The organism is Paracholeplasma morum, assembly GCF_016907055.1.
GTDB classification, from domain to species: Bacteria; Bacillota_I; Bacilli_A; order Acholeplasmatales; family UBA5453; genus Paracholeplasma; species Paracholeplasma morum.
In genome coordinates this window covers 1-57,671 of the sequence record NZ_JAFBBG010000005.1, presented here as the reverse complement: position 1 = coordinate 57,671, position 57,671 = coordinate 1, and the positions used below count along the sequence as shown (strand labels likewise).

At 33.1% G+C, this 57,671-nt stretch carries 41 protein-coding genes and 4 tRNA genes (1 of these 45 running past the window's edge); 3 read left to right on the top strand and 42 right to left on the bottom strand.

Annotated features, from left to right (window positions below; all coding sequences use genetic code 11):
- The 19 genes from JN09_RS03545 to JN09_RS03455 form a co-directional block, all read right to left on the bottom strand.
- Positions 1-798, bottom strand: partial view of a PDDEXK-like family protein gene (locus JN09_RS03545; RefSeq protein ID WP_204432731.1) — the 5' portion only. 423 nt of this gene lie to the left of the window's left edge; the window shows 798 of its 1,221 coding nt (coding positions 1-798); the start codon lies at positions 796-798; its stop codon lies off the left edge, out of view.
- Positions 795-1,106 (bottom strand): hypothetical protein, encoded by a 312-nt coding sequence (locus JN09_RS03540; protein ID WP_204432729.1) that lies wholly within the window; start codon positions 1,104-1,106, stop codon positions 795-797. The genes JN09_RS03545 and JN09_RS03540 overlap by 4 nt, the downstream gene beginning before the upstream one ends.
- 572 nt (positions 1,107-1,678) lie before the next feature.
- Positions 1,679-5,428 carry a sacsin N-terminal ATP-binding-like domain-containing protein gene (locus JN09_RS03535; protein WP_204432727.1) on the bottom strand — a complete coding sequence of 1,250 codons (3,750 nt, stop codon included), beginning with the start codon at positions 5,426-5,428 and terminating at the stop codon, positions 1,679-1,681.
- A gap of 105 nt (positions 5,429-5,533) precedes the next feature.
- The gene (locus tag JN09_RS03530; protein ID WP_204432714.1) at positions 5,534-6,082 is read right to left on the bottom strand and encodes a 4Fe-4S single cluster domain-containing protein; all 549 of its coding nucleotides are present in this window, start codon (positions 6,080-6,082) and stop codon (positions 5,534-5,536) included.
- Positions 6,079-6,612 carry a hypothetical protein gene (locus JN09_RS03525; RefSeq protein ID WP_204432712.1) on the bottom strand — a complete coding sequence of 178 codons (534 nt, stop codon included), beginning with the start codon at positions 6,610-6,612 and terminating at the stop codon, positions 6,079-6,081. The genes JN09_RS03530 and JN09_RS03525 overlap by 4 nt, the downstream gene beginning before the upstream one ends.
- Positions 6,609-6,806, bottom strand: a complete 198-nt coding sequence (locus JN09_RS03520) for a DUF2997 domain-containing protein (protein ID WP_204432710.1) — start codon at positions 6,804-6,806, stop codon at positions 6,609-6,611. The genes JN09_RS03525 and JN09_RS03520 overlap by 4 nt, the downstream gene beginning before the upstream one ends.
- The gene (locus JN09_RS03515; RefSeq protein ID WP_204432707.1) at positions 6,799-8,166 is read right to left on the bottom strand and encodes a hypothetical protein; all 1,368 of its coding nucleotides are present in this window, start codon (positions 8,164-8,166) and stop codon (positions 6,799-6,801) included. The genes JN09_RS03520 and JN09_RS03515 overlap by 8 nt, the downstream gene beginning before the upstream one ends.
- A 4-nt stretch (positions 8,167-8,170) precedes the next feature.
- Positions 8,171-9,673: a hypothetical protein gene (locus JN09_RS03510; protein ID WP_204432705.1), complete on the bottom strand. Its 1,503-nt coding sequence runs from the start codon at positions 9,671-9,673 to the stop codon at positions 8,171-8,173.
- A gap of 12 nt (positions 9,674-9,685) precedes the next feature.
- A complete protein-coding gene (locus JN09_RS03505) occupies positions 9,686-12,658 on the bottom strand; it encodes an AAA domain-containing protein (protein WP_204432703.1) in 2,973 nt (990 codons plus the stop codon).
- Entirely contained in the window at positions 12,658-14,205 is a 1,548-nt protein-coding gene (locus tag JN09_RS03500) for an AAA family ATPase (protein ID WP_204432702.1), read from the bottom strand. The genes JN09_RS03505 and JN09_RS03500 overlap by 1 nt, the downstream gene beginning before the upstream one ends.
- A 119-nt stretch (positions 14,206-14,324) precedes the next feature.
- Positions 14,325-14,561, bottom strand: coding sequence for a helix-turn-helix domain-containing protein (locus tag JN09_RS03495; RefSeq protein WP_204432698.1), 237 nt, complete (start codon positions 14,559-14,561; stop codon positions 14,325-14,327).
- 71 nt (positions 14,562-14,632) lie between these two features.
- Positions 14,633-14,836 (bottom strand): hypothetical protein, encoded by a 204-nt coding sequence (locus JN09_RS03490; protein WP_204432696.1) that lies wholly within the window; start codon positions 14,834-14,836, stop codon positions 14,633-14,635.
- Positions 14,837-14,862: 26 nt separating this feature from the next.
- Positions 14,863-15,300 (bottom strand): hypothetical protein, encoded by a 438-nt coding sequence (locus JN09_RS03485; RefSeq protein ID WP_204432694.1) that lies wholly within the window; start codon positions 15,298-15,300, stop codon positions 14,863-14,865.
- A gap of 280 nt (positions 15,301-15,580) precedes the next feature.
- Positions 15,581-16,111 (bottom strand): DUF6933 domain-containing protein, encoded by a 531-nt coding sequence (locus tag JN09_RS03480; RefSeq protein ID WP_373422796.1) that lies wholly within the window; start codon positions 16,109-16,111, stop codon positions 15,581-15,583.
- A 387-nt stretch (positions 16,112-16,498) separates the two neighbouring features.
- Complete coding sequence (locus JN09_RS03475; RefSeq protein WP_204432690.1) at positions 16,499-17,683, bottom strand: Wadjet anti-phage system protein JetD domain-containing protein; 1,185 nt, start codon at positions 17,681-17,683, stop codon at positions 16,499-16,501.
- Entirely contained in the window at positions 17,670-20,936 is a 3,267-nt protein-coding gene (locus JN09_RS03470; protein ID WP_204432688.1) for an ATP-binding protein, read from the bottom strand. The genes JN09_RS03475 and JN09_RS03470 overlap by 14 nt, the downstream gene beginning before the upstream one ends.
- Positions 20,911-21,453, bottom strand: a complete 543-nt coding sequence (locus JN09_RS03465) for a DUF4194 domain-containing protein (RefSeq protein ID WP_308699519.1) — start codon at positions 21,451-21,453, stop codon at positions 20,911-20,913. Before JN09_RS03465 ends, JN09_RS03470 begins: the two co-directional genes overlap by 26 nt.
- 86 nt (positions 21,454-21,539) lie before the next feature.
- Complete coding sequence (locus JN09_RS03460; protein WP_204432686.1) at positions 21,540-22,934, bottom strand: Wadjet anti-phage system protein JetA family protein; 1,395 nt, start codon at positions 22,932-22,934, stop codon at positions 21,540-21,542.
- 21 nt (positions 22,935-22,955) lie between these two features.
- On the bottom strand, positions 22,956-25,952 hold the full coding sequence (locus tag JN09_RS03455; RefSeq protein ID WP_204432684.1) for a restriction endonuclease: 2,997 nt from the start codon (positions 25,950-25,952) through the stop codon (positions 22,956-22,958).
- A 186-nt stretch (positions 25,953-26,138) separates the two neighbouring features.
- On the opposite strand from JN09_RS03455, the gene JN09_RS03450 reads away from it, so the two are divergent.
- Positions 26,139-26,732 (top strand): hypothetical protein, encoded by a 594-nt coding sequence (locus tag JN09_RS03450; protein ID WP_204432682.1) that lies wholly within the window; start codon positions 26,139-26,141, stop codon positions 26,730-26,732.
- On the opposite strand, the gene JN09_RS03445 is transcribed toward JN09_RS03450, so the two are convergent.
- The 12 genes from JN09_RS03445 to JN09_RS03395 form a co-directional block, all read right to left on the bottom strand.
- Positions 26,729-28,573, bottom strand: coding sequence for a site-specific DNA-methyltransferase (locus tag JN09_RS03445; RefSeq protein ID WP_204432681.1), 1,845 nt, complete (start codon positions 28,571-28,573; stop codon positions 26,729-26,731). The genes JN09_RS03450 and JN09_RS03445 overlap by 4 nt on opposite strands.
- Complete coding sequence (locus JN09_RS07685; protein WP_268939106.1) at positions 28,566-28,694, bottom strand: hypothetical protein; 129 nt, start codon at positions 28,692-28,694, stop codon at positions 28,566-28,568. The genes JN09_RS03445 and JN09_RS07685 overlap by 8 nt, the downstream gene beginning before the upstream one ends.
- Before the next feature lie 42 nt (positions 28,695-28,736).
- Positions 28,737-29,324, bottom strand: coding sequence for a DUF4391 domain-containing protein (locus JN09_RS03440; RefSeq protein WP_204432680.1), 588 nt, complete (start codon positions 29,322-29,324; stop codon positions 28,737-28,739).
- Complete coding sequence (locus JN09_RS03435) at positions 29,321-32,545, bottom strand: helicase-related protein (protein ID WP_204432679.1); 3,225 nt, start codon at positions 32,543-32,545, stop codon at positions 29,321-29,323. The genes JN09_RS03440 and JN09_RS03435 overlap by 4 nt, the downstream gene beginning before the upstream one ends.
- Positions 32,546-32,954: 409 nt before the next feature.
- A tRNA-Leu gene (locus JN09_RS03430) sits at positions 32,955-33,038 on the bottom strand.
- A 50-nt stretch (positions 33,039-33,088) separates the two neighbouring features.
- A complete protein-coding gene (locus JN09_RS03425) occupies positions 33,089-35,155 on the bottom strand; it encodes an LTA synthase family protein (RefSeq protein WP_204432678.1) in 2,067 nt (688 codons plus the stop codon).
- 87 nt (positions 35,156-35,242) lie between these two features.
- On the bottom strand, positions 35,243-36,790 hold the full coding sequence (locus tag JN09_RS03420) for an HYR domain-containing protein (protein ID WP_204432677.1): 1,548 nt from the start codon (positions 36,788-36,790) through the stop codon (positions 35,243-35,245).
- 50 nt (positions 36,791-36,840) lie between these two features.
- Positions 36,841-37,383 carry a cyclase family protein gene (locus JN09_RS03415; RefSeq protein WP_204432676.1) on the bottom strand — a complete coding sequence of 181 codons (543 nt, stop codon included), beginning with the start codon at positions 37,381-37,383 and terminating at the stop codon, positions 36,841-36,843.
- 2 nt (positions 37,384-37,385) lie between these two features.
- Positions 37,386-37,784 carry a methylglyoxal synthase gene (gene mgsA / locus JN09_RS03410; protein WP_204432674.1) on the bottom strand — a complete coding sequence of 133 codons (399 nt, stop codon included), beginning with the start codon at positions 37,782-37,784 and terminating at the stop codon, positions 37,386-37,388.
- 80 nt (positions 37,785-37,864) lie between these two features.
- The gene (locus tag JN09_RS03405) at positions 37,865-38,383 is read right to left on the bottom strand and encodes an NUDIX domain-containing protein (protein WP_204432672.1); all 519 of its coding nucleotides are present in this window, start codon (positions 38,381-38,383) and stop codon (positions 37,865-37,867) included.
- Between the two features lie 90 nt (positions 38,384-38,473).
- Positions 38,474-38,548: transfer RNA gene (locus JN09_RS03400), tRNA-Trp, on the bottom strand.
- Positions 38,549-38,597: 49 nt separating this feature from the next.
- Positions 38,598-39,485, bottom strand: a complete 888-nt coding sequence (locus tag JN09_RS03395) for a hypothetical protein (protein ID WP_204432671.1) — start codon at positions 39,483-39,485, stop codon at positions 38,598-38,600.
- A gap of 135 nt (positions 39,486-39,620) precedes the next feature.
- Here JN09_RS03395 and JN09_RS03390 point away from each other — a divergent pair.
- Both JN09_RS03390 and JN09_RS03385 read left to right on the top strand, forming a co-directional pair.
- A tRNA-His gene (locus tag JN09_RS03390) sits at positions 39,621-39,696 on the top strand.
- A 10-nt stretch (positions 39,697-39,706) separates the two neighbouring features.
- Positions 39,707-39,780, top strand: a tRNA-Gln gene (locus JN09_RS03385).
- 82 nt (positions 39,781-39,862) lie between these two features.
- Here JN09_RS03385 and JN09_RS03380 read toward each other — a convergent pair.
- The 11 genes from JN09_RS03380 to JN09_RS03330 all read right to left on the bottom strand — a co-directional run bounded on the left by JN09_RS03380 (position 39,863) and on the right by JN09_RS03330 (position 57,630).
- Entirely contained in the window at positions 39,863-41,161 is a 1,299-nt protein-coding gene (locus JN09_RS03380; protein WP_204432670.1) for an alpha-amylase family glycosyl hydrolase, read from the bottom strand.
- A 150-nt stretch (positions 41,162-41,311) separates the two neighbouring features.
- Positions 41,312-42,157, bottom strand: coding sequence for a DegV family protein (locus JN09_RS03375; protein WP_204432669.1), 846 nt, complete (start codon positions 42,155-42,157; stop codon positions 41,312-41,314).
- 127 nt (positions 42,158-42,284) lie between these two features.
- Positions 42,285-43,886, bottom strand: coding sequence for an NAD(P)/FAD-dependent oxidoreductase (locus tag JN09_RS03370; protein ID WP_204432668.1), 1,602 nt, complete (start codon positions 43,884-43,886; stop codon positions 42,285-42,287).
- Positions 43,873-45,093, bottom strand: a complete 1,221-nt coding sequence (locus JN09_RS03365; RefSeq protein WP_204432667.1) for a BaiN/RdsA family NAD(P)/FAD-dependent oxidoreductase — start codon at positions 45,091-45,093, stop codon at positions 43,873-43,875. Before JN09_RS03365 ends, JN09_RS03370 begins: the two co-directional genes overlap by 14 nt.
- An 81-nt stretch (positions 45,094-45,174) precedes the next feature.
- Entirely contained in the window at positions 45,175-45,516 is a 342-nt protein-coding gene (locus JN09_RS03360) for a rhodanese-like domain-containing protein (protein ID WP_204432665.1), read from the bottom strand.
- 65 nt (positions 45,517-45,581) lie between these two features.
- Complete coding sequence (locus tag JN09_RS03355; protein WP_204432663.1) at positions 45,582-45,881, bottom strand: hypothetical protein; 300 nt, start codon at positions 45,879-45,881, stop codon at positions 45,582-45,584.
- Positions 45,882-45,924: 43 nt separating this feature from the next.
- Positions 45,925-46,686 carry an AAC(3) family N-acetyltransferase gene (locus JN09_RS03350; RefSeq protein ID WP_204432662.1) on the bottom strand — a complete coding sequence of 254 codons (762 nt, stop codon included), beginning with the start codon at positions 46,684-46,686 and terminating at the stop codon, positions 45,925-45,927.
- Positions 46,687-46,716: 30 nt separating this feature from the next.
- Positions 46,717-48,549, bottom strand: coding sequence for a hypothetical protein (locus JN09_RS03345; protein WP_204432660.1), 1,833 nt, complete (start codon positions 48,547-48,549; stop codon positions 46,717-46,719).
- A 5-nt stretch (positions 48,550-48,554) separates the two neighbouring features.
- Positions 48,555-50,087 carry a DUF8727 domain-containing protein gene (locus JN09_RS03340; RefSeq protein ID WP_204432659.1) on the bottom strand — a complete coding sequence of 511 codons (1,533 nt, stop codon included), beginning with the start codon at positions 50,085-50,087 and terminating at the stop codon, positions 48,555-48,557.
- Positions 50,088-50,097: 10 nt separating this feature from the next.
- On the bottom strand, positions 50,098-51,474 hold the full coding sequence (locus JN09_RS03335; protein ID WP_204432657.1) for an EAL domain-containing protein: 1,377 nt from the start codon (positions 51,472-51,474) through the stop codon (positions 50,098-50,100).
- A gap of 63 nt (positions 51,475-51,537) precedes the next feature.
- The gene (locus JN09_RS03330) at positions 51,538-57,630 is read right to left on the bottom strand and encodes a cadherin-like beta sandwich domain-containing protein (protein WP_204432656.1); all 6,093 of its coding nucleotides are present in this window, start codon (positions 57,628-57,630) and stop codon (positions 51,538-51,540) included.
- Between the last annotated feature and the right edge of the window lie 41 nt (positions 57,631-57,671).

Here is a 57,671-nt window from a genome sequence, read left to right as displayed (position 1 = left end):
ATGAAACTCTCTTTTAATGGAAAACTCTTCACTGATCTTTAGATTCATTACCGTTTGGGCAAAGTCTTTGAAAAGCTTTGGGTGGTTTGTAAAAAAATGATTGAACATATTTGAGAATGCGAGTTCATCATCTTCTTTATTAATTAGGGTAAGAAAATTAAACCGGTTATGTTCTTTCATGCCGTCGTGAACGGTGATGGTTTTTTCATACCACAATTCGTCATTATTAATCATATCCATAAAACTACTATAGGAATTCGGGTTCTTTAGATCATCTACGTACATTATAAGGGATTGTCTAGCAAATCTTTTGTCGCTCATTTGGCATATAGTGAGTTCTTGATTGATTGACTTATCATACGCACTATCAATGATATATATTAGTGTTTTTGGACGTAATAACTTCTCTGATACGAAACTAACGGTCGGCCATGATTCATTGGTCATCACATAGGGAAACCCTCCATAAGTAATGGGATTATTTCGTTCATATGCTCTTAATTGGTTTACTGCTGAGGCGACTCTATCTTTCTTGGAATAACCTTTAGGATGAAAGAGTTGTCCAGACTTTCCAATGATACTAACCCCTATAACCTCAAAACACCCAGCTTCATATAGCCTTGTATGCACAACAGCACATACAGAATCATCATACTCAGGGTTAATCATACCTATAGGATTGATAAAACAGTAGTTCTTTTGATCATCTGCATGCAGAAGGTTAATCACTTCTCCCCCGCCTATTTCTTTTGTTAGGTATTCTCCTGCATACATTCTATTTATAATAATGGATTTCATGGAGTGTACTCTTTTTTAAATAGTGATAAGGCTCCCGATAAAACATCTATCCCAAACAGGTTTATTACATCCGCTTGGCTAATCTCTTTAATTTGCTTACTGATAGAATGATTGCCAAAGCGATATGGCGAATCGACAGGTTCTGTTTCATCAAACCCATTTAAATAGTCAGAAATAGATGTCACATAATCCACTCTAATAAAGCCATTAGAATCATCTTTCGTGTACTTATGGGCAACATAGTTATTGCTGCAATATAAACAAAAACCATTAAATAAATAGAACTTAATTGTAGTTAATTTGTCCATTTCTTAATCCCTCTCTGTATCAATATAAATAACAATTATAATAGCTGATGATAATGTTGGATGATGGTTGTTTTTTTAGCTATTTATTTAATTGTAACATATAACTATATCAGAATACATTTTTGTCATAATAGGGTAGTATGACTTCTGGCTATGTATATATTTGGTTCGATATCACTGTTTTTTATGATTCAGTATCATTCGAATTGAATTATGCAACCTCTGTCTTTGAGCAACTCTATTTGTTGATCAAGAGTTTTGAAATTTTTAACTTCCACGCTATTCTTCAAAAAAAAATCTCTCCTGGGACACATTCGAAAGAGGTGCGGAGAGTTTTATTACATACAATATATATTTTTTGTAAAGTTATGTCAATAATGATTGTCTATGCAATGACTTTTTGATATTTATGTTTCATCTGTAATTTCCTTCGATAGTGTATAAATGAGATTCTAATTGTGTGATGCTACCTAAATTAATACAAATCAGCACCCTTTAGAAGATTTTAGCACTCTAATTGTTCTTGTTATTATATGTTCACAATAAGTAAGACATTTTACTAGTCAAAACATTTAATCTTCAATTTCGATATATATGTCAAATCCACTTGGTGTTGCTGCAAATCCTTCTCCAAAAATTGCAATTTCAAATTCATCGCTAATAAAAATATTATCTATACACTCAATTTTAGGATTCTGTGTTCCAGTTCCATTGCATATAAATATCAAATATTTTTCATTTGCTTTTCGTGCAAACTTGATTTCGTTTTTTGAAAATGTCAAAATCAATTTTTTTGAATATTTTTTACTACTTTTAACTTCCACAAAATAAGTAAGTTCATTTTGTTTATACTTAAAATCATAACCAAGTCCAGCTTTGCCATTTGGGTAAATGTCTTTGTCTGCATTTTCAGAAACCCAATCAATTTCGGTAACTCCTTCAGCTATAGTATTCAAGTATCTATAAACAATTGTTTCTGCTTTTAATCCAAAAGCAGATTTACTTCTTTCACTTCTTTCTATATCCTGCTTAGTGCTGGTTTTACTTGCTCTTTGATTATCAATATAAACTGGTTTTGTTGTAGCTTTTCTAAATGTTATATCCATATAAGATGAATCATCGACAATCTTTTTAGGTATCACATCTAAATATTTCTTATATTCTTCAAATAAATTATCTATCATCCCTAGATACATATAACTTTGATTATGCACAATATTTAAAAACAAGTCTATTTTCTCATCGGATATGTTATTCTCTAGTAATTTGCAATCAAATTCTCTTTTATTGAAATTATACTTTTCATTCAGATTTATTATCTTTGTTGACTTGTCGTATTTAAGAAAATCGATTGAATTATAAAAACTGTCATAATCAAATTCAATGTCAAGTTCAGTTTCAATAGTGAAAAGATTATTAAACTCAAATTGATCATATTGAGTTAACATCTTGCTGAATTGCCTTTGTTCTGTAATATCTGTTGTTTCTATCATTTTGTTATACAGGGAAGATTTCCATCCTCTTTCATTTATTGATAGTTGTTGATTCAAAAGGGATTGAAAATAACTAAATGTATTAAATTTTAATTCTGAAATCGAATTAAATTCTTTAATTGTCTTTTTACTTGCCTTTAAAATATCAAAGATAACTTTTTGGTTTGAATGGATTGATAATGCTCGAAAATCAATTGCATATATTGAAATTTTTTGTTTTTCATTAAGATTAATATTTAAGGTGTTTTCAAGTATATTTAATAAGTAATCTCCCTTAAGTTCCATAAGTCGTTCAGATTTTTTCTTTTGTTCTAACAACTCGAAAGCATTTTTTATATCCTCGCTGCTATAACCCTCTGATAACAATAATCTTTGTTCAACTTCAGGTGGCAAAGTTGCTTCTTTTATGAAATCTAATCTGGAAACAAAATGATGTGGTAAATAAATTAAACTGATGGATGAATATCTAACATCAGAAGGCTTGCATTTTTTATTCTCGAAGTATATCCATGAATAATCATTAAGTTTTTCAGTCAGAGAGGACTTCTTAATGAGTTTTTCCCACGATCCATATTTAACTTTATAGCTGATTTCTATCTCTGAGTATTTTAAATCGATTGCAGATAAAAATCTCCAGAGTATTTTTGATGATATGGGGTTAATATTAGATATAATGAATTCTAAACCATCGAGAGAATAGTCGCTACCACCACCGCCTTGTGAATAGTTTATATCCTTACCAGGATGATTTTCTGCAAAATATGATGAAAACGAATGAATTGTGCGCTTAGTTTCAATGATTTTAGGGTGTTTTCTTAACCCTAATTCTTCTAAATAAGTATTACAGTCTAGATCCATGCAAACAGTCTCGTATACCTCTTTATTAAGAAAAATCACTTCATCATACCCGTTATAAAGATTAAGTAAGTCATCCGTAGGTATTAGAATATCCTTTCCGATATGTTTATTATTATTCGTGTCTATAAATATTTTTTTATCACTTAAATATGCAATGATGTCTTTTTTTTCATCTAATCCGGAATTCATGAAAGTTTCTATGAACATTTCAAAATATTCGATATAATCAGTAACACTTATACTATTTAACAAATATTTTTCGATGTCATTCTTTATAAATTCAAAATTAGATGCTTTCTTAATCCCGATTTTAGAAAAAAATTCTAGAGATGTGGAATCACTTAGTAAATCCCTATGAATGTCCTTTTTCGAGTCATAATTGTTTTCTGAAGTTGGTAAAAAAACGACTATAACACCATTTGAATCCATAGGTGCTATCATTGATCCATTTCCTAGTCGTATGAATTTTCTATTTTTTAGCTGATTATAATTGCTATCTGATAATGTACCTATTTGGGATAGAGAAAATCTGTAAAATTTTATAAGCCATTGATTCGTTACCTTATCCCAAAAATAATCTGTCGTACTATTCAGAAATAATCTGTAATATAAATCTGGAATTAATAATTCTTTTGTCAAAAAATCGTATAAATCCCCTCTATCTTCTTGATCATCATAATTATCACTACTTAAAGTTTTTTTGCTTATCCATTTTGATCTATTACCAAATATAAGTTTAAGCTCGTTTTCAGATAGCAAATCTTGCAATCCAAAATTACGCAGTAAAAGAACTTTATCGTGAGCAACAAATTCACCATCTATTGTTTTAATTAACTCTTCTTTTTGGAATAATTCCTTTGTTTCTTCAAATAATCTTGTCTGTAATAAATATCTATTGCTTAAAGAATCCCAGTTATAATAATTAACCTTTTTTATTGGTAATTGTGAAATAACTTCATATGTTAGTAGATTCATTCTCTTTAGTTCTAAGATTGAATATTTGTATAATTCAACTAACTGCTCTAGTATATACTTGTTGTCTCCATCAGCATAATCAACAGATTCTCGATGTTTTTGGGTTTTGAATGGTCCGTTTACTTTTAACCTAACCTTTGTATCTTGTTGAGTTGGAAAAAAAACCATTAGCTTGGTACTTTCTTGATTCATGTTTATTTTCCCATCAACCATTTTATATGCTATTTGACACTTTTTAATGTCTATTTCGTTAGTTTTAGAATTTAGCAATTCAAATTCTATTTCAAAAAGTAAATAATGCACTATATTAGTACCGATTTTGATTTGTGTATTAATTATGTTTTTACCATTATCAGAGAACAATGTATTATTTTCTTTTGAAATAAACTCTTTATCTTCAATATGTATGTTTGTTATACTGTTAATGAACAACAATGTATCTTCATCTAAGAGTTTTAAGGAGTTGCTTATTTGTCTTTTTATATCATCGTTTGTGTAAATACTACTTTCGAAAGGTAAGATGATTTTTGTCTTACTTGTAAAATTTTCATCCGAGTTTATTTTTTCAGGAACCCTATAATCTATAATTTTAAATTTAAAATCACCAGAGAAAATTTCTGGTGTTTTGCATATACTATAAACCGATTTGAATCCAATTCCAAACTGACCAATTTTTCCTTTCCGCATTTTTTTAGCCGAGTCATTAACTGCACAAATTCTTTTAATATCCTCAATATCAAATGGATCACCATCATGAGTAAAGATTAATCTATCCTCTTCAAGCGATAAATATACATGTTTTGCATTTGAATCATCTGCATTTTGCAATAATTCAAAAATGAAGTGTGTAGGAGTTGAATACAAGTCTGATAGAATCTCATCAATATATGTATTTCCCAATTTCATTGCACGATTTAAGTTACGCATCTTGTCTGCAATTTCTTCAATTGTTTTTGCGTGTTGTAAATCAAAATAATCTACAAATGACTGAATCATTATTTAAAATTCTCCTGTACTCATATTCATTTAACTAAAAACTTGATATTTGAATTATATCTAATTAACATCTATTAAATCACATTTCAGGTGTATAAAGTTTCATTATTTCAATAACGCTTCAATAAATGATATGTCTTTTCTACCTCTAAACTCTAGTTTATCATTAATGACAAGCTCATATTCTGTTCTTTCTTCAAAGTCCATTTTATTATATCGATTCGTATGGAAAGTAATAATCTGATTAGATGATCCCCTCAAGTAAAGAGAATCATCTTTTTTTTCTAATTCAAAAGGTTCAGAGATAACTACATCACATAGTTTTACTGTTTGAAGCTTTTTTTCATCAAGATTTATATACGAATAACCAGTGAATAAAATCACGCCTATATCTCTATGCTTCAATTCTACGATCAAATCATATAAGTCTTTTTGGTCAAGAGGCTCACCACCAAGTAGAGTGATTTCTTTTGCTTTAATTGAACTCAGCACTGAAGATAATGCCATCTCATTTTCTTTATCAAAAGACCATAGATGAGGATTAATGCATCCTTTGCATCTGATTGTACATCCTTTGAACCAAATGACATCTCGATCACCAGGACCATATATTTTAGAGTTATGTGCAATATGATGAATATTATATGTGCTCAATATGTTCTCCTAACAAATTGAAGTTGGACATTGTCATTATTTTGAGTTTGTACAACTTCATATCCTTTATTAATTGCTGATACTTTCAACTCTTCAACTAAAGCCTCACATGATGGAAGTTGTTGAATCTTAAGTGCTTCTTCTGACTGAGCCATTTTCATTTCGAGTTGATCAATGATACTTCTAAGTTCAGTTGCATCATGATTTTCGCGATTTGCACGATATGATTGCTCGAGTAACTGGTCTTGATAATTTTTTTGTGAAACTAAGGCTCTTCTTGTAAACAGTTCTCTTAGAAGTTCAATTTGACTTTGTATAGAACTTATTTGGTTCGAATCTGTGTGGATAACAATGCGTTCACCCATCGTTATTTTCGCGGTTTTTCCGTTACCAAACACCAAAATGTTCTTTGAGATTTTTATGTTTAATTCATCAATGGTGTTCATAAAACTATTGATCATTTCGTCTTTAGGTAATAGATTGCTTGCGCATATAAGATGCAAATTAATATTTCTTACAATACTGCTCACTTGAGATTCACCTCAATTTTTAATTCTTCATCTTTTTCATAGAACTCTGAAGTATGTTCAAAATTGTCGATATCAAGAAATTGTTCAAAAAGTTCTTTGATTGCTTCAACACAAGATTCACCTTTAAAGTTATCAGTTTCAAGATATATTTGTGCATCTTTTGAAATGGTTACATTAATCTTCTTATCATTCATTGCTAAGCACCAATGTTGCTTCTTGATTATTTTCACTTAGCCACTTATTAGCTTCGGTAATTTTTTCTTCATCTTTTAAAGCCATGAACTGTTTATTTGATTTTGTATATAGTTTTCCTAAAAGTTCTTGAGGGACTGAAATTTCTTCTTTTCCTACGTTGATTTTTGAAACACTTGCTTTTTTATTCTTAAGTGTCTCTTCACCAAACTCTGTTTGACTTAAAAATTCATTGTATTTTCTAATACGTTCTAATAGCAACTTTGTACTAATTATGCTATCAATAATTTTTGCATTATCTTCATCGGTTAGCTTTTTTAGTTTGCTTAAATTTTCAGATAGTAGTTTTTCTGTCTCTGCCCTTTTTTTATACTTCGCACTTAACTGATATGAAGAATCAATGATAATTGGCTTAACATCGACATTGATCTTTACAACTCCATAGTTTTCTTTGACTTGTTGATTATAGATCTGATCAAAATCTGGATTAAATGATTTATATTCATCAAGAGGTTTATAAACTGTCGAAGTGAATTCTTTTGTTTTCTCAATAACTCGTTTTTTTCCATCAAACCAGAGGTCTCTATCTATTAGAGATTTAATTTTTTCTTCTTTAAAACTTCTTCCAATAACTAAATGTTTAACATCATTGCCAATAGGTGCATAGACGTCGTCAAACAATTTCATATAAAATTCGTTTTTAAATCCACATAAGCTTGAAATGTTTTGATTAATGATATAGGCATCTTTTTCTAAATCTTTAGGTTGAGATAACATTGACATCTGAGGATTATTGAAATCTTCTGTTCCAAATAGCAACAATTCTTCATTGATTTTTGATTTTCTTATCAAAGCGTTAAACGTTGGAATGACGACACTTAATCTGATTTCGCTTATTTTCTTTGGGGCGTTATTGTTCAATACTTCAAAATCAGCACGACTCCATAAGACGTGATTAATAAACTGAAAAAGTTCAGATGAAACTTTTTGATCGCTCAGTCTAATAATATGTTTAGAATCCACAATCAAATACGCTTTTGTCTTGTCGACAATTGCTATTGCTACATCTATGTCTTTTAAGGTTGAGCGATAAAATCCAGATACAATGCCTTTATTCTTAAGTTCTTGAAGAATTTTATGATTGATAAGTCCTGCATAAACAATATTTGGATTGTTCATTAACTTTGATGCTTTTGATGCGAATTCATAAAATACAGACCCTTTTGTATCGTAAATTAAAATGCTTTTAGATACTTCCGATAAAACATCTTCAATGGTAATAGGACTAACTTTTTCATGATCATAGATAAAGCCATATTTAATTGTTTTATCCAAATTTGAAAACTCTCTTGTTCTTATCATATGATTACTCCTTTACCAATTGAATCAAGTTGTGATTCTCTTTTGTGATTTCATGTGTATTAACTTTAAAAATTGAGCCTAAGGGTTGATTAGTCGATGGGTTGAAAAATTGTCCAATTTCACAAGTGACTAGGTAGACTTCAAATGTCTTGTTTTCAAGTTCAAAAACCAGATAGCGATCATGAAAAGCGCTCTTGATAGCTGAATTTTTTTTGACTAGTACTCCCATTTTTCTTACATCGTTTTCTATTTCAGCATTTTCTTGCTGCTCATTTCCTTTTTTGACGATGGAAATGTTTGCATACTCTTTTTTAAATGCTTCTACCATTTCACGTGTTTTTGTCTTAGCATTTTTGGCGAAAGGATAACCCATCACCATGTATAAATGATGAACAGATGAACCAGACATTGTAGTTTTAAATTTGTTGACGATATCTGAGTAATTTCTTGCTCTAGAAAACTCATTATCAACAATAGTTAAATCTAAGAACTCTTCCAAAACTCTTAACTTATAAGATAGATTGTTGAATTTATCTGCACTTAGATTATCTTTAAACCCGTTATAATCGTATTGGAACTCTAGCATTGAATGATTTTGCTTAACTGATTCAGTAAATATATCCTTAGTTAAAACTTCGTTTTGGAATATCTCATCCATTTCTTTAAAACTATATATCGCATCATCTTTTAAACGATAATACATATAAAGGTATGCATACTGTTTAGCCATAGCTACTTTATCAATGCATAGTGGAAACTTACTCACTTCTATACCTTGAAAAGAATATCGATCAAGTTCGCCAGTGACAAGCTCTTGATCAGAAAAGTCTTTCAGCGAGTCAATGTATAGTAGATTTCGAACTAAATCAAATCGTCCATATGGATTTTTTTTGAGAACATCATAAGCATATGATAGTACTTTTGAATATAGATTATCCCCAGTGTCAAGCCATGTCCCCTTATCGATACTATATGTCTTTTCGACTAAGTTGACATTGATTTCAGTGCTCTTGTCCTCACCTTTAAAGACACTTTTCAGTTGTTTAGGTAAACTAACTTCTTTAAAATAAACGATTTCATCTTTCCTATCTGTTACAAATTGATTTTGAGTTAGTAAATTTTGGACATACCACTGGGACGAAGCTCTTTTTTCATTAGAGATTGTTCTTCTCATGGCAGAAAAGAAATGTACAATCTCAATTCCAATTGGTAATGCAACATGATCAATAGAGTAAGTACCTGACTCTGTTTCTTCTAAACGTGGAATATTGATAAAGTCTTTGCCTGATTTTGTTAGTTTCCCACTTGCATCAATAAAACCTTTATTTTTCAAGATTTTCTCGATTGAATTGGAAATGGCAATGGATTTAAATATTGTGTCGATCTTATTACCTGAACTTATCTCAGTCAATAAAGCCTTGAAATCATTTCGAGATCGATCAAGTTTTAAATCAACTTTTGCTTCGAAATTGCTTAGTGTTCCAGTTGTTTTATATAGTATTCTCATTGAATCACTCCTTTACCACCTAAATGGGTTTGCACTTTTTATTGGTGCAAATTCATGTGTATAAATCTGTTTCAATAAAACTGAGTCTGTTTGTTTTTTGAAGAAGTCTTCGTTCCCAAATAAAATAACTTTATCTTTAGCGCGAGTTATTGCAACATTCATACGATTGACTGAATCTAGAAATCCCACTCGATCATTTTGAACCATCGATAAATAAACAATGTCAGCTTCTTGTCCTTGAAATTTATCTACGTTATTCAATGTGATTCTTACGTTACCTTCTTTAAAGTTAAATTTATTCTGGTTTTTAAATCTTTTTTGTAGTTTTTTTCTAAGTAGAAAGACTTGGCCATTATAAAAGGTAAGTACTGCTAAATCATAATTTCTGGTTTTATTAGCTGCAAATTTAATGAACTTATCTAGTTCTTCCATAATCGCATTGGCTTCATTTTCGTTTTGATTTTTATAAACTGTATCACATGTAATATGTCTTCTTTCAAAACGACGCTTAGTATCTATATATTCGAATTGTAGATAAGATCTCGTATCGTCTTGTAATGCTTTATTGTCATAAACGTAAGTACGCGGTAACTCAGAGATTTCTGGATGCATTCGGTACTGATACTCTAATGATACAAACCGATTCACTCGATCTTCATCTGAAAACCCTTCGTTTAATATAGTTCTTTTAGGATTATTTGATTTCTTTTTTAATCCGTTTTGAATTAGAGTAATAATTGACGGTAGGGCAATTTCAGAAATGGTTGCTATTATGTCATCATAATTTTTTGAATCTTCTTCGTTTAAGTAGTTTTTAATACTGCTAATGTAATTATCATAGCCAACCGTTTTGTTGCTTTCTCGGTTGTTAATAAGCTCGTACATACGAATTAATCTCCAAATAATTTCATCTTCAAGTTTTTTACCGTACTCTTCAGATGACTTTGTAATCAAACTATAAAGTTCGTGATTTCGATGATGTAATATTGAAAAATCCTTGAAAATTTCAGCTTTAAACGAACCTATGTTTTCTTTGTGACTCAAGACTAGATATTGATTGTTCATGTAAGGTAGAGCCTTTTTAACAAGTTCATCTTCACCAATAATAACCATGTCTGGTATAGACAGTAAAGTCAACTTTGCGCTGCAGTTTCTGATATCATGTGAATTTATTGTTTCAATGTTGTTTAAATGTGTATCCGTTATTGCGATTAGATTGGTTGTTTTAATAAATGCATCAATGTACTTAATCGACGAGCCCGACATCATGAATACTTTATTAATCCATTTTCTCTCATTTTCAATTAGCTTTAAGAAATAGATGGCTTCTCGATGATCTCTATTATCCAGAGGTTTAGAATAAATCAAAGTTGGAACTAAATCGTTCTTTTCAACGTATGGTGCTAGTTGTTTAACATCCCCAACAATGACCCATCTTTTTGCAAATACCGCAGGAACAAGAAACTCGTTAAATGTTGTTTTAGAAGCTTCGTCAATGATCAAATAGTCAAACATTGGATCAATACTTTGTGTATTGTTTTCGTGACCTAAAAGTTCTTTAAAAGGTGGAAACTGTAAGATTCCTATCGTTGTTCCACAAACCAAATTAAAACTGTCTAAAGCAATATCCTTATAGTTGTCAGGTACATCACTCATTAATCTCTTGTAGCTATATTGCTTTACATCTTCCACATAAACATTGTCTTCATCTCCAACCCTAAGTGGATTAATGACTCTTAGAAATTCATCTTTTTGTTTATGTTCAAGCATTTTTTCAAGAACATTATCGATTGCAACATGAGTCGATGCACATAATAAAACCTTTTTACCATCTTTAAGTGCTTGATAGATAAACTCAAGGATTGTTGTGGTTTTTCCACTACCTGGAGGTCCTTCAAGAATCATAAAATCAGGGGTTTGAAGTGTTTTTTGAACAAATTGTTGCTGTATTGAGTTACCTTTTTTCGAAGAATCTGTTAGCACTTTATAATCAATTGATAATGCCGAAACATTGTTGAATCTGCTTAAATACGACTTACTCTTATCATCACTTAAAAGTAGCAAGGGATGGTGGTAAATGCTGGGACGATCAACTAGGATGCTTAAAGCATTTTTTTGACATCTAAGTTGATAAGTATTATTTTTTATTGATACAAATCCCCTATCTTCAATTTGATCATTTTGCTCAACCTTAATTACTAGTTGTCCATATTCTTTTAGTTTGCTTACAATTTTGAATTCTTTCTTTTTATTATCTCTAAAATAGATGCTTTCGATATCTTCAGAAAAAAACACATCATAGATTGAAAAATCCAGCGAATCATCATCTTCTAATTCAATTGTGATCGTATTGAGTTGATCTTTATCATTTGTTTTTGTCAGTTTGTATATGATTTGGGGATACTCTGGATGTGTTGCTTCATTATAACTATATTTTTCTATTACAGCACGATTGTCTTTGACAGGAATCATGTCACCATTGTAGATAACACTAGTTGGTATAATAAGATCAAACGTTGGTTGGATTTCAGTATTTTGATTGAAAACCATCTCACCATCAGTTTTTTCAATTAGAAGTGTTTTATGATCTATTCTGATAAATTCGACTGATTTGCCATTAACTTCAATAGTCTCCAAAGGTACATCGTTTACTTCGATATCGAATTCAATAGCATTTTTTATTTTAGTTTCATCAGAAACCAGTTTACCTTTAATTAGTTTTTGTGTTGAAGTAATCTTTATCCAATGATTTAATTGATACTCATGAGCTTTGTTAATTTTTGTGTATTTTGCAGAAACTCCCTCTTTTTTACTTGCAATATAATGAGCATTATTTAGAAATGATGTGAAATTTCTATAATCCACCGCTACAGTTGACTTTGCTCCACCAGAAGCAGGACCATAAATTGCCTCATAGCACAAATCTTTAATCTTATATTTGGGATTTATCGTATTTGATTTCTGTGTGTATTGTTTATTTTCCATTAGTCCTCCAATAGCGGATTATAGCTTTCACTCTTAAGTCTTACTACTTTATCTGTACCAGTAAGCTCTTCGTTAAATTCGTTTCCCGCCATTCTCGCTCTATTTTTTGCCCAAGAACGGATTGAAGTAATTTTTTCTGCCATCACAGTAGATAGTGGTGTAATCTTATTTCTTTCATCAATAATGTCTTTATCTGTTAAATCACTTTGATTTGAAAAAGATGTGAATAATGCATCAGATATAATCGATCCGATTTCTGCACCCGTTAGTCCGCTGGTTTTTTCAGCTAGTAAATCTAGATTAAATTTTTTAGGATCTCTTTTTTTCCCACTAATATGTATTCTAAGAATTTCTTTTCTTTCTTCTTTGGAAGGAAGATCTACGAAAAAGATCTCATCAAATCTACCTTTTCTAAGTAACTCTGGGGGTAAACTTTCGATATTATTAGCTGTAGCAACCACAAAGACTGGTTCTTTTTTTTCTTGCATCCAAGTGAGTAATGTCCCAAAGACTCTTGATGCAGTACCACCATCTGTTCTATCAGAACTACTTAGACCCGATAACCCCTTCTCAATTTCATCAATCCAAAGCACACATGGTGCGATTGTAGTTGCAACATCAAGTGCTTTCCTCATGTTTGATTCACTCTGACCAACAATACCACCGAAAACTTTTCCAAGATCAAATCTTAATAAAGGAAATTTCCATGTTTTAGCAATACTTTTTGCTGTAAGACTCTTACCACATCCAGGTAACCCTAATAATAGAACCCCTTTAGGTGTATCAATGCCGTATTCAAGCGCTTTAGGTGTAAATGCGTTTGCACGAACTTTTAACCATTCTTTTAGGTTATACAAACCACCAACACTATCCATACTCTCTTCTGCACGATAATATTCTAGCAATCCTTCCTTTTTAATGATATGTTCTTTTTCTGTAATCAAATAGTCGATAACGCTATTATCTAACTTACCAAATTTTTCAGCTGCTTTGAGAAATGCAAGATTAACTTCTGTTGTAGTTAATCCTAACACACTGCTCAATAACTCATCAGTGATTTCATAGTTTTTCGATTCAAGTTCAGTGTTAATAATGACACTTTCTGCTATCTTTTTAATGAATTTTTTGTTTGGTAATGGCATATTTAAAACTACAATTTCCTTTGCTAATGCATTAGGTATACATAGTTCTGACGACTCAATGATAATTGTCTTATTAAATATTTTCTTCATCTTAACAATTTCAAAGAGCAGATTAACTACATCTGGGTTTTGTAAGTAAAAATTAAAGTTTTCAAGAATAAGATGGCTTGATTCATTCTCATCTTTAAATTTTTTTAAGATCATCAATGGATCTTGAATCGGTTCTACATTACCTTCACTGTCGATAAGGCCAACAGCTCTATTCCATCTTTTCCATTTTGTCATCTGTGTCGATGAGATTGTATTTAGTAAGCTCTGTAATCTTTGCCACTCATGTGTCACAACTTCAATTAAAGGTGTCTTGCATTTAAGTAAAAGTTCAAACTCTTCTTCAAAATGTGTCATATTTCATATCCCCTTTTATGATTTTTTATATTCATCGTTTACTTATATTAATATTTTATACTATTTCGACATCAAAAGTTAGTCTAAACTGTGTTTACGATAAAAAATAAAACAGCCCCTTAGTTAAAAACTAGGAGGCTGTCAACAGTGACACCAAGAACTTTACTGATTTGTGCTATGCGCTGAAGCGTCAATTTATCACCATTTTCATAGTAATAGATCGAACGATCATCACTTAAGCCCAATTCATTTGCTAGGTCGAATTTAGATATACCTCTTTCTTCCCTAACTTTGCGGATATTGTTTCCAATACTCCAAAAGTCCAATTGGTATCTATCCTGTTTTTCACCTTTCATCATACGTTTCTCTCCTTTTCACGAAAGTATTCGATCATTGAGTTGTATGATTAAGGCACTTTGATTATACACTATTTGGTAGTGTCTTTCAAAGTAGTAAACAGAATATCATCTGCAATAACATCAAAGAAATTACAAATCTTTATGAATGATTCTAGGGATTTGATTGCTCCTTTGATTCCTAGTTCTACTTTTAAATCGTTAATTGATATTTGGTTTGCTTTACATAAGTAGTCTAAATTCTTATAAAAATGCAATTTAACATCTTTATTCATATGGTTGTTTTCTTGTATTCCATAAACTATGTTAGTTGATAAGAATACTCCTCTCTTCCGAGTTGCATCAATTTTTCTGTCCAAAGTAGTTCTATTTTTTGTTTTTTTAAAACGTATTGAATTCTATCTGTTTTTTGCTTCATATTTCTCTTTTGTTCGTCCTCGTTAACAACCAATTCATCAATATTTGGAATGAGGTATCTTTGTTCTTGTTTACTTGAACATTTTAAGTATGGGTTGCTTCTATTTTTAGTGTTGATTTCTTGAAACTCATCATAATCAATTTCTACACATTCAAGAACTGCATTTTTATTATGATGTTTTACTCTCGGTATCCATCTTGCAATTGCTGCTGCTTCTTTGCCATCTTCAGCCTTTATTGCAAATGTAATTGGTATGTAATAATTCTTTTTTACATGTCCACATTTAACTGTCACTTTATATAACTTGTTCTTGCTTGTCATTTGCTTCCCCTTCTTTCTTTGACACCTCCATTTTAAGATAGGATTAAGAATACTGTATTGAACTATTGGTTCATATATTAATACTGTTTAGAGAATCGGACGTATTTTGATTCCATGCATTATATACGTTCATGTTATGATCTCACTCTATGGAAATAAAGCAAATTCAACCATCTTTATAGGAAATGGTCATTTCTTCAAACCATTCTTTCCTATATAAATGTAAGCGTCAAATAACAGACGCAAAAAAAGACCTGATTGCTCTGATCTGAATCGTTACTTAAATAAGGTGACTACTTATCAGTCCATTTGCGCACTCTCTTAACTTATTCTTTGGATAATAAAAGACTTTATAATTATCTTCACAAACGAGTAACTCATTGCAAAATAAACTCGCATGTCTTTGTTCAATAGAGTCTGGGTGATATCCATCAGTGCCTAATATATGATCAGCCATTTCGACTGCTTTATTTAACCTAGCAACCAATGTTCTATTCTTAGTCTTGCTAAATGATAGTGATTCAGGTCGTCTATCAACATAGGCTCCTATTGCATCTAATGGTATACCAGCATCCATCATAGAATTCATCACAGCGACACTGATCATGGGATAGAGTTCTTTAATGTGACTTTTCTTTAACCCATAGAATACAACTGTAAATCTTGAAAAATCATACATTAATACGAGTAGATTCTTTCCACTTCTTTTAATTAGATGTGCATGCCAAGCATACATATCGTTTTCCGTGATATGTTCTATAACATTCGGTTTTATATAATCTAGCATTGTTTTAGTACATTGTATGTGCATCGTCTCATTCCTCACTTAGCTTCATTATACCAAAATAGTGAATGTGTACCTTGAATTATTAAGTGTTCAAACTGATCAAAATAACTGTAATAGCTTACCACTTTTTTTAGTTTTTAGTGAAGATAGGCAAGTGCTGACGATGATGCATTTGTTTGGAATAGGGCAAGGTCAAAAGCCCTATCCTACAAACATGCGATAACGTGTTGGTATGCAATACCTATATATAAGCCCTTTCTGCCAGTTTCTGCTGATAGGGATTTTCAGCCTATATGTTGCATTTTTATGCAGATAGGGTTTTCACCCTTTCTGTTGAATATTGTTGCAGATACTTATGAAGTTTTATATAGAAAAAAGCGACTTAACTCAATTAAGAGCTAGGTCACCAGGCTAATCGGCTTTTTGTATTGCCTCTTGTTCTAATTTACAATTATTTATAATCATATATTTAACCAATTGAGCAAATCGTCCATCTATCATACTTTCTAGTTTTTTCTTATCATTTTGAGTAAGTGTCATCCAATAGTCCTTATGGTTCTCTAATGTCGCAATATCCATCATATAAGGTCTAAATGGAATATTTGTCTTTGATACCAAATCTTCAAATATAAGTAGTCCACCAGCATCGATATCACCAAAATGAAAGAATTCAATTTCATTATTATATCCATAAATCTTGCTTAATAGTTTTCGCTTAACACTATTATGAAATCCGCCTAAATAGACAATAACATACTCCGGATTGTTAAAAGATACGAAGGTTGTAAGATTTTCAATAGTAATTACTTTTCTGGTAGAAACCTCCATTACGTCAAAATCTAATAAAGCGCTTGAACTTAGAGCAATTTCATGACCATATTTGGATAAATCGATGACTTGATTTTTAACTTTTATCGTAAGTTTGCCTTTTATGTATGCAAATGTTGGTGTCTTAACCAAATGATATAATGATAGCAATTCATCATTATCATCTTTATCCTCGTTTGTGAATTCTCTAATAATCTTAAGTACTTTATTTTCTATTTTTTCAAATAATTTAGAGTCATTAAATACTCTCTTACTGAAGTTGCGTTTTAATGTATCTTCTTCTAGAGACGACATCGCTTCAATAGCTTTAATATAAAGTTTTAGGTCTTTCAAATTATCAAAATAGGTTTGAACACTTTGAAACTTTGTTAGACGATTTGTTATGAAGATGATGAATTCTTGTATTATTTGATTGCTACTTACATATGATGCCAAGTATTCTAGCAATTCAGTACGGTCAACTTCTGGATTCGATCTCTTTAAAAACTTGTAAATATCAGAAACAGATTCGACACGAAGATCAATATAATCGAGTTCTTTATTCTTACTTAAACGAATGGATACAAAGTCTTTTCTGACAAGTTCATCAAGTATCATATTGATTTGGTCTTTATAAAGGTACGAGTCCTCTGACCAATAATCTCTTAAGATTGAATGATTCGCTTTTAAAGATTTGTGGATATTTCGATTTGATCCTTCTTTTGATAACTTACTTTGCTCGTACTTATCCAAGAGTTCATTTAGAATCAAGATATCATATTTCTTCATTCTTGACCTCCTGATGATGTTCTATCCAACTATGTATAACTACAGTGTGGTTAGATTTAATCAATCCGAGTGTTGTCTCTACATATGGCACAATATTGACAAGTCTTTGAGGTGGCACAGCAATGAGTAGTTGAATATTTAATTCATTGTAGTATTCCATCATCGCTTCTATGCGTGATTCGTCCATGTTGTTAAATGCTTCATCAAACATAACCACACATGCTGATGATCTATTTTTTCTTGATGAATCCAGTAACTGTTGAAAAGATGATGCGATAATGACATAAAAAGGAGTCTGTGTTTCACCACCACTTTTCTCTTTGTTAACTTTAGAAAAATAATAGGTCTCATCTTTTCTATTTGTAATTTTGATATCGTAATCCATATATTTGCGATAGTCCGTAAACTCTGCAATTCTTTTAACTTGTGCTTCAGATTTGTCCTCTGAAGTCAACGTCTCAAACAAAGTCTTTAGTAAAATAAGGTTTTTCTCACTTAGCGATTCAACTAGTAGTGATTTCGATACGTAATCCTCTGAGCTCTGCAAGATCGAATAATAATCTCTAAAATTAGGGTTATTACTGCCTGAATAAGTAAAAGTATATACTTCCTTTTCGGAACCGAAAGGTTTGGTTTTAAGTGCTTTGTTAAGGTGATAGAATCCCTCTTGTGCTGTTTGTATTTTCTCTCTAAGTTTGGATAGAAAATCTTCCTTAAATGATTTTTCACATGCATTTAAAGCAATTGCTGCTCTGTCCTCAAACTCAATGATGTTTCGTCCTTTAATTCGATAATAGATATCCAAGTAGTCATTAAGGTTATGAATATTTGGAATAAGTTGTCCATTATCATATTTTTGAGTATATTCTTTCATCAAATCCATGATTTTGGCTTCTTGATTATAGAAGGATCTTGATAATGAAATACTCTCGTTTTGAATACTTTGTATCATCTTGTCATGATTTTCATTATTTTCAAATTTTAAAGCTCTCTTCTTATCTTGAATTTGTAAAAGATATTTGCTCATATCGGGTAAAGCATCATAGGCATTAGACTTGTCTGATAAGCTTTCAGTAAGTATTGTAATGGTAGCTTTTATGCTTTTTATATTATCTTCTAAAATGCCGATTCTTTTGACTACTAGATCTTTTTCAGTTTCCAAACCGTGTTTTTCATTTTTCTTTTGTTTTATGCGTTCGGCAATCTCTAGCCAAGCATTATCTTTTTTCAGTAAGGTCAATTCTTCAAGTGAGCTGTTCATTTTTATTTCGAGATCATCTTTGTCTTTAAAATGATTAGGCATGTTTAAAAGCTCTCTAATACGAGATTGTTTCATTTGATCGATTTTATTACTTAAATCATTTATTTTTTTAGAAAGAGAGTTTATGACTTGGTCAAGTTCTTTTTCTTTTACTCTTGCATTCTCGAGTTGCTTTTCTATCGCCTTTTGACCTATAAATGGTCTTTCCCATATGGCTTGATTAATCTGTCTAGCAGTGTTATTTCTATACGTCATACCAGTAGCTGTAATTGACTGTGAATGTGACTTGAGTTCTTGAATATCGTTGACACAAATGACTTTACCCATAATCATATTCACTGCTTGTCTAGCAAATTCGTTGAGTCCATTGACTTTGGAAGCCAAAGTATTTTGTTCCATAACATATCCATTGAGCTTGTTCGTATTAATTAGTCCAACCCCATGAATCTTTTTCTTGAATTTATGTTTTTCATAAATTTCTAATGCTTTGTTAAAATATTGAGGTTCAACGACAATATCAAAACGTTGAGTGTTTAGATAACCCTCAATTGCGTTTCTCCACTCGTCATTTTCCTTTTCAATATCTAATAGTTCGCATAGTGGTTTGACATCAATATAATCTTTATTGAACTCTTTGGCGAGTTCTTCTTTCAATATCGCAAGTAAGGATTCAACATGGAAATCATACGTAAATCGATTAGACTCTAGTTTCTTAATCTGACTTGTAAGCTCATTTTTTACATCGTTCACTTTATCTAATTCTTTTTTTCGTTCTGAAACTTCAACAGTTAACTCGCCCTTTTTTTCATCAATCAGATGATCATATGCTTTGATCTCACTCACTAATTGCTGATGACCACTCGAATTTAATAGGTCTTTAATGTTAAAGTCTAGCTCAATTCGTTTCGCTAATTGTACCTCAGATTTGACTATATCCAGTACATTCTTCAATTTATGTTCAACGAATGTGAGTTTTTGCTTCTCATCTTGTAATTGTTTTTCAAGTGAATCTATGCGTAAAGACATATCATTCTTCTGAAGCTCGTTTAAACTCGTTTCAATTGCTATTAGTTTTGTCTCTATTTCAGATCGATCGCTTAATGCTTGATCATGGTTTAAATTCTTATCTCTTAAGTTTTGATTTTTATTATCAATTGATCTTTCGATAGCTTCATACTTTAAATCTACTTTCAAATAGTCTAGTATGTTTATATTCGATTGTATCTCTTTGTATTGAGTTGCTAAATTCTCTAATGGTTTAAGAAAATCAAGTTTTTCCTTCTCTATTTTGAGTAGCTTACTGACTTCACGGTAGCTATGAATATTTGTTTGTAGTGATTCTATGTCTACCCTATCTTCAGGAAGTAAAAAATCATAAACAAATTGATTAACTTCGTTGATAGGATGAAAGGCTAGAGCTTTAGGTAAAAGGTCAAAGTACTTGTCACTTGATAAACCCAATGTACTCTTAATCATCGTTTTAATATCACGTTTAGTTTCAAAGGTATTTACGTTCTTATCTTTAGCTTTCACAGCTTGTTTAAATTGACTTAAGCCAAGAATGTTCTGGTTGTAAATGTAATAATCTTCTAGCAACTTGGAATCACTAACATGATAAAAGGTTCCATGGTTCTTGTGTTTAGAAAAAGGTAGTTCAAAAACAACACCAATGGTAAGATACTTCTTAGTTAAATTGTCATAGAATTCTAGGGCAATATGTGAAATAATCTGTTCTTGTTCTCTAATAAAAGTTTTACCTTCAATACCGGTTTTACCTTTTACATAGGATTCAATTGTTCTTTTTGTGTTGGTATTTGCAGCTTGATTAAATTTGCCTGATGCACCACTTAAAACGAAGTTAACAGCATCCAATAACGTTGATTTACCATGCCCATTTTCACCTGTGATTAGAGTGTTATTATTGATATCAATGGTGTGATTATCAAAGATATGCCAATTGATGAGTTTAATCTTGGTCATCGTCTTCATCATCATCACCTCCATTAGAATATGCGTTCAATTGTGCTTCAAGTTTTGTCATATCATCAATGTTAACAACACGCAGTAAAGAAGGATATATCTCTACCCTCGTATCATCGTTAATTAGATTGGAAGATTGAAAATCAATCAATGAATAACTTTTAAGCATTCTCATTGTTGTTTGTAACTCCGTTTTAGGGATTTTCCCTTTAAAAAGACTTGTGCGATCTAATTCTTCTTGAATATCTTTAATTGATACTAATATCTGATTAAGTTGTGTCGCTTCCTTAGATTTCTTTTGATATAAAAGTCTTAAAACTAGCAACATGATTGTATCGTTTCTTCTTAATCTAGTTCTATTTCTGTTGGCCTCAGTACTTAAAGCAACGATTTGATCAGCTTCATAGTGTGTAACCATGTAATCCATCAACATAAAATAGTTTTGAAACAAGGTTAAGTGGCCAACAACAAAGAAGTAATCTTCTTTATCAGATTCTTTTTGTCGAATTAAAAAGTTCTTATCTAAAATCTTATTACATATTCTAGAAAAACTTTTCTTTTTCTGTTTCAGTTAACTTTTGAAATTGATTAAAGAATGTAAGTCCTACACTTTGTTTATTTGCCATGTTGTTCACCTCGCTTTACAATCAAAAAGTCTTTATACTCAATACCATTATTAGTAACATTTGAATCTGTTGTTTCAGTTCGATAGCACATGTGTTCATGATGAGCATAGAGTTGAATGAGAATCATCCTTGTCAAATCTTCGTTATTATTTATCAATAAGTCCGATGACTTAATCCTTGTTTTATGCTCTAACAGTAGTCGAACATACTCATTGATTTTTTTGATACTAAAACGATTATCTCTAAAAAGTCTTTGAGCAACCTTGTCGACATATGCTTGATCTACTTCAGGTTTTTCTTGTAGCTCTACAACTGATAACTGTTCTTTATAAACCCTTGGCTTGTATAAGGATTCAGAATCTATTGTTCCCATTTTATAGAGTCCAAAGGCTTCCCCATAGAACTCATCATTTTTTTGATGCTTCATCAGTTTAAGAATATTTTCAATCTTACCTACTACATCAAAATTTTCACTTAATATAAATGATAGTTTAGATGTGGATGATTTAACATATTTGGCATTCTTGATATCAATCATTGAAATGGTTTGTTGCAGCATTTCAATAATGTTATAAACATAATCGATCTGATCAAATAGAATCTTTTCTATCTCGAGTTCTGGTTGATCAGAATTTTTAGTCTTTTTATAATTTAGAACGAGTTTATCCATTCCTTCTTTGGATCTGAGTTCATTAAGTTTTGTTAAGATTTGGTTCTGATACTTGCTTGGATTATCCGATAATTTCAAATTGCTAAAGGCCTTATTAATGATGTTATCTTGATAGTCGTATAGTAGTGTTTTTAAAAGTTTTTCAGCGTCTTCACTATCTTCATTAAGGAGTCTTGTCAAGTACTTCTTAATGCTTGAATTGAGCCCTCTAAGACGGTTCATTAGTGTTTCAGTATTATCATAAATACGTTCCAATAGAGAAACACCTTGATTATAATCAAATGTTCTCAACAAGCTATCAATGACATAGATATAACCTGTATATTCTTTTGGTGAAGAATTGCTACTGATATCATCTAATGCTTTTAAGATGATTAATGCATTATCATCAAATTGAATGATATCGACATAGTTTTCAACTTTTTCTTCGATTAACCAACCGTTTCTTTTAAAGAGATTCAGCTTGCTAAGTGCTTTTTCTCTAGGTGTTGATTTAGAGATGTCATTGCCTTCGTCATCAAGAACGTTATCGAAATTGCGTTGACTAAAGTAGTCAGATAAGTGATTTACTAGGTCTTCCTTTTCCACATAGGAGGCGTTATGATGCTTAAAAAAATCAGAGACAACCATGATTATCTCTGCATGGATTCGTCTATTCTCTCCAGAAAAAACTTGAAAGAATTTATAGTCTATGGCATCAAAAATATTTTTCATCATTGCCTCCCTTTTATATAGTTAGATTTTTAAACTTTTGAGATTTTTAACAACTTCAAACTTAACATCATTATCAAGCACTTCAAAGTGTTTTCTACCACATAGAATCTTGTTACTTTCTCTTTCTCTCAATTCTTCATCCTTTTCAGAGCCTTTTGTTTCAGCTACAAAATAGAGTTTATCTTCACCACTTGACTGTATTACAACAATCCAGTCAGGATTATAAGTACCAAATGGCGTATCAACAGTAAATCTCTTTGGAAGTTTTGCATAAAGCGTCACATCTTCATCATCTTCTGCATCGATGGCAAATTGCTTTTCAATTGTCGAATCAAAAATAACATGATCATATACATTTTTCTCATCAGAAATATCAATGATGTTTTTATCCTTATATCCATAAAGATCAGTATCATCAAAAATATCCTCTTGTACAAAATATTCATCTGATTGATAGTATTTTAGTCCTTTTGACAAGTTTGACTTTTTTACCTGGTTCAATATTGAAGAAACGTTCTTTATGAATGACTCCGGATTGTCATAAAACTCAGATAGTCTACCTGATTCTTTTATGATTTCAATAATGGTAGAACGTAATAAGTGTGTCGCATCTTGAAGTCTTCTGATAAAGTCTGGATAAATGATTTTATCAAACTCGTTGATGTCACCAACTGAACCATATCGTGTGGATCCTTCTTGAATGACACCACCACTTGTAATGTTTAGTTTCGTTCTTTCACGTTCAATCTTTTCAGCTATGATTTTAGGCATTACCTTTAACTTATCAATGGCATCTTCTTTAAACTTATCGATGTCCATTTCTACTGAATAAACGGTTTTACGCTTAATCCTATTCCACATATCTTTAAATGCATCAGATAAGAATATCTTTTTATTGATGCTGACTTTAATTTTCTCATTCGCATTCTTAATTTCAATTTCACGTGACAACTTCTTTATCATTGTTATCACTTTATCTTGAAAAACTGCGTACTCATCTGGTAGTTTAAATTCATTGTTTTGGACATCACTAAAAAACTTATCATCAATCCTTCCATTTGATTTTAGATAACCTTTTGTTTTCAGTTGAGCATAGATTTTAGCTGAGTCTTCTTGAGTAAGGGTAATTTCAACGCCGTAAGGTGTTGTAAGTTCCATTCCAGCAAAACTCACTTTCTCAATAATTCCAAATTTATATCCTGCATCTGATTCAAGTTCTCTTTGCAGTCCACTAGCAAAATCTTTATAGGATTCATTTGCAACTACACTCAAAATATTAAATTTAGGTTCATTGACTCGATCTCCATCTTGGTTAACGCATATACGTAACCCACGACCTATCTTTTGTCTTTTAGTCATGGTGTCTTGAGTTTCTACCAGCGTACAAACTTGGAAAACGTTAGGATTATCCCATCCTTCTTTTAATGCTGAATGAGAGAAAATAAAACGTTTAGGTTCTTCAATACTTAATAGGCGTTCTTTATCACGCATTATAAGTTCATAGGTTGATTCATCAGCAATAGAATCACCTTTTGTATCTTTTGCTCTGCCTTTATTATCAACAGAGAAATAGCCGTCATGAATCTTTTCAGGGTCATATGATATAGAATTGCCGTAAGTTTCTTTTAGTCGCTTAAAACGACCATTGATGAGCTTATTAAACTCTTCTTCAAACCAAATGGCATATTGTCCTTTTTGTTGTAGCCCATTATCGTCGTAGATTCTATACTTATTAACCTGATCAATGAAAAATAAGCTTAATACTTTAATACCATGTTTGAGATACGTTTCTTCTTTTTTTAAATGTAACTCAATAGTTTCTCTTATTTGAGCTCTCTTAATAGCATCTTGATTGACTTCACCAACTGCTTCACCCTTATTCACTGTAACGCCATTAGAAAAATAAATGTATTCAACATCTTCAAATGTACCAATATCATCTAGGATGTAATTCATATCTTTATAGTAGTCCACACCACCAGATTTTTCCCATAAATCCTCACCGACTTTTGCAGTTACAGTACCTTTAGAGATTGAACCATCCTTTTTAAGAATATTAATCTCCAACTTTGCAGAATAAACGTTTTTGTCATTAATTGAAATGAGTTTAACGTATGGTTTGGCTGTTGTTTCATCACTTTGAATTGATGATACTTCGATATGCTTAACTAAGTTCTCCTGATAGGCGTCAACAGGCGTTAATCGGTACATTAAGTTATAAAGTTCACGATGTGTTGCTGAATAGCGTAATGTGCATAAAGGATTTAACGATTTAATCGCATCTTTAGCTTTAGGGGTATTATCTACAGACTGTGGCTCATCGATGATTACAATAGGGTTTGTACTGGAAATTAAGTCAATTGGTTTATTACCACTTAACTTATCACTCGCACGATGGATAATATTCGCTTTGGTTTCTTTTTCAGGATCATCAAAACTCTTTCTGAATGCGTCGATATTGATAATCATGATCTCAATATTTGAACTGGTAGCAAACGTCTGTATTTGAGTTAATTTACTCGAATCATAGACGAAATAGTTATAAATCTCGTTATCATATTTGAGTTTAAAGTGGTCTTCTGTGATTTGAAAACTCTTATAAACCCCTTCTTTAATGGCGATACTAGGAACAACGATAATAAACTTTGTAAAGCCATATCGTTTATGGAGTTCTAGGATAGTCTTGGTGTATACATATGTTTTACCGGTTCCTGTTTCCATTTCAATGGTAAAGTTTCTACCATTAATATCCGTACTCTTTAGAATGCCATTTTTTTCTTGTATCTTACGAACATTGGCTAATAATTCAGCATTATCTAAAAGTAGTTTGTTGGCATACCCTAATTCATAAGTTACACCAACACCTTCTGTTCGATATTCAACTAATTCGGTTAATCCTTTACCCTTAGAAATGTCGATGGTAAAAAGCGAGTCTTTTACTTTAGACCCTTCAAATATATTCACAATAGATTCAACAGCATCAGTTTGATATTGTTGATCAATAAATTTAAGTTTCAATTAATATCACCCCTATGATTGTATTTAAAAATATTATAGAAATGTATGTTTATTACCGTTATTAAAGTTTTTTAAGTAATATCTATATTTTCACATGACTAGTTTTTTTATAATTAATAACATACTTTAAGTATTAGTTTATATGATATAATCGTAGTATACTATCTAACTAAGGAGGCTTTAATAATGACCATTTACGCCGATGATAGAAGATTTACTGATTACATTCATAAATTTTTGGCAATTCCGCTAATATACCAAGCATTAGATTGGATTAAAGAAGATGTACCAAAAGAAATAATTGAAGCACTAGATTTAAAGTCTGGAATAGACTATATCCTAAAGGACATTGAAGGCAACATTAAAACTGTGCAGGAAAGGTTTAGAGACCAAAAATACCAGAGTTACAATGACTTTACACTTCGTTACAGAAGAGATTATAACATGCATGATGAACGAAAAGAGTCTGAATTTTTCAAGATTGATGCTGAATATATGGTTTATGGAATTACTAACGGAAACAAGAATCATTTAGATTCAGTTTCAGATTTTATCAAATTTGCTGTAATTGATCTTAAATTATTATTTCAATATATAAATGAAGGCTTTATCAGACTTGATTCATCTATTAAAACATGCCAAGTTATCAGTAACTTATTGTATGCGCCAATAAATCATAACGTAGATTATTCGTCTAGTTTTGTTGCTTTTGATGTAAAGATGTTACATGAACTTTTTCCGTACACCGGCATTATAATGTTGCAAAAAGGCTTCTTCTAAATACTCTTAATCTCTTCCACACCTAGTTTTTCCAAAGTATAAACCGCATTTATTTTTTCGTTGTCATTTAGAAATCCAGAGTCTTTAAAAATCACATTACGTGGTTTTAATCTACCAATTTCTTTAACATCCTCTAGTGAGATATTATTATCAAGACATACGATTAAATAACCCTTGGCAATGCTATACATTGTTTTACCATTAACCTTAATCTCTTCAACAGGTTTGTCGAACACACCATATTTAAGCATGATTTCGAATAAGACATCAAGGCTTGTTCTATCTTCTTTTATAACTTCTGTTTGTGAAAAAATTGTGTCTTCATCAAATTTGATAGTTCCATCCCAAGGAATGATATTCGTAGATTCAAGTTTGAACACTTTAAATCCATTATCAAAAATTTCTGGATCAACGATTTTATCATCAAGAAGACCAGCTTTGTTTTTCTTTTCAATCAAATCTTGCTTGATTTGATCACCAGCTCTACGGATACGTTCTTTTCCAATTTCACATATGTTCTTGTATCCTTCTGTATAGGCCTTTGTAGTTTCATCGATTAATTCTGGCAACTGGACCATTATGAACTTTCTATTACCACCATCTTCAGCGTTTAATTTCATTACAGCATGTGCTGTTGTCGCAGAACCAGAAAAAAAGTCTAGTACGATTAAATCAGAACCAGGAATTTGTTCTATTAAATACTTGATGAATGCTGAAGGTTTGGGATATTTAAATGCATCTGCAATATCAAAAAATAAACTTCTAAATTCTTTTGTACCGTGCATGGTTAAAGTTTCATCATATAAGGACCCAATTGGCTTTTTTTCACTTTTTATTTCATTTAAATATTTCTTTAAAGTGAAATTTTTCCCTTTTTCGTTCGAAAATACTAGCTTCCCAGACTTGTACCATTCAGAAACTCTTTTTTGAGAAAATGCCCAATATCTACCAGTTGGAGGGAAATATTCTTCACTAGTATAAGGGTTAATTATAGCAAATCTATCTTTTTCAGATCCACTTGCAGCTGATGGATTATCTTTTATCCATGGACCATTAGGGTCCTTATCAGGATTCTTATAGTTTGAAATGTCTTTCAAAATTCCCTTGAACTGTATTTTATCAGAATTCTTTGCATAAATAAAAACATACTCATGTGTTTGAGCAAAATTATATGCTGCATCATTTGGTGTAGTTCTATTTTTCCATACAATGACTCCAATTTTATTATGCTCCCCAAATATCTCATCGCAAATAATTTGTAGATTTCTCATTTCATTTTCATCAATACTAATAAATATTATACCATCATCAATCAATAGGTTTTTTGATAATAATAATCTTGAATACATCATATTAAGCCAATCTGTATGATATCTTCCGTTAGTTTCCGGATTTGCTCTTGATGTTTGTTTGGTTTGTTCCTTGTAGTTTTGAATATTATCTTTAAAATCATCTCTATAGACAAAATCTCCGCCTGTATTATAGGGAGGATCAATATAGATAATTTTTATTTTTCCATAGTAAGTCTTTTGAAGTTGCTTCAACACTTCAAGGTTATCACCTTCGATATATAAGTTTCCTGTCTTATCCCAGTTTTTACTATCATCTTTCGAAGGAATCAATGTTCCAGTAGATGGAGATTGTGCCAACTTAATTGTGCTGCTTTTACCGTTCCAAGTGAATTGATATTTTTCTACTCGATCATCAACTTGATCACCTAAGATGATTTTCAATTTGTCAAAATCAATTTTACCCTCAGTAACCACATTGGGAAACAATTCCTTGACTTTTTCTACATTGAGTTTCTCTAAATCTAGACTTGTACTTTCTATTTTATTCATTACTCAGTTCCTCCTTCAAATCCGAAACGAATTTGTCAATTTCATGCTCTTTATTTTTAATCTTCATGTGATAATCCATCTTCTCGGACATCATTGTTACTTGTTTATATCTATTTTTCAACTCATTCAAAACACTTAATTCATCCTCAATCTTCTTTAAGCATTACTTCAAATTCATTGTGTTTGGTATTTGTCTAGGAAATGACCCTATCAATTCGATTAATCTTTCTGAATAAATAATGTCGGTCAGTTTATCATAAAATTCTTTTAGATTTAACGCATTGACTTCAGACATATTAAGCAAACCCATGAAATCGAGATGCTTTTCATCTATCACAAAAGTGCTTGTAGAATAGACTGATTCTATAACAGACTTATCCTTTGTCAGTTTATTAATTCGTTTTGGTGCAAGCGACACTCTTAATTTATCAGCTATTAAATAAACGATGATAAGTGGATTTGGAAATGCTGCATGTAGTTTTTCATTTATTAGCGAAAAATGTAGTTCTATCTTAAGTGAGACTTGAAGAACATATATGGCTTCATATAAATGCTCATCACTTACATAAGACGGTATTCTGAGTGTTTGTGCATCTAGTACACCTTCAAGATAAATCGAATTCACTTCCGAATTTAATACTTTTTTATCTTGAACTGTTGGATTAAGTTGATCAATAATATCTTTTACCGATATCCGTTGTTTTGTTTTTCCTGATCTAGGAATATGAAAATGCTCTAGAATATCGTTCATTTGATCACCAAGAATGTTACTAATTCAAAATCATTTAACCCAGTTACCTTATTATCAAGGATCGTTGATTTGCCAAGTCTAAATAGTGACTTAATACCTTTTTCTTCGATATATCCTTTGATATCAAAAATTGCTTTTTCCAGTAATGAAGTATATTTCTCCATTTTATTTCCATTTTTAGTTTCAGTGTTAAACTCATTCACTAGTTCCTTAATAATCTCATCTTTTCCAGTACAAATTGCTTTATAGATATCGAGGATTTTTTTGGGGTTTGTATTTATTACAAAAATGCTACCATCGTTTTTAACATAAACTAGATGGTATGGATATAAAGTGTTTTGTCCTTTATCTGCTTCATTGAAATGCTTTTGCTTTAGACAAAATATAACTCCTGGATGTGCATCATCTTTAAGTTTATCATTAATGCTTGTTACACCGTATATACCAGTAGGATATGACTCTAGCAATCCAGGATGTGCTTTCAGGTACTTATCTAAAGACATCATGAAATCATCCAGCGTCAAATCAGTAATTGAGATTCCACCGGATAAGTCCTCCAAATCGACAACTTCGTCTTGTAGTTGTTTTAATTGGTCTTTACGATATTTCAAGTTCTTACTTTCCGGATTCAGTAAATCATCTTCACCGGTTGCAGACAAATCTACCATCATCATACGATTTCTAACACGTGATTCAAGATTGATATATTCATCAAGTTCTAGATTAGGCCAGAAATTGACGAGTTGTATGTCTTTATTTTCAGAACCAATTCGATCAATTCGTCCAAACCGCTGAATGATTCTTACTGGGTTCCAATGAATGTCATAGTTAACCAAGTAATCACAATCCTGAAGGTTTTGTCCTTCTGAAATACAATCTGTAGCAATCAATATATCTATCTCTTGTTTCACTGCGGTTTTATTTGATTTCGGTGAAAAATGTGCAAGAATTTCTTCAAAATCATTTCTTGCTTTTAGAACGTTTGTCTTCGTAGCCTGTGAGCCTGTGACAATACCTGAATAGATTCCAAACTCACTTAATAACCAATTTGATAAATTGTCATATAAGTACACTGCTGTATCAGCAAATGCCGTAAATACTATGATTTTCTTATTACCTGGGTTCAAAGGATGCTTAATTTTATCAGTGATTTGCTCTTTAAGTTTTAGAAGCTTTGCATCATCTTCGATTTTTACTTTGGATGAAACCTGAAGTAAGTATTCCAAGGCAACTTTATCTTCTTCTAAATCAGCTTTCAATCTAATGATATCTAGATCTTTAAGTTTAACTTTAACTTTGGTCCCTAATTCGAGATCATCTACTTCTTCATCATCGATTTCATCATCAATATCAACTTGATAATCTAAACCAACTTCGATTTTTGATAACATTGCATCCATCTTGTCTTTGATGCGTTCAATCGTTAGTTTAAAAGAATGTACACTGCTTTCCAAACGTTTCAAGATATTAACGCGCATCAAATTGACTAGATTTCGTTCGCGGTCTGATTGCTTAAAACTACCTTGCCCACCTTTAACAACTTGTTCATAGAGTTTTTCATACTCATCCATCTTGGAAGGCATAACGTATAGTAGTGGTGAGTAAATTGGCAGGTTTAACTTGGAAATCAATCCGTTGACTTCATTTAACTCTGGGAACTTATGTTTCTGATCAATTTCTGTTTTTATCGACAGAGGCTTTAGTCTATTTGGAAAATCACCAATGTCTTTTGTATCATAATATTTTTGGATATGTTTTCTACTTCTTGCGATGGTGACTGTATTGAGTAAATTAAAGAAACTATAGTCCAGCATAGGTAACAAAGTTTCTGTTGTTTGAGCTTCTTTAGGTAGCTTTGACCATTCACTAAAACGATATTGAGCAACCCTAAGTGTATTTTCGATACTGTCTATATTTAAGTTGTCTTTAAAAGCATCATCTCTATCTTCGGTGATAAACATGATTTGGTTCTTTAAATCTGCAAGTCGATTATTGACAGGTGTCGCTGAAAGCATTAATACTTTCGTTTTTACACCACTCTTGATAATATCTTCCATCAATTTTTGGTATCTTGTTTTTTTACCTTTAAGTGCCGGGTTGTTTCTGAAATTATGGGATTCATCAATAACAACTAAATCATAATTTCCCCAATTGACTTTATTCAAATCAATATCACCAGAATAACCATATTCTCTAGATAAATCTGTATGATTCAAGACATCATAGTTAAATCGATCATCAACTAGTGGATTTAGCTTTGTGTTTTGTTTAAAGCCAATCCAATTTCCTCGGAGTTTTTTTGGTGCTAATACTAATACTCTTGAATTTCTAAGTTCATAATATTTCATAACAGCTAATGCTTCAAATGTTTTTCCTAACCCTACTGAATCGGCAATAATGCATCCATTATACAGTTCCAACTTCTTGATTGCGCCAACCGCAGCATCTTGCTGAAAGTTATAGAGCATTTGCCAAACTTTGGTATTATGAATGCCTGTTTTTTCCTTTATTCTAGCCATATCATCCATGTTAATAAGTTTTTCATTAAACAAATGGTATAAAGTAACATAATACACCAATTCTGGAGCATTTTCTTTATAAAGATTCTGTATGTGTTCTAGAAGAGTCTCTTTTACATCAACTACTAAAGTTGAATTATTCCATATAGAATCGAAAAAGGTTTCAAATTCTTGAATGATATGTTTATCCGTTAATACTGTATTGAAATCCCATCTTATTCTATCGGAGTACCCTAATCCATCAAGTGTGAAGTTAATCCCACTTCCGGATATTAAATAATTCTTTTCATTTGGATTAAGTACACTAATATTGCTAGAAGCGATTATGCCTGAACTTAAAACTGATTTTACCTCTGCTTTATTGGCTAGGAACTGGTAACATCTATTAGCTATTTGGTTTTGATCAAGATTATTCTTCAAACCAATTTCGTACGGAAATTCAGATATTCCTTTTTCTCGTTCTCTCATTCGTAGTTGAAACTCTTTAACCTCTTTTTGATTGTTTTCTAATTTTTTGATAAACGTGGGTTCATTAAATAAGAATCTAACTTTTGCAGAATCATCTAGGATATTTTTAAGTTCATCATATGCATAAATCGTAAAAAAAGATGATGATATATCAATCTTTGCTTTCTTTATAGTGTTCCCTTTTATAAATTCACCTACAGAACCCTTTTTTTTGGTATCAAGTACTATCGACAAATTGTCACCACCCTATAAACGTATATTTATTAAATTATAACATTTTTGTCTGGGTTTTCCTATAATATCTAAGATATTAGATTTATGTTTACTTTTATTTGACATCTGAATATATAAAATCTAAAGAGGATTTACCATTTCTTCTTTTCCATTTATGTTAGAATCTACTTCAATAATATGCTGATTTCCACATTTTGGGAATTTGAATTCGTTCGACTTACAATCTCAAAGTAATCGTGTAAATGGTTGATAATCGTTAAAAGGTTAGATAGCGAGGTACTTTTAGTCAGTATAAAGCATAGTTTTTGTACCTAATTATCGATTACGAAATTGGCAGATAGGGAAATATCTTCCTTTCTGCATGAAAAAAAGGCCTGATACGAATTGTATCAAACCTATGCATTCAATATGGTGCGGATGACAGGAGTTGAACCTGCACGCCTAAGGCGCTAGATCCTAAGTCTAGTGCGTCTGCCAGTTTCGCCACATCCGCGCAAAAAGAATTATATCTTATTTTGTCAGATGTGTCAATACGATTTCCAATTATTTTTTTAATTTCTCATAGAGGTTTAGATTAAGGGCGATATCCATTCTCTTTTTGAACAACAATATATCTTCAAATAGGTCATAGGGAGATTTCAGTGCGGTATTCCTTAGATAACGGGTATTGGATTCATTAGGTTCTTTATCACTATAGATGTATTTACCTAACATAAAGTAATCATCTGTGACAATGTCAAAAGACCTGGTATCTATTGAAAAGGTATGTTCAGTAGATAATAGGTTTACGCCATAATACTGACCATCATAATCAATGCCATAAAGCTCAACAATCGTTCTAAAGAAGTCAACTTGACTTCTTACGAGCGGTTGATTGCCTTTGATTAGACCTCTAGGTATCTCACTAGTTTGGTCTTCATCATCTGGGGCATAGATAAACCCTAAGGTTTTAATCATCTCTTGTTTATATTCTAGTAGAGATAACTCTCTTCCTAGTAGTACTTCTAAGTCTTTCTTAGGTATACCAGAACCGTGGTCTCCATAAAGGAAGTAAACGGTATTGGTTTGAGTTTTGGTATACTCGATAAATTCATCAAAGAAAGCATCATAATAGGTTTCATAGTTTAGATAACTTAAGGTAGTAGGGTCCACACTTAATGTTTCACTTGTAAATTGATTTGGGTATGGATCATATAAGTAAGGCGTATGTGGTTGAATGGTAATTGGGTATAAGAAATAAGGGTTATGATTATCCGCTAATCTCTTAGTCCAGTCTAATAATGCGAAATCGCTTAACCATGGGGATTCCTTTGTGTTCTTCTCTATAAGATCGTCAAACACATAATAACCATTCTTTGAGCCAGAGAAATTAGATTCTTTTTCATCAAAGTAAAAGTAGTCATCAAAGCCTAAAAGACTTTCGTGTACTTCCATACGATTATAAAACAAACCAGCATCGCCATGGAGTGAAGCTTTATAATAGCCATCAAACAGTTTTGGTAAAGCAGGGTATGTAAAGTTATTGTCTTTATACTTCCAGTAGATGGTTGTGTCTCCTTGAGGGTATAACCCTGTCATAGTAGAAAACTCTGCATCAGATGAATTCCCAATGCCTACATTAGTATAAAAGTTATCTAGTACATAAGACTCCTTTAAAAGGGCTTTTAAGGTCTTGAAGTAGTTCTCGTCCATATAAGGACCAGACTCGTCCAGTAAGAACTTATTAAAGGTCTCTAAGTGGACGACAACGATATTCTTCCCCTCTAAAATGCCGTTTAATGAATCCCCAGTTAATAAAGACGGATCAATCGTTAGATTACTCGTTTGGTTTATTAATAAAGTACTGCCATATGTTTCGTTAAAGAAGTTTGTATAAGCTTCTTTATTTTTATTATATTGATCATAAACGCTCAATGAAGGCACTGTTTTATCTGTACTCGATAGATTGAATCCCATAAACTGTCCTAAATAGAAGTTATATAACCCTGCACTTTGAACTCCATATAAGCTTCTTTCTGCAGAGATTGGCCAGGTTTGGTCCATATGTGTTTTTACAATCCCTAGTGTAGCGGTTGTAAAAACTAAACTCACACAAATACTCATTAAAGCTAAGTATCTTGAGATAACCCCATCATAACGTTCATTTTTATAAGTTCTAAAGAAAACAATATAAAATACTAATAAAACAATAAACGGTATAAACACAACAATTCTATAGTATAGGTATAACTCTGTTAAGGCTTGAACAAAGATTGACCCGGCTAGTTCACTAGCTGGGTTATTAAAGAGTGTCAACTCATAAATTGAAAACATTGTTTGGTAGTATTTAGTGAATATTCCAATTGAAAATACCCCAATGTTTAAAAGTAATGTAGTGATTACTAAAAACCTCATCCGTCCTTTTAATGAACGTATGCATAAAAAGCCGATCATTACGATAATGGTCAGTGCGAAGAAATTACCAATAAAGGCATTAATCTCTAATAAACCATTTCGTCTAAAAGGCACGAGATACCTGTTTAAGAAATTGGTTGTTACAAAATATGTATTAAGTATATTTAAGCCATAGAACAGACCCATAAAGAGCCATAGTTTTTTCTTTTTTGTCATAAAATCACCCAGTATTTATAGTATATCACAACAGACTTTAAAAAAAGAAAAGTCAACTTAAAGTCAACTTTTCCAATTAGTAATTAGTTATCGTTTCTTTTTATAAAGTACAAATGCGGTTGTGATTGCTATACCACTAAGAGACGTTAGGATAATGAGTCCTGGATTAAAGGCCTTTTTAGATTCTATGGTTAGTCTCGATTGCTGAATGTCTCCATTCACTTCATATTCGAAGTAAACATAGGATTTCCCTTGTTTGTTTTTGATATTCGATTCATCCAGCAAAACCGATACATTACTCGCGTAAACGCCTTTTCTCTCTAAATCTTTTTTGAACCATTCAACAATGTCCTCTTGACTCATTTTATCGAACTCTGCTTTAGAGATAACTGGCGATGAAGCAACCACTACTGGACTAACATCATCGATGATGTGAACACTTACTTGTTTAACCGTTTTATTACCCGACGAATCGGTAGCTCTGATTAATAGCGTTGAGACACCGATTCGGTCGGGGAAGTATGAAACGTAATCAATGACAATCTGGTCTGTAATATCTCCATCAACGTTGTCTGTTGCTTGATAGAGTTTTCTAATGTCTTCTTCTGTCAGTTTTGGATCATTTAAGTATCTGAATAAGGACGATGGTCCTGTAATGTTAGGAGATCTTGTATCACTAACAGAGACTTTTATGCTTGTTTGTGTCTCATTATTGGATTGGTCTTTGACTTTAATCGTAACCTCAAATTCTCCGACTTTTCCCTTATTGGGGGTATATGTATCTTCAATGATCTCAATATCTTTTGTCGATAACTCATCTACATTATCTGTTATGGTTAGTCTTTCAAGCATTTGATTTACAGTTAAGTGATCTTCTTCTGTTTTAATCACATAAGATAACGGACCTTCTATGACTGGCTTTTTAGTATCAACCACACGTATGTGCATCTTATAGATTGAGACATTAGCCATTTCATCTTTGACTTCATATTCGATTAAGTACTGCCCTATTTTGGTGGTTCTGTTTGTATACTCATCAAAATTGATTTTGGTTGATAGTTTGTCTTTTGTTGAATGGTTATCGCTAATTCCCAGAGTTGCCATAATCAAGCTTGTTTCTACTGGATTATCATAATCGACTAGATAATACCCTTCTTTGACTAATGGTTCATAAGACTGATACATTTCATACCCACTAAAAGACTCATAATTGCCTTCATAAAGGATAATTTCATTAAGGCTAATGGCTTGAACAGATAGATCTGTAATCAATAGCGCATCTTCTTCAATTAAAAAGCTTTGGTGCCAACATTCTGCCTCATAATCAATCTCAAACGGCATTACTTCATCTTTAGTTTTAGTAATTAATCTAAACTCTGGATATTCTTCCTGTTCGTAGATATAATCCCCAACAAACTCACGCCCAACGACCAAAGTATAGAGTTGGTTTTGTTTAACTTTGGTTTCTTTAATCATCCCATATCGATTGTGTGATTTATATTCAAAGTTTCTAAAATCGATATAGTTTCTGCCATAAGGTAGCCTTTCTGTATTACCCTCACCGGCTGTGCTTGCAGAGACTTGATTCACCCCAACAAGCAATAATAAAAATACAAAAATCATTAATTTCTTCATTAAAAAATCACCTCTACATAATACGTACAGGTGATATTCTTATTTTACTTTTATTTTTTAACAAATACTCGACATAAAGCTGAGTCGGCTTTAATCTTTAGTGGGATAACATATAGCATAAACGTTTCTATCCCGCGTAACCGATTAAACCCTATGGCATTCTCAACAATGCGAATGCCTTTTTTAAATAATCGTTTATGAATGGAATAAGGATACTTATCCACAGAATCCTTTTCTATGACGATTAGTTTGACTTGGCTTTTAAGAATGCTTTCTAAGAAATTCTCATTTAGCGTATCTGTAAGCATATCTACTAGTAACATCTCTGTACCATCGTCTTCATAAATCATTTGATCACTTACCAGTTTAGCAGGTCCGATCAAATGCTCAAGTTTGATGTCCGAGATGTCATCTTTAATTACTGACATATGGGATAGTCCGTCTACATGCGTGCCTACGTGCATGTTTGTAGTTAATACGTGATTCCTAAATCCATCTTTTTCTAAGGTGTTAATCTCAGTCAATGACATTTCAGGGTCACCCTCATATACCGCCATACCATCTTCGATTAGCATCGTGAGATCGATAATCATCCCTACAGTCCTTTTTTATAACGGTTAACGATTAAGTTATCTTGTAAAGCCTTTAACATGATTTCTGCACTAGACTTATTGGTTGCAAGAGGAATAGAGAATACATCGCATAATCTCAGTAAAGCAGATACATCTGGTTCATGGGGTTGTGCAGTGAGTGGGTCTCTTAAAAAGATGACTAAATCCAGTTGGTTATCGGCAATCATTGAACCGATTTGTTGGTCACCACCAAGTGGTCCTGACTTCATTCTATTGATTGGTAACCCTGTTTCTCCCATTACAAGCGTTCCGGTTGTGCCAGTTGCATATAAAGTATGGTTCTTTAATATATCCTTATACTTTACAGCTAAATCGATAATATCTTGTTTTTTCTTATCATGTGCAATTAATGCTACTTTCATAATACCTACCATCCTTTATTTCATTATCTCATACTTAATTAGGGTTTGTTAGACCCATTTTGTGAAAAATCTAGACTGCCCTACTCAAAATAACCTTCTTCTAGTAAGATTTCTAGAACCCTTGACTCTCTTTCAATCATGTTGTGTTGTTTTGGACCATGATCTATTTCTCTATTGGCTTTAATCGCCTCTACCGGATCCATCCAAACTAGTTGAAACCCTTCATCCGCTTCATAGTCATCTAGCGTTTGAGTGATCATTTCATCTTCAACATCACACAAGTAATAAAAATTGTCTTGTAGGAAATAATCACAATCTCCATGAATACTTTTTTGAATTCTATGAACATACCCATAAGGTTTGATAGATTCCTTGATAACCTTTAGTCCAGCTTCTTCTAAAGTTTCTCTAACTAACGCATCTTCTTGGGCTTCATGTTTTTCAATCCCACCACCAGGAAACTTATAGTAATGGTATTTTTGACTATGTACTAAAGCAATCCTTCCCTCTTTTATGATAATACTTCTAGCGCTAGGTCTTACTATACCAATACCGTTAATATCATAGTCTTTCGTATCTATTGAGAATAATAATCGCATAGGGATACCTCACTGTCTTATATTATAATAAAGGATTTTTGAACATAAAAAAACTCAAGCTATGAAAACTTGAGTGATTTAAGCTATTAATGGCAGGGACAACAGGATTCGAACCCGTACTAACGGTTTTGGAGACCGCTGTGCTACCGTTGACACCATGTCCCTAATTAACGTGCATTATTAATATAACACACGTTTTAAAATACTTCAAGATTTATTTTGCATTCTCATCTATTTCATCTGTTTCATCTGTTTCACTAACGGATGTAATCGTTCTAGCGTTAATGTTGTTATTAATGATGACTTCTGGTTTTTGAGGTCTTCGAACATAAGGCTTCTTTTTTCTAAAGAACGCAAGGTATGTCACAAATACTACTGCGAATAAGAAGAAAAGCATATTACGCCATAAGATCTTACTAAACTCTTTAAAGTGGTTTATTCTAACAGCTTCTACTAATCCCAGGCTTTCTGGGGTTGGATAAACTGGTGTTTCAGCATCTGGATCTACTGGTGTTACTAACTCAGTAGATAAGTTCATGTTCTCTTTATCTAATAATAGTACTCCATCAAAATCATAGATAACTGATGACTTAGTTTCTGTTTTATTATCCACTTTTTCACTATATGAAGCGATAACTTGAAAATCTATTAAGTCTTTGAAGGCTTTCTCTTCAGTACTTACAATGCTATTAAGTTGTAAGTTGACATAAGCGAATGTATCATATTCGATTAATCTATACTTAATAGGATCCGTTTGTCCTTCAACAACCAAACTCAATTCTAACCCTTTGTCATACTTAAAGCCTTCCATGGCTTGAATTTGAAAACGAACATAGTCGGTTTCATTTGCTATGCCTTGAAACACATAAACGCTATACCCAACAGGGTTGGTTTCTGATTTGACTTCTTTATGTTCTAATACATAGTCTTCAGTGTAGAAATCAAACATATTCTTAAAGAAAGTATTATCTTCTTCTAATACTGCTTTATTACCATATTTAGTAACAGCTTCAACTTCCATTTGATATAGGGACAATCCATATATATTAAATCCTAATAACGCGACTAAGAGTCCGTAAAATATCCTACCAATCAGTTTCATAAGTACCTCCATATCCACTCTATCATAACAAATTAACGGCTTAAAAAACACTGAAAATCACTTCGTGTTAAAAAAAATACATTTATCTCTTTACATATCCAAAAAATATTGTATAATAATATTTGCGCATAGATGGCGGTTATGGTGAAGCGGTTAACACATCGGATTGTGGCTCCGACATTGGAGGGTTCAACTCCCTTTAGCCGCCCCATGCGAAATATAGGGCTATAGCCAAGCGGTAAGGCAACGGACTTTGACTCCGTCATCGTTGGTTCAAATCCAGCTAGCCCTGCCATACTACAAATAACGTCTCAAATTGAGACGTTTTTTATTTCATTAGACCATGATAAAACCCGTCAATTGACGGGTTTTAGTATTTATAGGGTTTGTTTTAATCCGAATAGAACCATTGGTTTGTCTGTGAGTTTTAACTTACCATGCTTAACTTCTACTTGGTTTGGGTATAAGATGTTTTGATAAATTCCATCAGGAAGTGTGACTTCAACTTCACCACTTACTTGACCTAGATTGAAGATACCGTAAGTCATCGATTGTTTGTTTTCAAAACTGATTACTGCGGCTTCGATGCTTTGAAGGTGAATGTTGAATACACCTGTTTGGAATAAGGAGTCTTTCTTTAAATGACTCATACGGTGAATCAAGTTTCTAATATCTGTGTTTTTGATTGAGAAATCTACTTTGTCCACTTCGAAAAGGTCTGGTCGTTTAGTAACGCCATATTCTTGACCTGCATAAATCATGGTTGCACCTTTAAGGAAGAATAAGGTTCCTGTAAGGTTTAAAAGTTTTAGTGGGTCTTTTACGTGGTGAGCAATTCGCTCTTGATCATGGTTTTCTAGGTTTCTTAGCTTAACATAATTTTTGGGGAATATGTAATCTTGACGTAGAATCGCTTTTAACCAATCATTAAGTGGTGCTCTTCCTTCAACATAACCTAAGAAGTCATGGTGAATATCATAGTCATAACAAATATCAAATGCTTCATAGGTTTCTGAGTCACTCATTGCATCAAATCCTGAGTCTCTAATGTATTTGACAAACTCACCATGCATGGTTTCTGATAACCAAATGACATTTGGGTTAACTTTCTTAACTGCTTCTCTTGCTTCAAGCCAAAATGCTTGTGGAACCATTGGCGCAACGTCACATCTAAAGCCATCAACGCCTAATTTAGCCCATTTAACGAGTGTTTCAATTAAATAGTCCCATAATCCTCTATGAGAGAAATCAAGGTCTGTAATGTCCCACCAATCGCCTACTTTACCGGAGAGTTTTCCGTCTCTTCTAAAATACCATTCAGGATGTTCTTCTAACAATACCGCATCATGTGAAGTATGGTTAAATACAACATCAATCATAATCTTTAAGCCTTCTTCGTTTGCACTCTTAATGAGCTTAACAAAGTCCTCTTCTGTGCCGTAGTCTTTGTTTATCCCTCTATAATCTTTAATCGAATAAGGGCTGCCTACTGAACCTTTTCTTTGTAAAACACCAATTGGATGTATTGGAAGTAAGTATACATAATCCATTCCTAGTGTTTTTATTCTTGGTAGATCTTTAATCAAACTTAAGAAAGTACCTTCTTCAGTGTGTTGTCTTAAAAATACTTGATAGATATTCAAGCTTCTTAAGGACACGTTTGTATCTTTTGCCATAATATCACTCCTTGTCTCTATTATACCGAATTGGAGTCCAATATTAAAGACGGTAAAGTATTTTATATTTACTAGTGTAAAATAAAGACCCACAGCTAGGTGGGGATTGATTCAAATAATGAATCCAACCTCTGCTGTGAGTCCTAATTTTTATACTTTGCGTGCGATATAGGCAAACATTTGTGGGCCTGTATGAATTCCTAACACTGGGGTTAATGGAGATACAGTCATATTTCTAATGTTTAACGTTTTTTGGAACATTAAAGCGAGTTGATTGGCTTTTTCTTCATCTTCACCATAATGGATAGTTAAATCGATTTGAGTCCCTAAAAACTTTTTAGTGATAAGGTCCTTCATAGTTAAAAGGGATCTTTGTAAGCCAATGGCCTTACTTAAGGTGACATATACCCCATCTTCATTAACGGTAATAACCGGTTTAATGTGTAATAATTCACCGATGGTGCCTTCAACACGACCAATTCTTCCACCACGTTTCAAATACTTAAGCGTATTGATTGTGTAAATCGCTAAGGAGTCATGTTTTCTCATGATGTCCAGCAGTGGAACAATCTTATCCAGTGGGGTGTTTTTTTCTAGTAATTCAAGGGCATATTCGACAATATAACCTTGACCTGCTGCAAGTGTTTTTGTGTCATAGTGAATGACTTGTAAGTCTTTTTCGTTTTCTAGCACTAGTCTAAACGAATTAAATGTACCCGATAAACCTGATGAGATGTTGATGACAATAACCGCTTCATACCCTTTTTGTTTGATGTCTTTCAGTGCATTTTCTAAATCATCTACATCTGGCAAGCTGGTTGAAACTTGATGAGTGTCTAGTTTTTCATAGACTTCTTTCGGTGTAATTTCTACTTGGTCTTTATAACCCTTTCCATCGATTAAGATGTTTAGTGGCACAACATACAAGTTTTTGTGTTGTGATACATAGTTTTGACTTAGGTTTGCTCCAGAGTCTGTGATAATTGCTACTTTCATAAAATAATCCTCCATACGTTTGATGGTGTTTCATATCTAGTATTCAAAACTAGATTATCATGTATAGAATACATTGTCAATTAATATACAGAATGTTGACAACAAAAAAAGCGGAAATCCGCTTTTTTCATCGTGTTATGTATTTTTTTACAATATTTTCGGCTTGTTTGAGTCCATCTACAGCACTGGACATAATCCCACCAGCATAGCCTGCGCCTTCTCCCATAGGGTAAATGCCTTTGATGTTAGACTCTCCTAACTCATTTCTTTCGATACGAATAGGGGATGAGCTTCTGGTTTCTACGCCTGTTAAGATGGCATCGTCCATTCCAAACCCATTGATCTTTTTATTAAAATCAAGGATTGCTTCCATTAAGGTTTTAGATACGTAATCTGGTAATAAATCATTCAAATTAACGAATTGATATCCAGGTTGATACGTTGGTTTAACACTGCCTATTTTGGTTGAAATGCGGTTATTTAAAAAGTCTTTTACAAGTTGAATAGGGGCATGGTAATTGTTACCTGCCATTTGAAAAGCTTTTTGTTCTATTTGTCTTTGAAAATACATGCCTGCAAGTGGGTGTTCTGATTTAAAGTCTTCAGGCATTACATTGACCAAAAGCGCTGAGTTTGCATTTTCTCCGTCACGTTTAGATTCGCTCATACCGTTTGTGACTAAACCATTAGGTTCTGAAGATGCACACATCACGTAACCACCAGGACACATACAAAACGTATAAGCCCCTCTGCCGTCTTTACTCTTATAGCTGAGTTTATATTCAGCAGGTCTTAAAAAGTCTTTAAAATCACCGTATTGAGACTCGTTAATTAAGGTTTGAGGGTGTTCGATTCGTACCCCTAGTGAGAATGCTTTTTGCTTAATGGTAAAGCCTTTCTCATAAATCTTCAAAAAGGTGTCTCTCGCACTGTGTCCAAGCCCCATTAAACACACTTCTGTTTCTAGGTATGTTTCATTATTAATCATTACGCCTTTAAGGGATCCATCTTCAATCACAAAGTCGGTAACTTTAGAATTGAATCTAACCTCTCCCCCAAGTTCTATAATCTCTTTTCGAATATTCTTAATAATGCCTTTTAAAATATCGGTACCGACATGAGGTTTACTCATATATAAAATTTCTTCATCTGCACCGTGTTGGTGTAAGGCTTCTAGTACATATTGACATCTTAAGTCATTAATTAGGGTGGTTAACTTCCCATCTGAAAATGTACCTGCACCACCTTCGCCAAAAAGTATTGTGCTCGATTCAGTGAATACACCATCCGCCCAAAACTTATTCACCGCTTCTGTTCTTCTATCAACATCCAACCCACGTTCAAGGACAATTGGGCGGTACCCTAGTCTTGCGAGTAATAGACTCGCAAAAATGCCTGATGGTCCAAACCCAACGACAACTGGTCTATGTGACAACGGAGACGTACCACTAATCAGTGGTTCATATTTAAATGGGGTCACATAGGCTACATTAGTAGGGGTTCTTTTAACAATTCTTTCTTCATCGACCAATTCTAGATCAACAGAATATACATAATAGATTTGTTCTTTCTTTCGAGCATCTACTGCTTTTTTATAAATAGACATGGTTTTTATATCTTGTTCAAAAACCATGAATTTCTTTCTCAAAGTACTAATCAAAACTTCTTTTTCTGATGCCTTATCTTGTATCTTTCTAACATCAATTTTAATCTCACTAATTCTGATCATTGATTTCTCCTGCATGTAGTCCTGCTACACGTCCACTACTCCAAGCCCATTGTAGGTTATACCCTCCACATAGACCGTCAATATCTAAAAGCTCACCTGTGAAGTATAGCCCTTTATGTTTCAAAGACTCTAACGTCACAGGGTTAACTTCAGCCGTTGAAACGCCGCCTGCAGTCACCTGTGCCTCGTCAAAACCTTTAAACCCTGTAACCATAAAACGCCAATCAAACAAGAGTCTTGTGATCTTAGTCAATTCTTTTTTAGAAACATCCTTGACCAATGTGTGATCATGTTTGATACCGGCTTCTCTTAATAGTGGATGAATAAGCTTTTTATGAACTAACCCTACTAAAGCAAACTCAATGGTTTTTTCTAGTAGTGCATCAAATCGTTCGAGTATCTTTTGTTCGGCAATCCCACTAAGCAGTTTGACTTTCAGGAAAATCGCTTGATGGTCCAATAATAAGGCGTTTGCCTTTCTTGAAATTTGTAAAATGGTTGGACCAGAAATTCCATATTTCGTGAATAGAATATCCCCGTTTTCTGTTTGGATGATGTGATTATCGTGAATTAAAGAAACGTCTCCTTTAATCTTTACGCCATCCATTTGCTTTAAATAGGGACTTCTAAGTTCGAGTTTTACAAGGGCTGGAAAAATGTCTGTTACTGTATGGTTTAATGACTTTGCGAGTAAGTAACCAAAGCCATCTGAGCCACTAATTGGCATAGCTTTTCCACCAGTAGATAAAACAACTTTATCAAAAACCATCTTATTACCTGTGGATAAACTGAGTTCATAATGGTCTTTATGTGTGATACTTAACACCTGTGTATCTAAGAGAATATTTACACCAAGACGTTCTGCTTCATAGGCTAAAACTTCAGTGATGCTGGCTGCTTGTTCAGACATTGGGTATGTTTTGCCAAGGTCTTCTACTCTCGGAACAATCCCTAAAGATTCAAAGAACTCAACCGTTTCTTTAACACCAAACTGATCAAACACGCTCTTAACAAACTCTGGATTATTATAGTCATTAGCGCTTGCGTTCATGTTTGTATAGTTACATCTTCCATTACCTGTCGCAAGTATTTTTTTACCTAGTTTTGAATTTCTCTCAATTAATGTTACTGAATGATTTTGCTTTTTAAGTGTGATAGCACATACTAATCCCGATGCGCCACCACCAACAACTACTACTTTACTCATGACATCACTTCCTAACGGTATCATTATATCATAGCCCTTAATCTAATTTGTTAAGAGCAAAAAAAAGACTCGGTTAAGAGTCTATAAAAAATCTGATTCTGTTTCATATGGCCAAGTCTGGAATCCTTGAAGATCATAGACATTTTGATAGCCAATCTTTTTCATAATTTCTAATGCCCTATAACTTAAGATGCCTTCATCACAATAAAGCACATAGGTTTGAACCCTATCTGGATAATCATTATCTATGTTCATAAACTCTGAAAATGGATAACTGATTGCCTCTGGTATATGTGCTACTCTATAAGCATCATAGCTTCTGACATCTAGAAGCACAATGCTCTCGCCATCTTCTATTTTCTTGATATAGCCTTCATAAGTTAAATCATTGGCATTTGGTCCTTTAACGTAAAAATCAAACATCTTTATACACCCCTTATACCTTGCTATATTTTAGCATGTACTCGGAAAATAATAAAAAGATATGCCTATCTAAAACGAGTTTTTGAGACTACCCATGCATGCATCTTAATGTTTAGCCAAAATGCATAAATACCTAAAGTGATAATGGTGAAGAAAAACCATTTAATGAATTGACCAAAAAGTTCAATTGCTTTGCCTTCAAACACCAACTGTTTGCCTTCAATGTAGGTATGTTTTGCATACCATTCTTGTCTAATGCAAACAGCCCAAGGTGTAAGAATCCCTAATGAGATAATCACAATAATGCCTGATAAAATGCCGATACCAATTAAACCTAATAAACCACCTGTAAATTTAGATTCCATAGTGTAATGCCTCCTTTTAATTAAATTATACCCTATAAATCAATTAAAATAAATCATTTTCGATTGGCAAGTTTGAATCAAACAACAAAGGGTATTTTTTTAACCAATACTCTATTGTATTAAATAAGTCTTTAGCTCTCATCTTCATTACCAATGCATTACCTAACGTGTGATATTCTATGAGATTCAGTTTGTCTAAAGAAGGTAACACACGATAGAAGTTTTCTGATAAATGGGGGAACTCTAAGTTCTCATGTTTATACATGAATGATTCAATCACTTCATCCCCATTTTGAATCGTCACTTTAAATGGTTCTTTGGCAAATCGATTTGGAATATCCATCGATTCTTCAATCGCATGAATCACCGTATTTCGTTCAAACCCAACACCGACTAATAAAATGTACCCATCCATCTCCGCGAGTTTACCATATAACCCCTCTTTAGGTGTAGGCGTATGAAACCTTGCCTCCGCGGTAATCCACTCTGGGTTAATTTTTCCTGACATCACAAGAGAATGTGTCGGATGCAATGTTCTTATGCTTTTAGGATGTCTTAAAAACACATTAGAAAGGATACCTACACAAGCTTGTTCAGTCTTTGGATCAAAGTGATTGTTTTCTCTATTAATCGTTTTCCAAGTATGTGCAGGCATCATAAATAGACCCTCATTGAAATACTCAACCAGAGTATCAATTACCGTATCGGCATCCCCACCAATCGCCTTCATTGAGGCGTGCATTAAGAGTTTGTCTGTGCTTTTGAGATTCATTTGTTTAAGTTGGGTAAAAAACTTCTTTTTCATACAATCACTCCTTGAAGAAACAGTGACCAACTATTCATTGGTCACTGCGTTTTCGATTACTTTTGGTTTAACTGTTCTAGGCTTTCTTGGTTTTGGTGTAGCTAATTCTTTGAGTTTGACTTGATGTTTTTTCTCAACCATTGCTTTCTGTTTAAGAATAGCCTTTTTCTTTGCTTCTGCTTCTTTTTCTTTTTGTTTTAGAAGTTTAGCTTTTTCTTTTTCCTTTTGTTTTTTCAACAATAGTCTTTCTTTTTCAATACGTTTCTTTTCAGCCTCTTTGAGTTTCTGACGTTGAGCTTTTAGCTCATCGTTCAGTTTCTTTCTGAATGCTTGAAGTTCTTGTCTTTGTTTTCTAATCTCAATTTGATGTTCTCTTTGAGCTTTAGTAATCACGCTTCTAGTCTCTTTGTCGTATTTCTTCTTTTCCTCTTCGATGAGTTTAAGGATACGTTCTTCAGAGGTTTCCGCTTCTTTAGCTAATAGCGCTTCTTGTTTTTGGAGTAAGACTGTGTTCCATTTTTTCTCTAGTTCAATCGCTCTTTGAAAGTCTTTTTGTTTTACTTCACGAACAATGGTAGAGACACGTTGTTTTTCATACGCTTCTAGCAAAGCCTTTTCTGGGTCATCTTCAATAATCATTCTTGAGAAGATGTCTCCGTCAGTATTGTATTTAAAGAATGATTCATAAAGACTATTCGTAATCAAAGTAGCGTCTTCTAAAGCTTCTCTAAGATAGACTTTAATTGGTTCTTTATTCTCAACATTATAAGTTTCCTGAACTTGTTTTGTAAGAATTTGACGCATTTTACTTAAGTAGAACTCATTCATCGGTTGTCTTTCAATGACATAGACGTCTGGGTTGACTTCAACCTCATCTGGCATCATTTGCAAGATCTTTGGTTTAGTCTCTTTGTATTTAACTGGCATATAAGAGTCTTTAGATTCTTCAACAGGATCATTAACCAACAAAGTCGATAGCAACAACATCGTCGCTTGGTCAAGTTGTTTAATGTATTCGTGTTTGAATCTCTTTTGTCTACTGGAGGCTTCCAATGTATATTCCAGTTGAAAAGTCTTATCTAAGTATAGCCACAATAAATAAGCATTTTTAAAGTCCGTATTTTTTAGAATAATTTGGGTTTTAACAATCGGTGGTGTTACTGGTTTATAGTGCTTAAGTGTTTTGATAAATGTTGAGTTCGTTAGATTCGAAATCAGTTTATAAAGTCTTTCAGCTTTTTCTAAAACCATTATGTTATGGTCATCTGTTTTACGTTGAACGATGGATTCGTTTTGTTCAACGTTAAACTGAATGTTATAAGATGCATCACCAAATTCGAATTGTGATTCCACGTTCAGTCTGGTTTTACGGTTTGCATATAAGCCTTGTTTGATGATCTTAATGCGTTCAAAAGTATAGTCTCTTAAACGAAATACCAGTGTCATAATGAATCTATTTTCATAGATACCAAACTCTGTTTCAGAAAGGTCTGATAAGAGTTTTTGGGCAACAACATCCCCATCTTCATCGATTTCTCTGATGAAATTGGTATGGCTAGATAAGTGTTTAATGGCTGTGCTTCCAACGCGTTTAATCTTTTCAATAGGAAGAATTTCTTCTTCATATTTAATGGCAGAACGCATGTTTCTGGTAATTCTATCAATACTCGGAAAAAAGCTCTCTATCGTGCTAATCCACGTTTCATCGAACTTCTTTCTTTCTGTATCTTGTCTTTGATATAGGTTTCTATTGCCTTGATAAAAGGCATGGTAAAAATAGTTTGAAAACTCTTTGGTTTCCGCTTCTTGGATTCCTTTAGAAATTATTTTTTGAAAGTCGTTTAAATCATATCTGTATTTCATAAATACTACCAGTTAAACTGTTTGATGAAACTCTTCAGCATCTTCTTACTGTCTGTAAAGTTTTGCTTGCCAAATAATTTATCTAATACAACGATTAACTCTTCAATTTCGTTTCTAAGGAATGGAACGTTTAAGGATTCAAACTTACGAATAATCTTACGGCTTACCATATAGTCTAGTGCTTCAATTTCATCGCCACCACATGCAACATATACAGGGATGAATTGATGAATTTGCTTGTTAATACGGTTACCAAAGGCGATTGCAAATTTATCAATGATAAACTCATCTAGCTTTTGTAAGTTCTCTAACGTTTTTTGAGTGATTTGATAGTTTGACTGTGCACCTTTAAATAGGCTGTGTAAGTATTCAATGCTTAGTTTAACCGGTTTGGTTGGTTTCGCATCAAATATGGTTGCTTTATCATTCATTTCGATGGACGCAACACGGTCATAAACCTTATCGGTAATCGCAAACGTTGAGTCATCTCGGTTAGCTGTCCCAATAAACCAAACGTTTTGTGGGATTAGTAATTTACCGTTTTCTAAATGGGCTGGGTCTTCAGCGATTTGGTCTGTGATTAAGTTCACGCGCCATTCACTTGGATCTGGCATTTCTAATAAGGATAGGAAGTCTGCGAAGTAATACTCTACTCTCGCTAAGTTCATTTCATCCAAAACGATGAAATTAATGTCAGTACGATAGGTTGTTTCATACACGGCTTTTAGGAAGTCTGTTTCATTAAACTTCTTAGTGAATTCGTTAAAGTACCCAAGCATTTCACCTCTATCACGCCAAGATGGTTGAACCGAGATAATCGCAGCATCATTTTGGAAGAATTTCCCCATCGCGTACGCTAATGAGGTTTTACCTGTCCCAGATATCCCTTCAAGAACCATGGTTTTTGAAGCTGCCATACCTGAGAAGAAAATACGTGCTGTTTTTTCTGTATAGTATAGGCCAAGTTGAGAAGCTGAGAAGTGTACAAATCTTTTCACAAGTTCATTTAGACCCACTTGATCTTCTGATACCATAGCGGTTTGTAAAATGTTATAGCGATACGCTTCATCCACTTGTGATAACAGTGGGAATCTATTTTTAACAAACCCATTCGATTTCTTAGATCCTTTGGATTCGCCATTTACAATACCACCAGAAGCTGGTTCAGATGACAATGCCATAATCGCATTTTTCTCATCTAATAGGTTTTCAATTTCATAGTGAAGTACCGATACTTCATGAAGGAGTTCTTCTTTGTCTTTTTCTTTTTTAACAAAACGAATGTATCTTCTAAACAGTTGGATCACAAGTACTGTGATCAAAGCTGTTAAGAAAAACAGAATGACTAATGATGGAATCGCAAATACCCAGTCGATTGGTCCAAACGTTTTGGATGCAGATAAGAATTCTTGAATATACTCAATCGGTTCAATGAATAGTTTCTCACCAAGAAGGGAAAAGAATCTGACTATTCCGTCCCAGATGTTTGACATTATTTGTTTGAATAATTCTATAAACCATTGTGCAAATTTTTCCATTATTATCTACCTATAACCTATTCTTCGTAACAAATGGTAACAGTTCTTCTTTTGTAAGAGGGGTTCCGAAATAGGAGCCTTCCACAAATGGAACTTCTTTGGTTGCCATAAGACGTATTTGAGTTTCTTTGTCGACATGAGTTGCGACTAATGTAACTTGATCTTTTACCTGTTTAAAGATATTATCGTATTCTTTTTCCAGAACTTCAGCATTAATTCTTAAGAAATCAATCTTGAAGTTGCTGATGAATTGTTTTAGAATGCTTAAATCTTTTTGATAGTCGATGCTAAATTTGAATCCAAGATTCTTTAAGTTAATGATGTTCTTCACGAGTTTAATTTCGGATGAAGCTGGTCTAGCTACTAATACATGCAATACCACTTTTCTTGGATCGATTTGGTACTTCTTAGTTACCACATCCATGTAGTTCGCGATATCTGTCTGTTCTAGTTGTGATACTGACACCGGAATGAATGTATAATACTCTTTGTTTTTCATTGTATTATACACATCAAAACTGTGTTCAAGGGATTTTTCAAATACCCATTGACCAAACCAAAATGCATCATCGGTGGTTTCCAACAAAGGCATGATTTCACGGTATGAAATCAATTCTTTACCTTTTTGTTGAGATACTAATGTGTACATACCATAACACTTAGAATCTTCACTTTCCATAAGCGGTTCAAACTTAATTTGAACTTCTTTATTTTTAAGTGCGTCTTTCATTTCTTTATAGTGTTTTAAGGTGTCTTCGGTTTGTTTCATGGAATCATTGTAAATACTAATGGTATTTCCACCCATTCTTTTGCCATAATATAAGGCGCTCTTAAGATTAAGAAGTAACTCATTTAAGCCAGAACCATGTTGAGGATAGTTAACTGCCCCAATCGTGATTTTTCTTTGAATGGATAAGTCATTGGAAATCACCATTTTCTTTTCTGAAGCTTGTTTAAACTTAAGACAAATTTGAATGAGTTTGTCTTCATCTAATAGTTCTGGTAAATAAATTAAGAATGTTTCTCTTTCTGGTGATTGTGCAAACTTAGCCCCTCTAAATAGGATCATTCGAATGGAATGTCCTACTTTTTGTAGGTATTGATATACCCCATCAGGGTGGATGTATTCAGTAATTTGGTCAAACTGATCAATACTTAAGTACAGTAGTGAAAAGTATACTTGATTGTGTTTAGTGAAACGGTAACTCACTAAGTCTAATAAATCATCAAAGGTTGTTACGTCACTGACTGATAAGTATTTATCGTTTTTATAACGTGTGTGTTCTTTCTTAATTAGCCAATATAGCAGAGCGATGAGTGCAATAGATGTTAATAAGATGACAATTGAAAAGATAATGTTTTCAACTGTTGAAAATAATATAAGCATGGTTTACCTCTCTTTTTTTAGTATTGAGTAGCTAACAAGGCTTTCGGCCTTGTTAGCAGTCTCTTAAATAATCATACCTCTGCGGTTTTCTTCTTTCTTACTTCTGGAAAGTTTGAGTAAGAAGAATGCGACTGTGATCACCCATAATAGGAATGTCACAATCAACAACACGGTTAATAAGTAATCTGGTTGAGCGTCTTTATTGATGGATAAACGGTAATAACTCATTGAACCATCTTCAGCTTCAACTTTGATTAGAACCACGTTGTTACCAGCTTTTAAATCATCGATTGCAATTGAAATTTCATTCTGTGCTTGGCCTTGTTCATACCCTAATACAGTCACTTTTGCATTTGGACTAAATGCTTGTGCACTGAGTTGAATGTTTGGTGTGTTGTTGTTAACACTTAATGAATAACTGTATGTAGTTGGGTTAAATGCAAGTCTTTGTCCTTCAACAACCAATGTGTTTAGTTTCGAGTTGTTGTCAGGTTTTCCGTTTCTGACTAATTCCACTTCATAGATTTGTGTTTGGAGACCATCTGCTGATGTGACTTCAATTTCAATGGTTCTAGATTCTTGATTGATTGGGAAATCATAAGTTCTAAATCCTGAAACTCTTGCGCCACTCTCTTGGTCTTCAGTTGTCCCAGTTAATCTAACCTTAGTGGTGTTTGGTCCTACTTGAACGACATACTTGAAGGTAGAACTTTCAAATTCGTCTGGTGTAAAGTAAGTTATAGCAGATTCATCATCGTACGTATCACCTGTAACGCCCTTGACTAGAAGTGTATCTAGTAAAGCGTTAGAGTGAACATAGTTGATGGTTAATGTGTAAGTATTAACTTCGCCTGTTTGGGCAATAACGGAGATTGGGAATACGTTTTCTCCTGCAAGTAGAGGCTTATTGCCTAACCCTTGAATGGTCGCGTTCGAATCTGTGGTTGCGCCAATGGTGATGTTATCTTTACTTGATTGTGTTGGCATTGTGATAACATATGCGTTAACTTCTGGATCAAAACCTTTAACCAATACACCATCAACCGTTAAACTATTTAAAGTGTTATCCACTTCTGCTTGTTCTTTAACGACTCTAATGATGTATGTTGCTGTTTGATTAGATCCATTTTGTGATACTACATATAAATTATAGGTTAACTCGTTAGAGTTTCCAAATAACTTCACGCCGTTTCCATAAACCGTACCTACTGCAGTAACTTGTAAGTTCATGTTCATAACATAATAAGGCACTGTAATGGTATAAGATTGTGTAACACCATCAAATTGAGTTAATGAGGATTCTAATGTTCCTAAATAGCTTACTGAGTCACTACCTAATAGGTTAAGCGATTCAATTTCAGCTAAGTCACTTAATGTAACACCACGATAGAAACTGATTGAGTATTCACCAACCGTACCATCTTCAGCCATAACTGAAACTTTAACGATTGTATGATATTTTCCATCAATAAATCCGCCTAATAAGACGTTACCAATACCATATACATTACTCTTAGCATGCATGGTTTCTGCTTCTAATAATACTGTGTTGATATTCGCATCTTCTTTAAGGTTAATGATGTAATCTCTCGTATCAGGACTAAATGATCCAGTGAATGATAATACATTTCCATTCTTATCTTTTACGGTTAAGGATTTTAATGAAGTATCACTACTTGGTTCAGTTCTAGTAATTTCGATTTGATATCTAGTACCTTCAGTATTACCTTCTGAACGTGCGTATACCGTGAATAGGTTGACACCCACTTTAAGGGTCTTAGCACCTGTTCCAAATACGGTTGCTTTTTCATGGAAAGTTGCGTAAATATTTACCATTGTTACATCGAAATCCACTGTTAATCGATAGACTGTCTTAAGTGGGTCGAATGTAGGAGTGATTGAATAGTTTTCAACACCTAATGTGTAAATACTTGCATCATTACTTAAACTGTTAATGGTTACTGAGTAAACCTTTGGTGTACCATCTTCCGCAATGACTGTAACATTAATGGTGTTTTTACCTGGTACGATTGGAACGTTTCCTAGATCGCCAGATAACACTGAATATGGATCATTTTTGGTTGCTCCAATGCTCACTTGACTAACTAACGCAGAATCAACATTAAATGTATAACTTGTCTTTGTTGGATCAAATCCAGGGATAAGTGACCCATTCATTGTTAATGACTTAAGTGTGTTATCTGTGCTTGGATCAGCCTTAACTACTCTAATAGTATACGTTTCACTTTGAACTAATCCGCTCTTAGAAACCATATAGAATAGAATGACTGTTTCTTTGGTAGCTAGGGAGTACTCACCTGTACCATATATACTTGCCCCATTGGCGTTAGAAACATATAACATTGCCTTTTGAGTTTGATAAGGCACATTGATTACATATTCCTTTTGTGAAACTGTAAATTGGATTGGTGCAGTAGGATACTTATCGTTCCCTAGATATAGAATCGTATCGCCATAAAGTGATAGATCATCAATTGCGATACTATCTTCTGGATCAATATTTCTAGTGATGGTTACTGTGTAAGTCTTAGTGGTTGTACCATCTTCTGCTGTAACTATGATTGAATAACGGTCAGTCGTCATACCAATACCTGATTTAAGTGTATGAACACCTAATCCTGTAATGTCTTTAACTACGCTATTTGAAGTAGCAATCAATTCAATTTCCACGATTTGTGGGAAGCTTGTTAAATCGATATTGTAGTTTAGGGTATTTGGATCAAACACTGGATTATAGTTAATAGGCGTTTGAGTCGTATTATCTAATACCGTTAAATCTTTAAGCGTTGCATCTGAACTTACCTTCATCACGCGAATATTGTAAGCTTTAGGGTTGCCATTTTCAGATGTAACGATTACTGTAAAGAACTGATCGTTTGTATCAATTGGCACAACACCTAAACCAGAAATCTTAGCTGTAGAAGGACCGGTTGCACCAATTTCAATTTCTGTGGTGTTAGAAGCGATCACGACTTCTTGATAAGTCTTCGTTTCATCTAATAAACGTTTAATGCCGTTTTCGATGATGTAGAACTCTGATAATTGGTTGTCGCTATCTCCCAGAGATCTTGTGACATTAACTGTATAAGTAACGCCTACTGTCCCATCTTCTGCAGTGACTGTGACTAAGATTGCCTTAGTTTGACCAGGTTGTAGAGAATGGAATCCTGCACCTGTTACAGATGCTCTAGGGTTTTTAATAGCGTTTAAGTTAAACTGTCCGTCATTGTAATCTAACTCAATGTCATATACAAATGTATTTTCATTAAAGTTTAGTGGGTAATTATTCTTAGTACCTTCGATTAGTAAATCGTATAGTTTATTATCTGTACTGATTGGGCCAGTTCCACCACCTTTAGGTCTTTCAACTCTAATGGTGTAGGTTACGGTCTTACTCTTGTCTTCTGAGGTAGCTGTAACTTTAAATAAATTTTCGCCATCTACTAAGAAGAATCTACCAGTACCAGTTAATGTACCATGTGGATCAGATATGGTTGCATCAATGTCAACGTGTTGAGTACCGATTGCTACCATGCCTAAATCATAGAATAATGTCTCTTTATCATAAGCCACTGTATAGCCTAATACTTCTAGTGTTTCAACTTCGATGTCGCTGTTCTTAACATCGACATAAACAAAGTATGTCTTTTGAGTCTTGTTATCTTCAGCTTTAACGGTAATCTTTAATGAAGTTGTTCCACCACCTAATAAGAACTGTGTAGAAATATCTCCTGATACGGTTGCGCCTGCATGATTTGCAATCGCATTGATATCAATGAATTCATGAGTTCTATCAAGTGTTATTCGGTATACAAGTGTGGATGGATTAAACACTAGTTTGGTTGGTGTTAATGAAGCATCACCAACTAATACAGTTGAATCGAGTGAACTAATAGTGAGTTCTTTTAATGTCGCATCGTTAGATGGTGCATTTCTTGTTACGACGATTTCATATCTTGTGCCTTCTGTCTTATCCTCAGCTGTGACATAGAAGGTAATAGTTAAAGTAGTTCCAATTGAATATTCACCATTTCCTGATACAACTGCTTTTGAATCATTTGGCGTAACGGTTAAATTTAGGTTTGTTACACCATAAGGCACTGTGATTTCATATCTAGTCTTCAATGAATCGAATGATTGGTCATTAATTAAGTATTCATTCGCGAAGAAGTCTCTTAATGAAACGCCCTTAATGCTTGTGTCACTGCTTAAGGTTGTCCCTTGTAAAACAGTAATTGAGTATTCTCTGAATGTACCATCTTCTGCAGTAACTACAAATGTATAAGATTGTTTAATTGTACCATCAAGACCTGGTGTTAATGTCTTAACGCCATAATCGCCTGATAAGGTTTGTTTAGCAGCATCTTTTAACACAGGGTCAATCAATACACTGGTCACAGAAGCCGTTTTTGGCAATGTGATGGTGTAGTTATAGGTGCCTGGTTTATAAGTAGCAACGCTATCGAATGTTAATGGATTGTCATTGTTATCCAGTACGACTAAGTCAGCTAAGTTTATATCGCTATAAGCTTCATTCTTAGTAACTGTAACTGTATAGATGACATCTTGTGAAGCATCGTTAATAAGGGTTCTGTATTCAGATCTAATAACAATGTCAAATGTGTTAACACCGGTAAATAAGTTTTGATTGCCTGTACCTGTTATTGAAGCATAATGATTTGGATTGGTCATGGAAACAGCTAAGTTAATCAGAGTTGTATTCCACTTGAAAGGTGTTTTAATTTCATAGTCAGAAACCAGTTTATCGAAATCGTCAATCAATTGATTATTTAACTTGATGCCGCTGACATCTGTATCATCATTAGCAACATAAATACTTAAAATGTATTCTGCATCATTTAATCCATCTTCTGATCTTACAACAAACTTAAATTCGTTTTTACCTAGTTGTAAAGGTTTTATACCATTACCGCTAACGATTGTGCCGTTTTCATCGGCTAAAGCAACTAAGTTGATTTGACGACCGGCAAAGCTTCTATCTAAACGAATGGTCATGATGTTATCAATGACTAAATCAGCTAGACGGTTTGTGCCATCAATCGAACCATTTATGCTCTTTAAGATTGCATTTGAAGAAGGAATTAGCTGTTCGTATTGATATGTGTATAAAGTACCTTTTGTACCGTATTCACTTTCTGATTGAATCGTGATTTGGTTTATCCCTTGTTTTAACGTATAGGTGAATTGTTTGTTTGAATCTAACGTGACCAATGCACCATCAACATATAACTTTTGATACGCGTCTGCTTGTGTCACTGTAAAGACGAATGTCTTTTTGCTAAATAAGAAACTACCTAAATCATAGATTCCTACATGTGTACTAAAATCATACGTAATCCCTGTGATTTCTATGTCATTGATCATGTGGTTATCGTTTTTAGCGATTACCTTCACTTGATAGGTGTTTTGTGTCCCGTTTTCCGCTGTTACCACGATAGAATAGGTGTTTTCTACACCGGCATTCACGACTTGTGTGCCTGCACCTGTGACGGTCGATAAATCACTTGGATTGACGGTTGCTATTAAGTTTACAGAAGCGACACTTCTGTCTACTCTCACCGTATAACTGTTTATTGCTGGGTCAAAGTCTAATAACTGATTCACACCGCCCACCAACACTTGTAGGTCTGATAGTTTGTTTTCTGTCTTCGCTATGTTTCTTGTGTAGTTTAATGTGTAAATCTCTTCTGTGATCCCATCTTCGGCTACCACTTTAATCGTGATGGTGTTTGTCCCTGTCTTTAATACATAATCAAATAAGTCCGCTGATTTTAATTGGCCATCTACGTATAATTTCGCATAAGCGTCAGTATAACTGATTCTAATGCCTATTGATCCGTCAAAATCGCTAAAATTAAACACACCTAAATCTTGGGCGTAATCTGTTGGATTGAAAGTATATCCGGATAATTTATCGATTTGAATGTTTGTGATATCGGCATTGCTAGATACGACGTAAACATTAAGTACATATTCAGAAGTCATGGTTCCATCTTCTGATTGAACCACTACTTTAAATGAGTTAAGTCCACTTACAAGCGTCTTATTTCCATTTCCTGAAACGATTGAACCATTCTTACCTGCAACACCTGTTACAGTGATGACTTTACTCAAGAATGTTCTGTCTAATGTTACTTCTGTTGTAAAGTTTAAAG

What these genes read in the sequence shown, in the direction of transcription:
- JN09_RS03540 (WP_204432729.1), bottom strand. Translation starts at nt 1,106, where the DNA reads ATGGACAAATTAACTACAATTAAGTTCTATTTATTTAATGGTTTTTGT.
- JN09_RS03535 (WP_204432727.1), bottom strand. Translation starts at nt 5,428, where the DNA reads ATGATTCAGTCATTTGTAGATTATTTTGATTTACAACACGCAAAAACA.
- JN09_RS03520 (WP_204432710.1), bottom strand. Translation starts at nt 6,806, where the DNA reads ATGAATGATAAGAAGATTAATGTAACCATTTCAAAAGATGCACAAATA.
- JN09_RS03515 (WP_204432707.1), bottom strand. Translation starts at nt 8,166, where the DNA reads ATGATAAGAACAAGAGAGTTTTCAAATTTGGATAAAACAATTAAATAT.
- JN09_RS03510 (WP_204432705.1), bottom strand. Translation starts at nt 9,673, where the DNA reads ATGAGAATACTATATAAAACAACTGGAACACTAAGCAATTTCGAAGCA.
- JN09_RS03505 (WP_204432703.1), bottom strand. Translation starts at nt 12,658, where the DNA reads ATGGAAAATAAACAATACACACAGAAATCAAATACGATAAATCCCAAA.
- JN09_RS03500 (WP_204432702.1), bottom strand. Translation starts at nt 14,205, where the DNA reads ATGACACATTTTGAAGAAGAGTTTGAACTTTTACTTAAATGCAAGACA.
- JN09_RS03495 (WP_204432698.1), bottom strand. Translation starts at nt 14,561, where the DNA reads ATGAAAGGTGAAAAACAGGATAGATACCAATTGGACTTTTGGAGTATT.
- JN09_RS03490 (WP_204432696.1), bottom strand. Translation starts at nt 14,836, where the DNA reads ATGAATAAAGATGTTAAATTGCATTTTTATAAGAATTTAGACTACTTA.
- JN09_RS03485 (WP_204432694.1), bottom strand. Translation starts at nt 15,300, where the DNA reads ATGACAAGCAAGAACAAGTTATATAAAGTGACAGTTAAATGTGGACAT.
- JN09_RS03480 (WP_373422796.1), bottom strand. Translation starts at nt 16,111, where the DNA reads ATGCACATACAATGTACTAAAACAATGCTAGATTATATAAAACCGAAT.
- JN09_RS03475 (WP_204432690.1), bottom strand. Translation starts at nt 17,683, where the DNA reads ATGAAGAAATATGATATCTTGATTCTAAATGAACTCTTGGATAAGTAC.
- JN09_RS03470 (WP_204432688.1), bottom strand. Translation starts at nt 20,936, where the DNA reads ATGATGAAGACGATGACCAAGATTAAACTCATCAATTGGCATATCTTT.
- JN09_RS03460 (WP_204432686.1), bottom strand. Translation starts at nt 22,934, where the DNA reads ATGAAAAATATTTTTGATGCCATAGACTATAAATTCTTTCAAGTTTTT.
- JN09_RS03450 (WP_204432682.1), top strand. Translation starts at nt 26,139, where the DNA reads ATGACCATTTACGCCGATGATAGAAGATTTACTGATTACATTCATAAA.
- JN09_RS03445 (WP_204432681.1), bottom strand. Translation starts at nt 28,573, where the DNA reads ATGAATAAAATAGAAAGTACAAGTCTAGATTTAGAGAAACTCAATGTA.
- JN09_RS03440 (WP_204432680.1), bottom strand. Translation starts at nt 29,324, where the DNA reads ATGAACGATATTCTAGAGCATTTTCATATTCCTAGATCAGGAAAAACA.
- JN09_RS03425 (WP_204432678.1), bottom strand. Translation starts at nt 35,155, where the DNA reads ATGACAAAAAAGAAAAAACTATGGCTCTTTATGGGTCTGTTCTATGGC.
- JN09_RS03420 (WP_204432677.1), bottom strand. Translation starts at nt 36,790, where the DNA reads ATGAAGAAATTAATGATTTTTGTATTTTTATTATTGCTTGTTGGGGTG.
- JN09_RS03415 (WP_204432676.1), bottom strand. Translation starts at nt 37,383, where the DNA reads ATGATTATCGATCTCACGATGCTAATCGAAGATGGTATGGCGGTATAT.
- mgsA (WP_204432674.1), bottom strand. Translation starts at nt 37,784, where the DNA reads ATGAAAGTAGCATTAATTGCACATGATAAGAAAAAACAAGATATTATC.
- JN09_RS03405 (WP_204432672.1), bottom strand. Translation starts at nt 38,383, where the DNA reads ATGCGATTATTATTCTCAATAGATACGAAAGACTATGATATTAACGGT.
- JN09_RS03395 (WP_204432671.1), bottom strand. Translation starts at nt 39,485, where the DNA reads ATGAAACTGATTGGTAGGATATTTTACGGACTCTTAGTCGCGTTATTA.
- JN09_RS03380 (WP_204432670.1), bottom strand. Translation starts at nt 41,161, where the DNA reads ATGGCAAAAGATACAAACGTGTCCTTAAGAAGCTTGAATATCTATCAA.
- JN09_RS03375 (WP_204432669.1), bottom strand. Translation starts at nt 42,157, where the DNA reads ATGAAAGTAGCAATTATCACAGACTCTGGAGCAAACCTAAGTCAAAAC.
- JN09_RS03370 (WP_204432668.1), bottom strand. Translation starts at nt 43,886, where the DNA reads ATGATCAGAATTAGTGAGATTAAAATTGATGTTAGAAAGATACAAGAT.
- JN09_RS03365 (WP_204432667.1), bottom strand. Translation starts at nt 45,093, where the DNA reads ATGAGTAAAGTAGTAGTTGTTGGTGGTGGCGCATCGGGATTAGTATGT.
- JN09_RS03360 (WP_204432665.1), bottom strand. Translation starts at nt 45,516, where the DNA reads ATGTTTGATTTTTACGTTAAAGGACCAAATGCCAATGATTTAACTTAT.
- JN09_RS03355 (WP_204432663.1), bottom strand. Translation starts at nt 45,881, where the DNA reads ATGGAATCTAAATTTACAGGTGGTTTATTAGGTTTAATTGGTATCGGC.
- JN09_RS03350 (WP_204432662.1), bottom strand. Translation starts at nt 46,686, where the DNA reads ATGAAAAAGAAGTTTTTTACCCAACTTAAACAAATGAATCTCAAAAGC.
- JN09_RS03345 (WP_204432660.1), bottom strand. Translation starts at nt 48,549, where the DNA reads ATGAAATACAGATATGATTTAAACGACTTTCAAAAAATAATTTCTAAA.
- JN09_RS03340 (WP_204432659.1), bottom strand. Translation starts at nt 50,087, where the DNA reads ATGGAAAAATTTGCACAATGGTTTATAGAATTATTCAAACAAATAATG.
- JN09_RS03335 (WP_204432657.1), bottom strand. Translation starts at nt 51,474, where the DNA reads ATGCTTATATTATTTTCAACAGTTGAAAACATTATCTTTTCAATTGTC.